The following is a 55,934-nucleotide window of genomic DNA, read 5'->3' on the forward strand; positions in this document are numbered from 1 at the left end:
AAGAGTCTTCTATTGACGTTCAAGAAGCTGCAATAGCTGCCAATAAACAGTCGCCCGATTTGATCCCTGCGGCAGTCATGGCCGCTCGTGCGCATATCGCCAAAGGCAAACCAAAGCTTGCTGCGCGTGTTTTGACAAAGGCTTGGACCGCGAAACCGCATCCTGATCTCGCTGCTGCTTTTGCCGAGATCATGCCTGATGAAACACCCGCGCAGCGCCTGAAACGCTTTAATGCGCTGACAAAAGTGAACCCGACCGACCCCGAGACGCAGATGCTTCTCGCAGAATTGCAGATCGCAGCCGAGGATTTCCCTGCGGCCCGTCGCGCACTGGGCACCTTGCCCGAAGACGTGCCAACCGCACGTGTTCTCACGCTCATGGCGGCGATTGAACGTGGGTCTGGGGCTGAGGATCAAGTGGTTCGTGGTTGGCTGACAAAAGCCCTCGTCGCACCACGCGGTCCGCAATGGATCTGCGACAAATGTCAGAGCATTCATGCCGAGTGGGAGCCTGTCTGCCAAAGCTGCGGATCGTTCGATACCCTATCGTGGAAAGCACCCGCCAAGGCAGAAGTTGCAATGCCCGTTGGCAATGAGATGCTACCTCTTATCGTGGGGGCTGCGCCGTCACCTGAGGTGGAAGATGAAATCGAAGCTGAGGACATTTCCTCAGTCGAGGTTCAAAAATAACACTTTTCGGGGCGGCACAGCAGTGCTAATAGCCGCCCCAGCGCCGCTGTAGCTCAGCTGGTAGAGCACGTCATTCGTAATGATGGGGTCGGGGGTTCGAGTCCCTTCAGCGGCACCAGTTTTCCCCAGATTTTCTGATAATTATCAATGTAATCTGGGGTTTACTGCTTTTACGGGACCAGTTTCGGGACCGCTTTCAGGACCACTCTGTCAGTTTTGGGGCCGCTTTCGTCAGGTTCGGACGGTCGATTCCGCTTGCCTTGGGGCATGGTGGGCGGAACAGTAACACCCATGGAAGAGACAGTGGCCCCCAGATTACCCCGGTATGTGTTCAAGCGCGCAAATGGGACGTTCCGGTACAAGCGGAATGTGCCACTGGAGCTGAGAACGGTCATTCCAAAGGCAACGGTCTATAGGCAACTGGGCCGAACCTATCAGGAGGCGATGCTGGCGCTTCCGAAAGTCCATGCTGAGATCGAGGCCTTGTTCGATCGAGAGCGGGGGACCAGTGACGAGGACAGGGCCCGGGCCATTGTGAGGGAACGCTTCGGCGAGCGTCATGAGGCGATGTTCACTGAGGGCGTGGTGGATCCGGAGTGGGACGTCTTCGATGACTTCCAAGAGCTGGCAGAGGACACGAGAGGCGCAGTCCCTAAGGGTGTTACGCAGCAACTGACCGCAGGTGCCTCGAAAGCACCCCCTATGAGCCTCAAGCGGGTACTGGACACCTACTATGCCTACAAAGCTGAGGAGGCAGATGATGGGTTGCGCACCCGGATTGATCGCCTCCGCAAAGACCTGATCCTGTGTCTGGGGAAGAACCGCTTCGAGTGGACGGAGCTGAAGGACATCACCCGCGCTGATATGAACAGCTACCGAGACCTCCTGTTGGCGCGGATGTCACCCAACTCGGTAAAGCGGAACGTGGGCACGCTGAAGGCGGCCATCAATCATGCGATCCTCGAGTATGACCTCGATATCCGTAACGTGCTGCAAGCCTTGCCGATCAAAGGGGCAGGGACGAGCAACACCGATCGCCTCCCCGTCACTGAGGAGCAACTAGCAAAGCTCTGGCCCGCCTATGCCAGCAACAAGACCGCCACAGTCCTTCTCACTGTGCTGACCGACACAGGAGCGCGGCTGTCAGAGATCACCGGACTGGTGGTCGAGGATGTGGATTTGGAGGCTGAGGTCCTCCACATCCGACCCAATGGGGTCCGAAGGCTCAAGACCAAAACCTCTACCCGGAGTATCCCTCTGTCTCCCAGAGCCACAGAGTGCTTGCGGGAGGCCATGGTTGGGCTCACCCAAGGGGCCCCCATCTTCGAGACCTACGCTCAACCTCGTGGCAATGATAAGGCCTCTGCCATGCTGATGAAGCGGCTGAGGACTGTCATCTCGGACAAGAGGATCACCATCCACTCTCTACGGCACCGGATGAAGGACCGCCTGAGGAACACAGGCTGCCCAGAAGCAATCTCCACGGCAATCCTCGGCCATAGCAGCAATACCATCGCAGCCAACTACGGCTCAGGCTATGCCATCGAGGTCATGCGCGAGCACATGCAGAAGGTCTGGTGAGGGTATGTGCCCCTCCCGGTCAACGCATGGGGACAACCGACCAGGAGGGGGCAGAGCAGAAGAGCGAGCAGTCACTTCGCTCCGCGGACAAGGGGAACGCTAGGGTCAGGACTCATAGCCAGTAAATGACGATCGCTGCGAGGGCGATTGCTGAGAGGAAGACCTTCGGGCATCTGTCGTAGCGGGTTGCCACCCGGCGCCAGTCCTTGAGCCTGCCAAACATGATCTCGATCCGGTTGCGCCGTTTGTAGCGGCGCTTGTCATACTTCACGGTGGTCTTGCGCTGTTTGCGGCCAGGGATGCAGGCGCGTATCCCTTTGTCTTTCAACGCTTCCCGGAACCAGTCGGCGTCATAGCCACGGTCACCAAGCAGCCAATCAACATCCGGCAAGCTGCTCAACAATGCCCGTGCGCCAATGTAGTCGCTGACTTGCCCAGCCGTCACGAAGAGGTTCAGCGGTCGGCCCTGGCTGTCGCAGATAGCGTGCAATTTGGTGTTCATGCCGCCCTTCGTCCGACCAATCAGGCGTCCACGCCCCCCTTTTTCACGCCCAAGCTGGTCGCTGTTCGGTGGGCCTTGAGGTACGTCGCGTCGATCATCACGGTCTTCGTCTCGCCGTGCTCGGCAGACAGACCGGCCATCATTCGCGCGAAGATACCCTTGTCGCTCCATCGTTTCCAACGGTTGTAGAGCGTTTTGTGCGGACCGTAGGCGGTGGGGGCATCCCGCCACCGCAAGCCATTGCGATTGATGAAGATAATCCCACTCAGCACACGTCGGTCATCGACGCGTGGCTTGCCGTGGGACTTCGGAAAGAAGGGCTCAAGACGCGCCATCTGGGCGTCGGTCAGCCAAAACAGATCAGACATGTTCACCGCTCGTTTTTCGGACCGTGAATCACGCCATCCCAGGGAAATCAATGGGTCCTGACCCTAGTCTAGTTGGCTATTTTTGCCTGACCTTCGTCACTCAAAAACTGAGGATTTTTGAGCATCTATGATGGTAACAACCCATCATGGAGACCTCTTATGTTTACCTCACTCACACTGCTCGCCTGTGCGGGCGGTGCCCTTCGTCTTGGCCTGGGACTGGTTTTGTACCAGAAGACCCGGGTCGTTTTGTCTGTCCCTCAGGTACTGGCAGGTGCACTTGTTGTTTTGGCGGGCCTGCCTGACGTTCTGAAGCCTGTGCCGTTCCCTCTCCCACCGGGACTGGTGCTGGGCTTTCTCTTGCCGGATCTCTTGTTCGCGAGGTCGGCAAAATGACAGAGCACAAGAATGTCCTCCCCCTCACCTCCGGCTGCATCGTTGTGATTGCCGCCTTCGATGACGTCCCCGAGCATACCTTCCGCGTGGAGGAAGTGTTCGAGGACTGTGTCACCGGGATCGCCCTCACTGGGCCGCTCGCAGGGGAGTACGGAGAACCAGACCTCTCGCTCATCCTGCAGGTGCTCCCGAGCACGTAACCTTACCACCAAAAACCCGTCAGTTCGGTCTTCAGGGGTCTGCCTAGTCCCTGAAGGCCCCTGGCACTCATCACAAAATCTCACCTCACAGCACAAACCGGGGCCGCTGCCCCGGATAGGAGACCTCATGTCGACACGTATTACGTATGCCAGCCTCCAGCATAACACCTGGGTCTATCGCCGGACCTACCCGAGGCACCTACAGCCCCTCTTGGGCTCATCCCTGAAGCAATCCCTCAAGACCACCGATGCCTGGGTTGCCAAGGCCCGGGTTGAGGAGCTGAATGCCACCTTTGCCAAGGTGGTGTCCGAGGCGGAGGCATCTCTGAAGGATGAGAAGAAGAACGAGGTTCTACATCCACAGACCACCACAGTGACCAACACCCCCTCGACCACCCCTGACACAGTGCAACTGAACGTCACCCGCCCCCGCTATGCCCGTGTCTTGCTCCGAGGGGATAAGACCATCGCAGACTTGGCGAAGTCTTACCTCGAGGAGCAGTCCCAACGTCTGCGTCCTGGGAGCTACAAGTCGGTGCGCTTTGCGATGGAGCTGCTGACCTCTCAGCTGGGATCCGTACCCCTGAATGCCCTCACACAAGCACAGGGGAGAGAGGTCCTCAGCTTGATCCGTCGTCTTTCTCCCAACATCCGCAAGTACCGGGTGGCTTGGGGACAACCCCTGACCCAGCTGGCACGCCTGTCAGGGGAGCTGGAAAGCCAAACCCTGACCGCCAAGACCCAAGGGCGGATCTGGGAGCAGATGACAGGGTTCCTGACCTGGGCGGTCCAACAGGGGGAGCTCTCTGCCAACCCTTGGGAGAGGCTCACTCTTCTCGCCACCGAGAGGTCAGAGACGAAGCCCCATGCGGTCTTGACGGATGAGCAGGTTGGTCTGCTGCTCCAGACGGTCAGCAGACAGTCCCAGGTCTATGGGGCACTGCTCTTTGGTCTTCTCGCAGGACTACGCTCCGGGGAGATCTGTGGCCTGACCTGGGGTGACATTCGATCGAAAGGCAACCTTGGCCGGTTTGTCTGCGTTCGACCCAACCAGCACAGACCGTTGAAGTCGAAAGCGGCAGAACGGGAGGTTCCCCTGCATCCCACGCTTGAGGCCTATCTCGATCGGAGGAGCCCAGCCTCATCCCTCAGCACCACCGACACCCCTGAGGACCGTCTCTTCCCACGTCTGACCGTCGATCGGGTGGTGAAGGCCTATGCCAAGCTGAGGACCCAGCATCCGACCCTCCAAGGCACGGTGTTCCACTCTACCCGCAAGTGGTTCGTCACCCAGTGCGAACGCACAGGCACCCCGGAGCACTTCACCGCCACCCTCGTCGGTCACGCCTCCGCCCGCTCCGCCAACAGGCTCACCTACGGGCTCTACTCCGGCGGTATCTCCGATGAGCAGAAGCGGAGGATTATCGATGGGGTGAGGTTGCCAGTGCCAACCGGAGCGGAAGAGTGAGGTAGGGACCGCCGTCCCTCCGACGTAACCCCAACACAACACCCCGTTCGGTATCTCCATGTGAGGTATCGGGCGGGGGCAAATGAGATATTTTTTTGCACAAGGGCGGGGAGCGGATAGTCGCTGCGATGCGCGGTTCTATGAACGCGTCTCTAAAGCAGCCATTCGATGGATGGGATGGAGCTGACGCCGAATCTGACCCGAATCAAGTGATTGATTTAAATATATAATAACGCCCCAGCATGCACTCTTGCGCAAGCCCCTTCAGGCGGCCCGTGGCGCCGCGAGGATGACGAAGGCGCCGATGAGGCAGAGGGCCGCACCGACCAGGTCCCAGCCATCCGGCCTCTGCCCCTCGGCGGTCCACATCCAGAGCAGCGATGCGGCGATGTAGACCCCGCCATAGGCGGCGAAGGCGCGTCCGGCCAAGCCCACCTCGACCTGCGCGAGGAGCCAGCCGAAGGCCGCGAGGCTCGCCACGCCCGGCAGAAGCCAGAGCGCGGAGGCGCCGCTCCGCCACCAGGCCCAGACGGCAAAGCAGCCGGCGATCTCGGCCAGCGCGGCCAGCGGGTAGATCACGGCGGCCGGCACGTCAGGCCCCGGTCTGGTGGTCGGCGAGGCAGGCGCCATGGTCGCGCAGGACCTCGAGAACCCGGCAATCCGAGATGGTCTCCCGGCTGCATTCCCGCAGCATCCGCTTCAGTTCCGTGCGCAGCGCCTCCAGCCGGGCGATCCGGGCCTCGACCTCCTTGAGCTGGCGATGCGCGATGACATCCACCTCGGCGCAGGAGCGGGAGGGGTTGTCGGAGAGGTTCAGGAGCTCGCGGATCGCTTCGAGCGTGAACCCGAGCTGGCGCGCGTGCCGGATGAAGGCGAGCCGGTCGAGGTCGGCATTGCCGTAGCGCCGCTGCCCGCCTTCGGTCCGTCCCGGCTCGGGCAGAAGCCCGATCTGCTCGTAGTATCGGATGGTCTGCACCTTGGTGCCGGTGCGCTTGGCGAGCGTGCCGATGGCGAGCATGTGGGGCCTCCTGATTGCTACAGCGATTGTAGGTTTTGCCATCGGCACATACAAGGGTGCTCACGAATGCGTCATGACGGCTGCCCCAGTTCAAAAAAGTGCTTGAACCTCTACCTACTGTAGCTTGTAGGTAGCCGCCAAATCGAAGAATTGCGAGGCTTTCCGGGCGGATGACAAGACTACAGAAAGGATTGTGGGCGGCGGTTGCCGTCGCCGCGCTCGGCGCGGGGGCACAGGCCGTGATGGAATCGCGCGCGCCGGAGGTCGCCACAAGCGCCGCGTCCTTGGTGGTGGCCGAGTTCGAATTGACGGGCCATGACGGCGTTGTCCGCACCGAGGAGGATTTCTGGGGCAAGTGGACCCTCGTTTTTTTCGGCTTCACGAACTGCCCCGACATCTGCCCGACCACGCTGGCGGAGATCGCGCAGGTCATGGACGACCTCGGCCCGCAGGCTGACGCGGTGCAGCCGCTCTTCATCTCGGTGGACAGCGACCGTGACCGGCCGATGGATCTGGCCGAATACGTGCCGCTGTTTCATCCGTCGATCCTGGGCCTAACCGGCACGCCCGACCAGATCGAGGCCGCCGCCGCGTCCTTCAAGATCTTCTACGAGCGCGTGCCGGAGGAGGACGCGCCCGACGGCTACATGATGGGCCATACGAGCCAGGTCTTCCTCTTCGACCCGGATGGCGGCTTCGTGCGGCTCTACGGCTACGGCACGCCCGCCCCGGAGATCACATCGGACCTTAGCGCGCGGATCGACGCGCGGAATTAGAGTTCTCAAGGATGCCCCAAATGACATGGAGACGAAATGTTGAATAGATTTTCACGCGCCGCGTTGGTTCTTGGCCTTTTCGCTGTCGCGCCCCCCGTCCTCGCCGGCGGGGAGGACGTTGTGGTCGAAGACGCCTGGTCGCGTGCCTCGATCGGGACGGGCCGACCCGGCGTCGCCTACATGACGCTGCGCAACACCGGGGCTGAACCGGTCGTGGTGACCGGCCTGCGCACCGATCTCGCGATGATGCCGATGATCCATTCGACCACCACCGATGCGCAGGGCGTCACCCGCATGTCGCATATGGAGGCGGTGGAGATCGCCGCGGGCGAGGCCGTCGCGCTCGCGCCCGGCGGATTGCACGTCATGCTCATGGACCTTCAGCGGCCGATGGTCGAGGGCGAGAGCTACACCCTGTCGGTGATCTTCGCCGACGGGACGGAGGCAACGGTCGACGTGCCGATCCTCGGCATCGCGGCGCGGGGGCCGGCGAACTGATGCGGCGGCGCGCGCTCCTGCAATACGGCGCGCTCGGTTTCGGCGTCGCCGCGGCCACGCTCTTCGCGGGCTGGTGGCAGGTCGACGGCCCCGGCGCGCCGGACACCGCCACGGGCGACGGGCGTCCGCTGCCGCTCACCGCGATGGACTTCGCCCTCACCGACCACGAAGGACAGCCGGTCGGGCCGGAGACGCTGCTCGGCCGTGCCTCGCTCGTCTTCTTCGGTTTCACCTGGTGCCCCCAGGTCTGCCCGACCACGCTCGCCGACATCTCGCACTGGCTCGACGGTCTTGGGGACGAAGCAGATGCGCTCGACGTCGTACTGATCACCGTCGATCCGGAGCGGGATACCATTGACGCGATGGCCGAGTATATCGGCTATTTCCATCCGCAGGTCCGCGGCTGGTCCGGCAGCCCGGCAGAGATCGCGCGCGCGGCGGACGGCTTCCGGGTGCGTTATGAGAAAGTATCCCTCGAAGGTGGCAATTACACGATGGACCACACCGCGGGCGTGTTCCTGTTCGATGCCGAAGGCGCGTTCGTCAGCATCATCGACTACCACGAGCCCCGCGACTTCGCGCTGCCGAAGATCCGCCGCGCGATGGCCGCACCTGACGGAGCCACCGGCTGATAGCCGCTGCCGGCAGCGGCCTGCCGCCATACGAAGTGGCGCAGGCAGCACTTGAAGCTACAGTTGCTGCAGGTCTTATGTTTATGCCCGAACCGGAAGAATAACGGAGAATCACCATGGCCGACGGGAGCACAGAACTACGCGAATGGCGCGTGACGGGCATGGATTGCGGGTCCTGCGCCGCCAAGGTGCGCGGCGCGGTCGAGCGCCTGCCGGGCGTGGCGGATGTCGATGTGGCACTTATGGCCGAGCGGCTGCGTCTGACGCTCGACGAGCGTCAGACCTCTCCCGAAAGCATCGAGAAAGCCGTTCGCGGGGTCGGGTTCGGCATTGCGGCAAAGGGAGCGCAACCAGAGAAGCCCAAGGGTGGCTTCGTCCTGCCCGATGGTGCGTTTCCCCTGGCCGCGGAAGCCCCGGACCCCAAGGGCGAGCCTGCGGAAGACGCCGCAGAGCAGCCGCAGGAGGCACCGACGCCGTCCTGGTATCAGACAGCGAAGGGGCAGCTCGTGATCGGCACAGGGGCCCTTCTGGCGGCAGCCTGGGCATCTCGCTTCGCGTTTCCCGCGGATATCGCCCATTGGGCCTTCATCCTTGCGACCCTGATCGGACTCGTCCCCGTGGCGCAGCGCGCGTTCGCCATGGCGCGGGCAAGGATGCCCTTCACGATCGAGATGCTGATGACGATCGCCGCTGGCGGCGCGCTGGTGATCGGCGAGGCAGAAGAGGCCGCGCTGGTCGTCTTTCTCTTCGCGGTGGGCGAGTTGCTGGAAGGGGTCGCGGCCGGCAAGGCGCGCGACAGCATCCGGGCACTCTCGAAGCTCGTGCCGAAGACGGCGCAGCTCGAGGTGGGTGGCAAGATCCGTGAGGTCCCGGCGGAGCGGCTCCAGGTCGGCCAGGTCGTTCAGGTCCGCCCCGGTGACAGGGTGCCCTGTGACGGCGAGGTGATCGATGGCACCTCGGGTGTCGACGAGAGCCCGGTGACGGGCGAGAGTGTCCCGAGCCTCAAGGAGCCGGGCGCGGAGGTCTTCGCCGGGTCGATCAACGCGGAGGCGCTCTTGCGCGTGCGAGTCACGAAGGCAGCCGACGACAACACCATCGCTCGCATCGTCCGCCTCGTGGAGGAAGCCGAGAGCGCCCGCGCCCCGACCGAGCGCTTCATCGACCGGTTCAGCCGGGTCTACATGCCCGCCGTCGTCGGAGCCGCAGTCCTCGTCGCCGTCGTTCCGCCGCTGGCCTTCGGGCTGGCCTGGGGCGACTGGGTCTACCGCGCCTTGGCGCTTCTGCTGATCGGCTGCCCCTGCGCGCTGGTCATCTCGGTGCCGGCCTCGATCACTTCGGCGCTCTCCACGGGGGCCCGCAACGGCCTGCTGATGAAGGGCGGCGCCGTGATCGAGGCCGCGGCCCGCACGACCCATGTGGCATTCGACAAGACCGGAACCCTCACCCACGGCAAGCCCCGTGTCACCGACATCACGGCTCTTTCGGGAAGCGTGGACGAACTTCTGTCCCTCGCCGCCGGGGTCGAGAGCGGTGCGAGCCACCCGCTCGGACAGGCAATATGCGCAGAGGCAGAGCGGCGCGGCGTGGATGCGGCAGCAACGACCGGCGGCCACGCGCTGCCCGGCAAGGGGGCGGAAGCCGCCATCGACGGCGTGACCGTCAGCGTGGGCTCCCCGCGGCTTGCGGATGAGCGTGGCGCGCTCACGAACGACCTGCGGACCTGCGTGGCGGCACTGGAAGCCGGGGGCAAGACGGTGGTCATCGTGTTGCGCGATGACGTGCCCCAGGGCCTCATTGCGCTCAGGGACGAGCCGCGCGCCGATGCGGCCGTCGCCGTGGCGCAACTCCGCACGCTTGGCATCTCATCCGTGATGCTGACCGGGGACAACAAACGCACGGCGCAGGCCATCGCCGAAGGGCTTGGGATCGCGCATCACTCCGAACTCATGCCGGAAGACAAGGTGACGGCGATCCGTGATCTGACGTCCGACGCACGCGTGATGATGATCGGCGATGGGATCAACGATGCACCCGCGCTTGCCGCCGCCCATGTCGGCGTCGCCATGGGCTCGGGCACCGATGTCGCGCTGGAGACGGCCGACGCGGCGATCCTGCGCAATCGCGTGACCGATGTGGCGAGCAAGATCCGCCTCGCCCGCGCGACCATGACAAACATTCGCCAGAACATCGCCATCGCACTCGGGTTGAAGGCGGTCTTCCTCGTGACCACCCTGCTCGGGATCACCGGCCTCTGGATCGCAATCCTCGCAGACACGGGCGCCACAGTACTGGTAACGATGAACGCCCTCCGGCTGCTGTTCTTCCGGCCCTCCGTGGCGATCGACACGCCGCAACATGCGAGCCATGACAACGGAAACACGCGCTCCGACCGCGTATCCGCAACGACTTGAAAGGATATATTCATGACCCTCACCAGACGTGCCCTGCTGGCGATTACCGCGAGCTTCGCTGCCACCGTTCCCCTTCCAGGAATGGCCCAGACTGCGCCCGCAATCCACGTGCTGAAGGACCCGAACTGTGGGTGCTGCACTGCCTGGATCGATATCCTGAAAGAAGACGGATTCACCGTCACTACCGAGCGCAGTTTCGGCACCCTCCTGATCCGGCACAAACTCGAGAACGGCATCCCCCAGAATATAACCTCCTGCCACACCGGTGAGATCGAGGGCTATTTCATCGAGGGCCACGTCCCGCCCGCCGACATTCGACGGCTGCTGTCCGAGCGCCCCGATGCTGTCGGTCTTGCGGTGCCCGGCATGCCCTACGGTTCGCCAGGCATGGGCCTGGAAGAGAGCCGCGAGGCCTACGATGTGTTCCTGATCCGGCACGACGGCAGCACCGAGGTGTTCACGCGCTACGAGGCTGCATGACCTTCCCTGGTTTGGTCGTGTCACCGCCCCTCACCACTCGGACACATGTACTTGTCGCCGCGGCATGAACTCCCAGGCGCGGTTCGCGGTGGTCAAGGCCGATAGGCAGCATCCTGCTGCCAGCCGGTGAAGCCGGTCTGCATGACGACGACGTTCGACCGTCCCGCGACCCGCAGCGCGAAGGCCGCCTGTGCCGAGAGGCTGCCGGTGTTGCAGAACAGGATGGTCATGCGGCCCTCGGGGATCTCGTCGATCCGGTCGAGCACCTCGCGCCACTCAATGTTGACGGCACCGGGGATGGTGCCTTCCTCAAACTGACCCGCATCGCGGGTGTCGACGAAAAGCGCGGTCTCGAACACGGTCTGGTCGATCTGCTGGGGCAGGATGATGCCGGATTCGTATTCCGAGAACATCATGTATTCCTGCATGACCTCAACGGCTGCGTCTTGTGCCAAGGCGGGCGCTGCATGCAGCCCGAGCGCGACGGTCGTCGCCAAAAGTAGTTGTTTCAGGGTCATCCGGGGGTATCCTCCATTCCGGTTTCTTGGTGTTCGGGTGTTCAGGTGTTTCGTGCAAGCCAGCCCTTCGTGCCGCCCTCGAGCCAGAGGGCGTCCGGGTGGCCCAACTTCTTCAGTATGTCCGCACCCTCTGCTGACCGACCGCCGCCCTTGCCGCAGATGGTCACGGGTGTCTTTCCAACCGGCATTTCACCGGTGCAGTCTTCGAGTTCGGCCAGCGGGATATGCGGGATATGGACGGCGCCCGTCACATGGGCGGAGGAGAAGTCTTCCGCGTCGCGGACGTCGATCATGTGTAAGCAATCCGGGTTGGCCGCGAGGGCGGCGAGCGTGAGCATTTGAGCCATCAGACCACCAGCACCTTGTCGACGGCGAGCGTCGCCTGGGCGAGTTCGTCCATGGTCGATCGGCTCGCCCCCTCCATCATGTCGCCCTCGGTCAGGCCGCGCGCATCCATGGAGGTACCGCACATAAGGACGCGCCCCTTGGCGGATAAGAGCCTGCGGAGTGTGCGCTCGAGGTTGTAGTAGCCATCGGGCGTCTTCTGCCCCGCCTTGGCACAAAGCACCGCGTCGGCTATCAGGAAGACGGTGATTTCCGCTTCAGGTTCGTTCTTGGCAAGCGCGTGGGCCATGCGCAGCCCGTTGAAGCTACGCTCGTTGCCGTAGGGCGGATCGTTCAGAAGGATCAGGTGTTTCATTTTGGGTCCTCAGGTCCGGGCGCGCGTTTCAAGCTCCGACAGGAAGGCTTCGATGCGTCGTGCATTGGCCCCGCGGTCGATCTGGCCGAGGCGCGAGCGCGAGCGCATGTCGATGCGAGCGCCGCTTTCGGTTTCGGTCACGCGGATTGCCACCTCGTCCTCGAAGGCAAACAGACGGCTCCGGGCGATGGCCTCGATCTGGCTCTCCGCGGGATCGGCCGACAGCACCTCCCAGCCGCGCTGTTCCACGAGGGCGAGCGCCGCCGCGAACGCCTCGTCTGCGGAGACCGGCAGGTCCAGCGGGCGTACGTCCAGATAGGCGGCGCGCTGCGGGCTGCGATCTCGAACGCCGCACCAAGACATGCGACCGGCAGCGACAGGATCAACCCCAGCAGGACCGCGCCAGCGCGACCGTTCCTGCGGCGCAGCCAGACCACCAGCCCGGCCAGCGCGGCGATGACGCCGGCACCGGCCGCCCAGGCGCTCCAGCCGGCAAGGTCATAGGCCTGCGGCCAGGGCCAGCCGCCCGCCCGGAAGCCCCAGACAGAGACTGCAAGAAGCGCGATTGAGGCGACGCCCAACAAGATCGAAAGGAAGCCCAGAGAGCGGGCAAGCGTGTCAGGCATCTGCAAGCTCCCGTGGGCTGGCGGGGTTCAGTCGCGGGTGGGTTTCCTCGGAGAGCCAGAACAGAAGCCCGCCGGAGACGAACATGGATACCGCAACGAACCAGAAGGCCGCTTCCGCAGCGCCGGTCAGGCTGGCCGCCAGCCCGAGACCGAGCGCGCCGATCGCGTAGCCGAGGTCGCGCCAGAAGCGGTAGATTCCGATGGCCGAGCCGCGCCAGGCCGGCGGGGTGATGTCGGCGACCGCCGCCCCGAGGTTCGGATAGAGGAGCGCCATGCCGAAGCCGGCCACCCCGGCCGAGACCGACCACCATAGCGCGCCGGTGCCCATGACCACCATCGCCACGCCAGCACCGCAGATCCACATGCCGAGCACGTTGGGCCAGAAGCGCCCGACATGGTCCGACAGCCGCCCGGTGACAAGTTGCGAGCCGCCCCAGACAAAACCGTAGGTGCCGACGATCCAGCCGACCTCGGTCAAGGTCGCGCCTTGCGTCACGAGGAAGACCGGGAACAGCGCCCAGACCAGCGCATCGACGAACTTCTCGACCAGCCCCGCCTGGGAGATCGCGAAAAGCCGACGGTCGCGCCAGCTCATCACCGCGAAGACCTCTCCCGTCGTGGGATTCTCGGACACGCCCTGCGGATAGCGCGGTAGGGCTTTCGGCGGCGCTGCCTTGTGCGCGGCAGTTTCTGCCTTCGCCCAAGGAAGCGTGTCTTTCACCCAGACAACCGTCAGGACCAGTGCCAGTAGGACCACCGCCATGCCGAAGACCAGCAGGCCGACACGTGCCCCCAGCCACTCGGCGGCATATGCGGTGACGACGCCCGCGATCGCCACGCCGACATAGCCGGAGAATTCGTTGAGCCCCATGGTGAGGCCACGTTCCTCGGCCCTCGTGATATCGAGTTTGGCGGTCTGCGTCATCGACCAGCAAAGGCCCTGATTGACGCCCAAAAGCACAGTCGCCGCGACGATCCAGTTCCAGTCCGGCGCGGACCAGATCATCACCGGGATCGGCAGCGCCACGACCCAGCCCCAGAACAGCACCCGCTTGCGCCCGATCCGCTCGGACCACCGCCCGGCGACGAAGTTCATCACCGCCTTAACCGCACCGAAGGCCACGACGAAGGACGCCAGCAGCAGGAACGAGCCGCGCTCGAGCCCGAACTCGCTTTCGGCCAGCGCCGGGACCACCGTGCGCGTCATGCCGATGGCGAAACCCACCAGCATGACCTGGATCAGCTGATGCGCGACCTGGACCCGGTTCTCGCGGATGCCGCGCGTGTACTCACACGCGGTCATTCGGCGGGCTCCTTCGTCGTGATGCGCGGGTCGAGCGCGCCGCCCGAGGCCGGTCCGCGTAAAGGCTGGACCAGCATCCGGTCGAGCCAGAGATCGCGGCGCGTGCGGAACTGCTCGATGCCGATCTCCATCCCCTCATGCCCCTTGGCGGGCTGGGCGATGTAGGTGCCGAGGAGCTGGTCCCACCACGGCAGGTTGAAGCCGTAGTTCGAGTTGGTCACGCGCGGGTCAATGGAATGGTGGACGCGGTGCATGTCGGGCGTGACCACGATCAGCCGCAGCACCCCGTCTACCGGGCGCGGCAGGTCGATGTTGGCGTGGTTGAAGAGCGCTGTGGCGTTCAGGATCACCTCGAACAGCAGCACCGCGACGGCGGGCGGTCCGAGCGCCGCGACCACCGCCAGCTTGATCTCCATCGAGATGAGGATCTCCACGGGATGGAACCGCAGTCCCGTGGTCGCGTCGAAGTCGAGATCGGCGTGGTGCATCCGGTGCAGCTGCCAGAGCCCAGGCACTGCGTGGAACATCACGTACTGGAGGTAGATCGCCAGATCGAGCAACAGCATCGAAACCACAACCGCGACCCAGATCGGCACATCGAGATTGTTGAATAGGCCCAAGCCGTGATCCTCGGCCATGACGGCAAGCCCGACGGCGATGATCGGGAAGGTCAGCCGCAGGATCGCGGTGTCGAGCACCACAAGCGCGAGGTTGTTCGTCCAGCGGATGACGCGCGGGATCTCCCGACGCCTCCGCGGCGCCGCCACCTCCCACAGCGCCATGGCCACCAAGACGCCGAGAAAGGCAGCAAGGCGAATGGTTAGTTCAGCGGCGAGGATGGTCTCGGACATGGGATGTGGACTTCGGACTTGTGGGACGCGATGAAATCGCTATTATTCAAGTTATCGCTTGAATGATGTAGCGTCAGGAGGCACGACTTGTCAATCAGCCCGAAGTTGGCCCTGCTGGAAGAATACGCCCTCGTCGCGCGCGCCTTATCGGCACCGGCGCGTCTGATGCTGCTGGAACAACTGGCGCAAGGCGAACGCGGGGTCGAGGCTCTTGCCGACAAGACAGGCCTGACCATCGCCAACTGCTCGCAGCACCTGCAACAGTTGCGCCGCGCCGCACTCGTCACCAGCCGCCGCGACGGCAAGGCGGTGATCTACCGGCTGACCGACGCGAAGACGCTTCAACTGATGGACCTTCTGCGCATCGTTGCGGAGCGGAACCTCGCGCAGGTCGAGCGCATCTTGCGGGGGCTCTCGGGCGGCGAGGATGCCCCTGAGCCGGTCAGCAGAGAAGACCTGTCAGCCTGGATCGCCGAAGGTTCTGTGACCGTGCTCGATGTTCGCCCCGCGGACGAATACGCTGCAGGTCACATTTCGGGTGCGCACAACATGACGCTGACGGAGATCGAGCGGATCGTCCCGACGCTCGATCCGGCCACCGAAATCGTGGCCTATTGCAGGGGCCCTTATTGCATCTATGCCCACCAGGCTGTCGCCGCACTTCGCAAACACGGCCTCAATGCGCGCCGCCTTGACGGCGGTCTGCCGGAGTGGCGCGAGGATGGAAGGGTTGTGGAAACGGCCGCGATGAACTGACCATAGCAGCCTGATCACTCCATATATAAAAGTTTGCGCTGGCAAGCGCGATAGGGCTCGGTTGAATGACTGCATTCTCGTCATTTGACTGCTTCCGCGAAGAGTAATCGACCGGCAGCTTTGGGCCGGTTGTGTATCATCGCCTCGTCGATATTGCTTTGAGCAACCCCGGGACCGCTTTCGGGACCACTTCTGCGAAAGCGCCCACCACTAACCCTCTATAATTTCATCGAAATTGGCGGTGTTAGATTGCCCTTCAGCGGCACCAGTTTTCCCCAGATTTTCTGATAAGTATCAATGTAATCTGGGGTTTACTGTTTTTGCGGGACCAGTTTCGGGACCGCTTTTGGGACCACTCTGTCAGTTTTGGGACCGCTTTCGTCAGGTTTGGACGGTCGATTCCGCTTGCCTTGGGGCATGGTGGGCGGAACAGTAATGTCCATGGAAGAGACAGTGGCCCCCAGATTACCCCGGTATGTATTCAAGCGCGCAAATGGGACGTTCCGGTACAAGCGGAATGTGCCACTGGATCTGAGAACGGTCATTCCAAAGGCAACGGTCTACAGGCAGCTGGGCCGAACTTATCAGGAGGCGATGCTGGCGCTTCCGAAAGTCCATGCTGAGATCGAGGCCCTGTTCGATCGAGAGCGGGGGACCAGTGACGAGGACAGAGCCCGGGCCATTGTGAGGGAACGCTTCGGCGAGCGTCATGAGGCGATGTTCATTGAGGGCGTGGTGGATCCGGAGTGGGACGTCTTCGATGACTTCCAAGAGCTGGCAGAGGACACGAGAGGCGCAGTCCCTAAGGGTGTTACGCAGCAACTGACCGCAGGTGCCTCGAAAGCCCCACCGATGAGCCTCAAGCGGGTACTGGACACCTACTATGCCTACAAAGCAGAGGAGGCAGATGATGGGTTGCGCACCCGGATTGATCGCCTCCGCAAAGACCTGATTCTGTGTCTGGGGAAGAACCGCTTCGAGTGGACGGAGCTGAAGGACATCACACGCGCTGATATGAACAGCTACCGAGACCTCCTGTTGGCGCGGATGTCACCCAACTCGGTGAAGCGGAACGTGGGTACGTTGAAGGCGGCCATCAATCATGCCATCCTCGAGTATGACCTCGATATCCGTAACGTGCTGCAAGCCTTGCCGATCAAAGGGGCAGGGACCAGCAATTCAGACCGCCTCCCCGTCACAGAGGAGCAACTAGCAAAGCTCTGGCCCGCCTATGCCAGCAACAAGACGGCGACAATCCTTCTCACTGTGCTGACCGACACAGGAGCGCGGCTGTCAGAGATCGCCGGACTGGTGATCGAGGATGTGGATTTGGAGGCTGAGGTCCTCCACATCCGACCCAATAGCTACCGAAGGCTCAAGACCAAAACCTCTACCCGGAGTATCCCTCTGTCTCCCAGAGCCACAGAGTGCTTGCGGGAGGCCATGGTTGGGCTCACCCAAGGGGCCCCCATCTTCGAGACCTACGCTCAACCTCGTGGGAATGATAAGGCCTCCGCCATGCTGATGAAGCGGCTGAGGACTGTCATCACGGACAAGAAGATCACCATGCACTCCCTACGGCACCGGATGAAAGATCGTCTGAGGAACACAGGCTGCCCGGAAGCAATCTCCACCGCCATCCTCGGCCATAGCAGCAATACCATCGCTGCCAACTATGGCTCAGGCTATGCCATCGAGGTCATGCGCGAGCACATGCAGAAGGTCTGGTGAGGGTATGTGCCCTAGTCACCGGGTCCTACCCCGGGGAGATCACACTCAGCACATCCCCTTCCACATCCCTCTAAGCCCAAGACCTCTAAGGCCGATAAATACTGCCGCATAAAGAGGAAGTATGTGATGCTGTTGGTCCCCGGGGTATGACCCGGGTCCTACCCCTGTTGGGTCATGTCTCACCATACCAAGTAGGGCACCAGATATAGCCGACGCTAAAGAAGAACCCTTCCTGCGGAAGCGCTCATTCTTATGAAGATCACAAACCAAATGATCCCTTAGGGTTGGTGTCCCCCAAACCCTTATATATTGTATCTTATATATTAAGAATTATACATTATTCCTTATCCATTACATATTATCCATTATGGATTATTCCTTATTCTTTACATCTTATCAGTAGCTTATGGTTCCTGATCCTTTTCCACAGACACCATTATGACAGAGAAAATTATTGCCTATGACCCAGTACATTCATCCCCAGTTTACCCCTGAGATCCTAACCACCTACCAAGGCTACCACCTGCAGATCTTCTCCTCAGGACGGGCCAAGGTGACCCTCCAAGGAGAGGGCCGGTCTCAAGTGCACTACTATGCGGAGGCTCCTAAGCGGGACAAAGAAGCCTACCAGCGGCAGAAAGTCCGGACAGGACAGGTCCTTCGTGACCACTATCGGATCGTGGAGCAGCTCCTTGAGACGCTGCCTGATGGAAGGGTTCTGCGCTTTTATGAGCAGAGCAACCGTAACAACACAGCTGACAATGCCCATATGGTGGTGTCCATTGAGAAGGACTGTCTCTGGCTGGTGATGGCTGAGGTGGTCCACACCTGGCACCTCCCCTCACTTCTTGCCCAGCTTCTGCTCATGGGACAGGGCCCCAAGAAGGGGGTGGCGAGTGTCTTCAACGAATACATGGCGAGCCTCGAGCATGACTGGGAAGATGCTATGTTCGAGGTGGACCACTATCAGTATGGGGTTCGAGATCAGAGCCTAATACAGGAGACTAGGCTCTCCCAGAAGACCCTAGCGCCCCAGACCGCGTATCACCCCACCCTGTCACCAGTGACCCCCAGAGAGCCACAGAGTGCTCCCGCTCGTACACAGCTGCACCATGAATACCCTGATGGATCCCTCGTGGACCCCTATGAAGAGGTGCCCACTCCTGAGGACTGGGCGCTCACCCGAGCTGAGGCGGTTCCACTCTTCCGTTCTGCTGATGCACAGCCACTGAAAGAGGACAGCGAGGTCTGGGAGAACCCCTATGACGATCCGATCTTCTTTGTGCCTGACCCAGACACTGGTGCGAGAGAAGACGATCCGTACGGCGGTGAGGATTTTTCAGTCAGGGCCCAGACAACGACCATAGGCAAGTCTACTCTCTACACTGGGACTTCACTCTGGGAGCAGGTGGTGGGGTAGCAGCGACAACGAGTTGTTAGGGACAGTCCCCAGTCCATTTACCCAGGTCCCACCACGATCGCGTCCGGGACCACAGCACCGCTTTACGTAGCCGCTGTCTCTTGCCCCCGTCCCAAGTCCGCAAAAGCGGAACGATATCATCACAATAGGGGTGATTTTGTGGCAAAATCTGCTGGAGATCTTTTGGGACGGGACTGAATCTTTATCGACGGTTTGTGGTTTTACCTGGTGCTGTCCTGCCAGTTCGTGAGGCGCGGAGTTCCCCCAAACCGGTCCATTATGCGTCAACTGTCCAAAAAACTGTCCAGGAAACTGTCCAAAAATATCTGAGTTTTGGACAGACCGTTTCCCATAAGATCAATGGCTTAGAGCCAAAACTGTCCAACTGTCCAAGCCACTTCACTCATACCAATAGGTTTGGGTGACTCTGTTCATGGGTTGGGTGCTCTCATGCTGGTGGTCCCTATCGTCTGGTGCATCCCCACCCTAGGGCAGTCCCCTCATGTCGTGGTCTCTTGCTGTCCTGTGTGGCGCTGCTGATCCTCTCCATAGAGGTCGGTGACCAATGGACCCGTCACATCTGCTCATACTCCCACTCTGCCTTCACTGATCTTGTCGGTGGGGGCATGAGAGAGCGGGTGTGCACAATGCAGAAGCAGAGTTTGCTCTGTCCCGGTGTCCCACTGTCCCAGGGTTGGTCATTGGCCTTGGTTTACTGGATCTTTGGCTGGGACAGCGATGCGTACTCCCTGTCCCAGGGTAGGTGTCCCATCCCCCCTCAGAACTGAGGAGTCTTGAGCATCTATGATGGTAACAACCCATCATGGAGAACGCTTATGTTTACCTCACTCACACTGCTCGCGATTGCGGGCGGTGCCCTTCGTCTTGGCCTGGGACTGGTTTTGTACCAGAAGACCCAGGTCGTCTTGTCTGTCCCTCAGGTTCTGGCGGGTGCACTTGTTGTTCTGGCGGGCATGCCTGACTTTCTGAAGCCTGTGCCGTTCCCCCTTCCACCGGGACTGGTGCTGGGCTTTCTCTTGCCGGATCTCCTCTTTGCGAGGTCGGACCGATGACAGAGCACCAGAATGACCTCCCCCTCACTCCCGGCTGCATCGTCCTGATTGCCGCCTTCGATGACGTCCCCGAGCATTCCTTCCGCGTGGAGGAGGTGTTTGAGGACTGTGTCACCGGGATCGCCCTCACTGGGCCTCTCGCAGGGGAGTACGGAGAGCCAGACCTCTCGCTCATCCTGCAGGTGCTCCCGAGCACGTAACCTTACCAACAAAACCCGTCAGTTCGGTCTTCAGGGGTCTGCCTAGTCCCTGAAGGCCCCTGACACGCATCACAAAATCTCACCTCACAGCACAAACCGGGGCCGCTGCCCCGGATAGGAGACCTCATGTCGACACGTATTACGTATGCCAGCCTCCAGCATAACACCTGGGTCTATCGCCGGACCTACCCGAGGCACCTACAGCCCCTCTTGGGCTCATCCCTGAAGCAATCCCTCAAGACCACCGACGCCCGGGTCGCCAAGACGCGGGTTGAGGAACTGAATGCCACCTTCGCCAAGGTGGTGTCCGAGGCGGAGGCATCTCTGAAGGATGAGAAGAAGAACGAGGTTCTACATCCACAGACCACCACAGTGACCAACACCCCCTCGACCACCCATGACACAGTGCAACTGAACGTCACCCGCCCCCGCTATGCCCGTGTCTTGCTCCGAGGGGATAAGACCGTGGCTGAGATGGCCAAGGCCTATCTGGAGGAGCAGTCCCAGCGTTTGCGTCCTGGGAGCTACAAGTCGGTGCGCTTTGCGATGGAGCTCCTGACCTCGCATCTGGGATCCATACCCCTGAATGCCCTGACCCAAGCACAGGGGAGAGAGGTCCTCAGCTTGATCAGTCGTCTTTCCCCCAACATCCGCAAGTATCGGGTGGCTTGGGGACAACCCCTGACCCAGCTTGCACGCCTGTCAGGGGAGCTGGAAAGCCAAACCCTGACCACCAAGACCCAAGGGCGGATCTGGGAGCAGATGACAGCCCTGATCGACTGGAGTGTCCGCCAAGGGGAGCTCTCTGCAAACCCTTGGGGCAAGCTTACTCTTATCGCGACTGAGAGGTCAGAGACAAAGCCCCATGCGGTCTTGACGGATGAGCAGGTTGGTCTGCTGCTCCAGACGGTCAGCCGTCAGTCCCAGGTCTATGGAGCACTGCTCTTTGGTCTTCTCGCAGGACTGCGCTCTGGGGAGATCTGTGGCCTGACCTGGGGTGACATACACCGGAAGGGGAACCTCGGTCGGTTTGTCTGTGTCCGACCCAACCAGCACAGACCGCTGAAGTCCAAGGCGGCCGAACGGGAGGTTCCTCTGCATCCCACGCTTGAGGCCTATCTCGATGGGAGAGGGAACCGCACACCCTCACCCCTCAGCACCACTGACACCCCTGAGGACCGTCTCTTCCCACGGCTGACCGTCGACAGGGTGGTCAAGGCCTATGCCAAGCTCCGGACCCAGCATCCGACCCTCCAAGGAACGGTGTTCCACTCCACCCGCAAGTGGTTCGTCACCCAATGCGAACGCACAGGCACCCCGGAGCACTTCACCGCGTCCCTCGTCGGCCACGCCTCCGCCCGCTCCGCCAACCGCATCACCTACGGCCTCTACTCCGCAGGTATCAGTGACGACCAAAAGCGAGCAATCGTGGATGGCATAAGGCTGCCAGTGCCAACCAGAGCGGAAGAGTGAGGTAAGGGCCGCGGTCCCTCAATCGCCTTTGACGTAACCCCAAAACAACACCCCGTCCGGTATCTCCATGTGAGGTATCGGACGGGGGACAAATATGATAATTTTTTTTGCACGATGGGCGGTATGCGGCCTGACGCCAGCACGGCTGAGGATAGCGGCATTAAGCTGGAAGCGGACACTCGGCTTCTCACCGAGGACAGAACATCCTCCTAAGCTGACAATATTGCCATCTGCACATCGAACAGTCGCTGCCCCTCGTTGACCAGCGAAAACCCCCGCGCGCCAAGGGACCAGCGGATGGCGACACCCTGCACCAGTGACGTCAGAAGGATTGCTATATCCTCCGGGCTGACATCACTACGCAAATCGCCTGATGCCTGCATATCACGAAGCACGACCACGAGCCGGCCCTGAAACGCGCCTAGAACGCCCCGGAACACGTCGCGCAGGCTATGGTTGTCCACCTGCAGCTCACGCGAGAACAGGATCGACGGCAGGGCAGGCGTTTCAGCAATGGCCGTCAGCTGCGCACTGATCAGCGCTTTCAGGCGCGCGTGCGACCCGGTGGCCCCCGCCTCGGCCGCAGCCCAGTAGCTCTGCAACCGGTCAGCGATATCCTCGGCCACCGCCAGCCAAAGCGCGCCCTTGGTCGGGAAATGCCTGAAGATCGCAGGCTGACTGAGACCGATGGCCCGCGCGACTTCTGTGGTGCTCAGCCGGTCGGGTCCGATCTCATCGGCCAGTCGCAGAACCTCGGCCACGATTTGCGCCTTTCTCTCTTCAGCACTTTGACGGCCCGACATGCGTCACCCCTTGTTAGTTATAACTCACTAACATATACTGTTGCCAACCGCAACCTCTATCCCGAGTCGCGCGCCCAGACCGAAAGGATCCTCGCCATGCCTGCCACAACTGCCCCCACCGGCTATTCCCGCCTGCAGATCGCGCTGCATTGGCTCGTCTTCGCGTTGATCGCGCAGCAATATCTCTTCAAGGACGCGATGTCGGCTGCCTGGGACCACATCACGGATGGGCTGGAGGCAGGATTCGACCAGCTGGTCCTTGCCCACGTTGTGGGCGGCGCGCTGGTGATGATCTTCGCGCTGTGGCGGTTGACCCTGCGCGCGCGGCGCGGGGTGCCCCCAGCGATCGAGGCCAGCAAAGTCCAAGGCATTCTCGCCAAGCTTACCCATGTGGGCCTTTACGCGCTGATGATCCTGATGCCGCTCAGCGGGTCCGTCGCGTGGTTCGGCGGGGTCGAAGCCGCAGCGCAGGGGCACAATGTGTTGAAGTTTGTCCTGCTGGCTTTGGTCGCCCTGCATGTGGTCGGCGCGCTCTACCATCAGTTCGTGTTGCGTGACGGAACGCTGGCGCGGATGCGCCGTGCTCAGGACTGAGCCCATGCGTCTGGCCCCACTTCTTGCCATTCCGCCCATTGCTCTTGGTGCTGCGGTTGCGGTCTGGATGGTCTCGAACGCGCCCGGTCCGGCGCAGATTGAAGGGCGCGCGCCCGGTCTGCCCGTCCGGGTGATGACGGTCGCAGCAGAGGATATCCGCCCGACCGCAACCGCCTGGGGTAATCTAAGGGCGGCCGACACCTGGGTCGCCGTGGCCGAGGTGCAGGGCGAGGTGATCTGGCGCCATCCTGATCTGGAAGCTGGACGCCTGATCTCGGCCGGAACCGAGGTGTTGCGGATAGACCCTGCCGATTACGAACTGGCTCTTGCGCAATCGCAGGCCGATCTTGCGGCACTTGCCGCCGAGCACGCACAACTGACCGCTGAGGCGGCCAATACGGCCCGAATCCTTGATCTGGAACGTGCCCGCCTGGAACTGGCCGAGGTCGACCTGACCCGCACCCGCACGCTGGCCGAACAGGGCACCGTCCCGCAATCCCGCGCTGACGAGGCCGAGCGCGCTACGCTTCTTGCCAGGCGCACGGTTGCCGAGCTGGAAAATAGCATCTCCCTGATCCCGCCCCGCGAGGCGCGGATCGCAGCGCAAGTGGCCCGCAGTGAAGCCGCTATTGATCGCGCTCAGCGATCGCTGGAACGCACCACGTTGGCCACGCCCTTCGACCTGCGCGTGATCGACGTGGGCGCAGAACAATTTCAGACCGTGGCCCCGGGACAGGTCCTGATCCGTGGCGACAGCATCGCAGCCGCCGAGGCCGTAACGCATCTGCCGATCGACAGCTTTCGCCGCCTGATCGGAGATGTGCCCGAAGGCATTAGCATTGCCGACATGATGCGCGATGGGCCGGCCACGCAGATCGACGTTACCCTCAGCCCATTGTCGGATCAGTCCCAGACGTGGCCCGCTCGTGTGACCCGGATCGAAGGTGCACTGGACGCCCGCGCGCGCACCGTGCCCGTGGTGGTCACGGTCGATGCTCCCTACGAGGATGCGGATCCGCCACACCGCCTGCCGCTGGTTCCAAACATGCAGGTGCAGCTTTCCTTCGCAGGCGCGACCCTGATGGGTGCCATCGCAATCCCCGAGGCGGCGTTGCATGGCGGCTTTGTGCGGGTTGCCGGTGCCGATGACCTGCTGGAACTGCGCCCTGTCATCGCCACCTTCGCGCAAGAGGGCCACGTGGTCATTGCCGAAGGGCTCGCCTCAGGCGACCGCGTCGTGATCGACGACATCGCTCCCGCTATCCCCGGCATGGCCCTGACCCCCGTCGAGGCCGCGCCATGATCCGCTGGTTCACCGGTCACCCGACGGCGGGCAACCTCCTGCTGCTGCTGTTTCTTGCCGCCGGTGCCTTTGCAGCACCCGGCCTGTTGCGCGAAACCTTCCCCGATTTCCGCGCGGTCGAGGCCGAGATCACTGTCCCCTATCGCGGGGCCGCCGCCGAAGATGTGGAAACCGCCATCTGCGCGCCGCTTTGGGACGGTGTGCAGGGTGTCGAGGGGCTCGAGACCTTCACCTGCACCGCGCAGACAGGCCGCGCGCGTGCCGTAGCGACCATGGCGCCGGCCAATGACGCGCTGCGCTTCGTCAATTCGCTGCGCACCGAGGTTTCGGCCATCGACAGCTTTCCCGATCGCGCCGATCCTGCCGTGGTGCGCGAATTGCACCGCTCCGATCCGGTCACATCGGTCGCCATTTCGGGCGATCTGCCGCTGGGCGAGTTGGACCTCTACGCCGATGGCCTGTCCGACCGTCTGGCCGCCTTGCCCGGCGTTGCGCGAGTGACGCGTGGGGGGCTCGGTGCCCGGACTCTCTCCATCACAGCGGACCGCGCCGTGCTTGACAGCCACGGCCTGACACCTGCCGTTTTGGCCGCCGCCATCGCCGCACAGAACATCGATCTGCCCGCCGGAGCGCTGGAGGGTCCGGGCGCTGATCTGACCCTGCGCTTCACCGCCGAGCGCGATACGGCAATCACCCTTGCGATCATCCCCGTGCTGGTCCTGCCGAATGGCGCAACCCTGACACTGGGTGATGTGGCCGTGATCGAAGAACGCTTCGAGCCACCGCAGGACCGCGCCTTTGTAAATGGCACCCCGGCCATCTTGATCGACGTGGCGAAGGCACTTGATGCCGACGCGCTGCGCGTGCTCGACGGGGTCGCGGCGCTGGTGGCCGAGGAAACCGTACGCCTGCCCGACACGATCAAGGTCGAGGTGGTGCAGGACGTGACATCCATCATCCGCGACCGGCTGGTGATGCTGGTGCAGAATGGCGTGATCGGCCTTGTGCTGGTCGTGATCGTGATGAGCCTCTTTTTCCGCCCCGGTTTCGCGATCTGGGCTGCGATGGGCCTGCCCGTGGCCTTTGCTGGGGCCTTCGTCTGGATGGCCCTGACGGGCCTCAGCCTGAACATGATGACGCTGGTGGCGCTGCTGATGGCGATCGGGATCGTGATGGACGATTCCATCGTGATCGCGGATTCCATCGCCGTGCATGCAGCCAAGGGCGCAACGGTGGAGACCGTGGCCGCGGGCGTTGCCGCTGTGGCACCTGGCGTCACCTCATCCTTCCTGACCACGCTCGCCGTGTTCCTGCCGCTCGCCTTTCTGGCGGGCGAACTTGGCGCGGTGCTCGAGGTTCTGCCGGTTGTCTTGCTTGCCGCTCTGTTTGCGTCATTGATCGAAGCCTTCCTGATCCTTCCGCATCATCTGAAAGGCGGGATGAAGGAAACCACCCCGTCGCGTTTCCGCATCCGCTTTGACGCAGGGTTCGATGCCTTGCGCGAGGGCATGGGCCGTCTGGCCGATACCGCGATCCGGGGCCGCTGGTTGGTTGCCGGTCTGGCCATCGGCGCGCTGATCCTGACCGTCGGTGCCTTGGGCGGCGGTGTCGTCAAGCGCGAGGCGATGCCCGAGATTGACGGCGATGTGCTGGAGGCGCGGCTGATGTTGCCCGCAGGCACACCGCTGGACCGCACCACCGAGGCGGTCGCACAGGTCGAGGCGGCGCTGGACCGTGTGAACGCGCGCCTGACCCCTGACCAACCGCAGGCGCAACCGCTTGTGATCCGCCGCATCACCCGGCTGGGCCGCAACCTGTCCGCGGGTGAAAGCGGGGCCAATGTCGCCACCGTCGCGGTAGACCTTCTGGGGGCAGAGACCCGCACCAGCACGCTTGATGATATCGTCACGCTCTGGCGCGAAGAAATCGGCGCTCTGGCAGGCGTTTCCTCGCTGATTCTGACCGAGCCCGGGATCGGCCCGCAGGGGATCGCGGTAGAACTGCGCCTGAGCCATCCCGACCTCGCCACGCTGGAGGCGACTGGCCGCACCACGCTGGCAGAACTGGAAACCTACGCCGGCGTGCGCAACGCCATCCTTGACCTGCGCCCAGGTGCACCCGAGTTGCGGTTGAACCTGTCACAAGGGGCCGAGGCACTGGGCCTGACCGCCACGGATGTGGCCAGCCAGCTTCGTGCGGCTTTCCTTGGCACGCAGCTTGCGGAAATCCGGCGCGGCGATCTGGCCTGGGATCTGGAGGTGCGGCTGTCTGATGACGATCGTGCCACCCGCGCCAACCTGAACATTTTCGAAATCGCTCTGCCTAACGGTGGCACCGTGCCGCTTTCCAGTGTCGCAACGATAACCGAAGCGCGCGGCTGGGGCAGCATCACGCGCCGCAACGGATCACGCACGCTGACTGTTTCAGCCGATGTCGACGGGCGGATCGGCAATGCCGACGCGATCACCGCTCGGCTGGCCGAGGACTTCCTGCCCACTCTGGCGGCCAACAACTCCGGCCTGACCTTCGACATTGGTGGGCAGGCCGCGAATTCGGCGGAAACGGTCGCCTCGATCCTGCGGGGGTTCCTGATCGGGCTTGTGGGCATCTACCTTGTGCTCAGCTTCCAGTTCCGCAGCTATGTCGAGCCACTGATTGTGATGATCACCATTCCACTGGCATTCCTCGGGGTGATCTGGGGTCATGTTCTGATGGGCTACAACATCTCCATGCCATCTCTGGTGGGCGCGGCGTCGCTCGCGGGCATTGTAGTGAACAACGCGATCCTGCTGGTCGGCGTCATCAACACCCGCCGCGCCGAGGGATTGTCAGCTGCGCTGGCCGCAGGCGAAGCTGTGCGATCGCGGTTCCGTCCCATCTTCGTCTCGGTCTCGACGACGATCATGGGCATGGCGCCTTTGCTGCTGGAAACCTCAACTCAAGCCCAGACGCTCAAGCCGCTGGTGATCTCGGTTGTCTTCGGGCTCTTGGCTGCGACGGTTCTGATCCTGCTGGTGTTGCCCGCATTCTATACGGCACTCGAAGATCTTCGGGGCGGGAAACGGGGCAATGTCGAACTGTCAGGAGGTCGCTGACCCGACATTATGGCACGGGCACGACGCACGGGCAGATGCATCATGCCTGCTGCCCGGCATGAGCTGGGGCTGCCTCTCTGAATCGTCATTTCATAGATGACCGGCAGCTTTGCTGAAGCAAGTGAAACGACCTGAAAACGGCGACTGGCAGCTAAGGGCCGGTTGTGTATCATCGCCTCGTCGATATTGCTTTGAGCAACCCCTGGACCGCTTTCGGGACCACTTCTGCGAAAGCGCCCACCACTAACCCACGATAATACCATCGAAATTGGCGGTGTTGGACTGCCCTTCAGCGGCACCAGTTTATCTGGAACAGTAGAGTCCAATGGATCGGCCCTTTAAGGGTGCATTTCGTTACGTCAGCTTGTGGCTTCGATCGCGTTGCATTCAACTGATGCCAATGGTGCGGTCATGGCAAATATGTCGACCAGTCCGCAATTTCCCTTGACCAGATCTTCGAGGGTCACGAGGTCTAGTTCGTGAAAGAACGCCTCAAGTGCACGACCGATGGCGACGCGAAGGCGGCAGGCTTTGACCAATGGGCATGTGTTTGTGGCTTCAGAGAAGCATTCAGTAAACGGAACATCCGCCTCAAAAATGCGGAAAACTTCGCCGATGTTGATTTTGGCCGCGTCACGCGCCAACCGTACCCCGCCCGTGCGACCGCGTGTTGCATCCACGAACCCGTTTACGTGCAGCGTATGAACGACCTGCGCCAAATGGTTGGCAGAGGCGTTGCAGGCGTCTGCAATGATGGACGATGGCGTGATCTGGTCCAAATGTGTGCCGCAATACATCAAAACACGTATCGCTAGGTTTGTACGGGTGGTGAGGCGCAACGGAAAATTCCTCTCATCAAATGACTAGAGGTCAAAAATCACGTTTCTGTGCGCTCGTAACTGATCCAGATCAGAATTTCGGTGCGTTTTCGCAGAAAAGTTTAGTCAGATATGCAGAATTTGCCCTGATCCAATGGTGATTGGATCAGGGCATAGGCATTAGATGACAGCTTCAAACAGGGCGCGAACGTTAGTCTCGTTCAGTTCAACAGGATTACCGCCGCAGGACGGATCAGCGAGTGCTGCCGGAACCAGCTCGTCAATTTTGTCCAAAGTTGCGCCCATTTCGCGGAGTTTGCGCGGGATGGCGAAGCTATCGTTGAACTCTTGGACAAAGCTGCAGAAGCCGTTAAAGCCACCCGAAACGCCGATATAGCTTGCTGCGCGGTCAAAACGATCAGCGATCAGCGGTGCGTTAAGCTCTAGAACGGCCGGCATGCACACAGCGTTCGTTGTGCCGTGGTGGGTGTTGAACACCGCGCCGATGGGGTGCGACAGCGCGTGAATAGCGCCGAGACCCTTTTGGAAAGCAACGGCCCCCATTGCCGCTGCAGCCATCATGTTTGCGCGAGCCTCAAGGTCGGTGCCGTCTGCGTAAGCCCGTGGCAGGTTTTCGACGACCAAGCGCATCCCTTCGAGCGCGATACCTTGGCTCATCGGATGATAGAACGGGCTGCTGAAGGCTTCGACACAGTGCGCAAAGGCATCGAGGCCTGTGCCAGCGGTGATGAACTTCGGCATCCCAACGGTCAGTTCAGGGTCGGAAATCACAACGGTCGGCAGAACCTTCGGGTGGAAGATGATCTTTTTGACGTGTGTTTCCGAATTGGTGATGACCGAGGCGCGGCCGACTTCGGACCCTGTGCCTGCAGTCGTCGGAACAGCGATGATCGGTGCGATGGCGTCTGCGTCCGCGCGGGTCCACCAGTCGCCAATGTCCTCAAAGTCCCAGATCGGACGGTTCTGGCCCGCCATGAAAGCGACCATTTTGCCGAGGTCGAGGCCAGAGCCACCGCCAAAGGCAATCACACCGTCATGACCGCCCGCTTTGTAGGCTTCAACGCCCGCGGCGAGGTTTAATTCGGTCGGGTTTGGGTCTACTTCGGCGAAAATAGCGCGACCAAAACTAGCCTCGTCCATGATGTCCAAGGTCTGCTGCGTGATCGCCATGCTGGCAAGCCCACGGTCCGTCACCAGCAGAGGGCGCGTGATGCCTGCTTGGGCCAAGGCTGCAGGGAGTTCTTTGATCCGGCCTGCGCCGAACTTCACAGCGGTCGGATAGGACCAGTTACCGATGAGGTTCATTTCGTCACCTTCTTAAGATGGTAGGATTTTGGACGTGTGAGGTTGTGGTAGCCGATCACGGACAAGCCACCGCCGCGACCCGTATCTTTGCAGCCCGTCCAGCACAAACCCGGATCGAGGTAGTCCGCGCGATTTAGGAACACAGTGCCTGTTTCGAGTTGATCGCCCACGGCTTGTGCGCGCTCTACATCTTGGGTCCAGAGGGAAACCGTCAGGCCGTAGTCGCTGTCATTCATCAGCGCAATGGCTTCGGCGTCTGACGAAACCTTCATGATGCCAACGACTGGGCCGAACGACTCTTCACGCATGACGCGCATGTCATGGGTGACGTTGGTCAGGATTTGCGGTGTCAGGTAGGCAGCGCCGTCGTCACCTTCCATCGTCGGAATATGCGTGACTGCGCCAGCCTCAACGGCCTCTGCGATCTGCGCACGAACCTCAGTTGCAAAGCGGACGTTGGCCATCGGCCCAATCGTCGTGTCGCTGTCCAGAGGATTGCCGAGCTTGTAGCCCTTGACCACCGCAACGGCCTTTTCGACAAAAGCGTCATAGAGGCTTTCGTGGACGTAAATCCGTTCGATGCCGCAGCAGCACTGACCCGAGTTGAACATCGCTGCGTCAACCAGTGTATCAACGGCTGCGTCCAGATCGGCGTCCTCCATGACGTAGCCTGGATCTTTACCGCCGAGCTCTAGGCCCACGCCAGTAAAGGTGCCCGCCGCAGCGCGCTCCATCGCCTTGCCGCCGCCAACAGAGCCCGTGAAGTTTACAAAGTTAAAGGCCCGACCTGCGATCAGATCATTGGTCGTGTCGTGATCGAGGAATACGTTGATGAACACGTCCTCTGGCACGCCAGCAGAGTGGAACGCCTTTGCCATGCGTTCACCGACCAGCAAGGTCTGCGTCGCATGTTTTAGGATAACCGTATTGCCCGCGATTAGCGCAGGCGCGACCGTGTTGATCGCGGTCATGTAGGGGTAGTTCCACGGCGCTACGACGAACACGACGCCATGCGGAACACGTTTGATGTAGCGCTTAAAAGTCGCGTCCTCGCCCACTTGCATATCGGCGAGGCTGCTCTCTGCAATTTGCGCCATGTAGCTTGCGCGTTCTTCAAAGCCACGGAATTCGCCGCCATAACGCACGGGGCGACCCATCATATGCGCCAGTTCTGGTACGACCTCATCGTTCATTGCGCCAACGGCAGCGACGCCAGCCAGCACCAGATCAATGCGTTCTTTCAACGGACGCGCGGCCCATGCGGCCTGTGCTGCGCGCGCGCGTTCAGCGGTGGCAAATGCCTCGTCGCGGCTTAGCGTATCACGGGTGGCGTAAACTGACCCGTCGATGGGCGAAATACACTTCAGTTGCCCTGTCATAGTGTCCTCATAGGGTTAAGAGCGTTCAAAGCCGCGTGCGACTTCGTAGTCGGTCACGATGCGGTCAAAATCTTCGATTTCTACTTCTGCGGCGCGGGCATAATGGTCAACGGCCCAATCACCGAATGCTTCGCGGAGCATGTCAGATTTCACTAGTGCCGACCGAGCATCGCGGAGCGTTTGTGGGATCGACTCGACCTCTGCGTCATAAGCATCCCCAGTGAATGGGGCGCCGAGTGTCAGGCCCTCTTCGATACCTGCGATACCAGCGGCAAGTTGCGCTGCCATAGCGAGGTAGGGGTTCAAATCGGACCCGCCCACGCGACATTCGACCCGCACGCCTTTGGTGTTTTCACCGCAAAGGCGGAAACCCGCGGTGCGGTTATCGACCGACCAAATGATCCGCGTTGGTGCAAAGGTGCCTTTTTGGAACCGTTTGTAGCTATTGATGTAGGGCGCGAGGAAATAGGTGTAATCCGCAGCGTATTTCAGCAGACCCGCCATGTAGGATTTCATCACCGCCGACATGCCGCGTTTGTCTGCTGGGTCATAAAACGCGTTCGCGCCGTCTTTCCAGAGTGATTGGTGAACGTGAGCGGAGGAGCCAACCTTGCTATGGTGATACTTCGCCATAAAGCTCGCCGCGTGACCGTTCTGCCAAGCGATCTCCTTGATCGCGTTTTTGGCGATGGTGTGATAGTCGGCCGTCAGCATGGCCTCGGCGTATTTGATGTTGAGTTCTTCCTGACCAGCCTCAGCCTCGCCTTTCGAGTTTTCGATCGGGATTCCAGCAGCGTAAAGGTGATTACGGATCGGGCGCATTACGCCTTCTTCCTTGGTCGTTTGAAAGATGTGATAGTCTTCGTTATAGCCCGAAATAGGCTCTAAATCGCGGAAACCGCTCTTGCGGATGTGGTCATAGCTCTTTTCGAACAAGAAGAATTCGAGCTCGGTCGCCATCATCGCGGTATAGCCCAACGCCTTAAGCCGTTTGATCTGCTTTTTCAGCATCGCGCGGGGGGAGTGTTCGACTTCTTTGTGGGTGTGGTGGTCGATCAGATCGCACAGAACCATCGCTGTGCCCTCAAGCCACGGCACAGGGCGGATCGTGCCCAGATCGGGTTTCATCACGTAGTCGCCATAGCCTGCTTCCCACGAGGTTGACGCGTAACCGTCGGGCGTCGCCATCTCTAGGTCAGTGGCCAGCAGGTAGTTGCAGCAATGGGTTTCTTCCCATGCGCTGTCGATAAAATGCTGGGCATGGAACCGTTTGCCCATCAAGCGACCCTGCATGTCGATACCGCAGACCAAGATGGTATCGTATGTGCCGTCAGATACCCGAGCCTTGAGCGTGTCGAAGTCTAGCATGGCGATGTTCTCCGTCGTTTAGGTGCCCTGCCGATGGGATACCGGCAGGGCGATTGCTCTTAGCTGTAGCGGTAAGGACGGCCAGCTTTGGCCATGTCCGCGTTGTATTTCTTGATAATTTCAACAACGCGCGCTTTGGTCGGGGATTCTGCGGCGATTTCGTCCCAGAATTCCAACGCCTTGGCTTCGACGGTTGCCCATTCAGCATCTGGGATCGAAGTGAGCTGCATCTTGGTGCCATCGACACGCAGCGATGCTTCACCACCCCAATACCACCACTGGCGATAGTAGTGTGACTGGTCGGTGCAGACGCGGAACAGGGTCTGGAGATCCTCAGGCAGTTCGTTCCAACGATCCATGTTCGCAAAGAACGACCCAGCCCAAGCGCCAGAGATGTTGTTTGTGAGGAAGTAGTTGGTCACGTCAGCCCAGCCAACGGTATAGTCTTCGGTGATGCCCGACCACGCGATACCGTCCAGTTCGCCTGTCTGCATCGCGACTTCCACGTCCTCCCACGGAATAGTCACTGGAACGACGCCGAACTGGGACATAAAGCGGCCAGCCGTCGGGAAGGTAAAGATGCGCTTGCCCTGAAGATCAGCGAGGCTGTTGATCGGGTCTTTGGTTGCAAAGTGGCATGGGTCCCAAGAGCCAGCCGAGATGTGCTTTACGCCAACTTTGGAGTACTCTTCATCCCAGATTTCGTTCAGTCCGTATTGGTTGAACAGCACTGGCACGTCGAGCGAGTAGCGCGATGCGAAGGGGAAGTAGCCGCCGAACACGGTCACTTCGGTCGGGGACGCCATGGAGTCATCGTCCGACTGAACCGCATCAATTGTGCCGCGCTGCATCGCGCGGAACAATTCGCCCGTCGGAACCAGCTGGTCTGCAAAGTAGAGTTCGATCTGCATGCGGTCGCCTGCGATCTTGTTGAACATGTCGATTGCGGGTTTCACAACATGCTCAGCCAGAGCCGGACCTGCATAGGTCTGCATCCGCCAAGTGATGGTCGATTGAGCAATAGCCGGAGCCGCGAGTGGCGTTGCCAATGCGCCGACACCAGCGGTGGCTAGAAACTTACGTCTTGTCGTCATTTCTCTTCTCCTTGTTGGGGTTGATCGGCCCTGTTCAGGCTCTTTTATTGGTTAATTTCCGTAAACCGAGTTCGGCAGCCACATCGCGATGTCGGGTATGATCATCACGAGCGCGAGTGCGAGCACCATCAACAACACAAACGGCACGATGGAGCGGTAGATGTCCCGAAGTCCGATCTCTGGCGGGGCCATGGCCCGCATGAGAAAGAGGTTATAGCCAAAGGGCGGCGTCATATACGCAATCTGCGTGGTGATGGTGTAGAGAACGCCATACCAAATCAGGTCAAAGCCGAGCTGATCCACGAGCGGCACGTAGAGCGGCGCCACAATCACCAGCATCGCCGTATCGTCGAGGAAGGTGCCCATAACGATAAAGCTCAGTTGCATCAGGATCAGGATCGTCCAAGGGCTCAGGTGCATTTGTTCGGTGAACAGATCCTTAATCGCGTTCACCGCGCCCAAGCCGTCAAAGATCGCTCCAAAGCCAAGCGCGGCTAGAATGATCCACATGAACATGCACGAAATACCCAAGGTCTGTTTGACTGAGGTCTCAAAGACGTCTTTCGTCATGCGGCCTTTCAGCACCGCAGCAACAAACGCGGCCATCGCGCCAATCGCAGAGCTTTCCACCAGCGAGGTCCAGCCGTTCACAAACGGCACCATCATTGACGCAAAGATCACGAGCGGCAGAACACCAGCGCGCAGCAGGCGCATCTTTTCGGCGGTCGAGACATTGCGTTCGTCCTCTGGCAGCGCAGGGCCGAGCTCGGGATTAATGCGGCAACGGATGTAGATGTAGATGATGAACATCGCAGCCATCATCAGACCAGGCACCACCCCAGCGAGCCACAGTTGTCCAACAGGCTGACGCGCGATCATCGCATAAAGCACGAGAACAACAGACGGCGGCACGAGGATACCAAGCGACGATCCCGCCTGAATAACGCCAGTCACCATGATTTTATCGTATTTGCGCTTCAGCAGTTCAGGCAGTGCAATCGTCGCGCCAATCGCCATGCCGGCGACCGACAAACCATTCATCGCGGAGATCAGGACCATCAGGCCAATTGTCCCGATGGCCAGACCACCACGCACTGGACCCATCCAAACGTGGAACATCTTGTAGAGGTCGTCGGCGATCTTTGACTCAGACAACACGTAGCCCATGAAAATGAACATCGGCAGCGTGAGCATCGGATACCATTTCATCAGCTTCATCGCGGCGGAGAAGGGTACATCGACGCCACCAACGCCCCACAGCAACATCCCTGCAGCCGCACCAACAAAACCGATAGCCCCAAAGACGCGCTGCCCCGTAAAGAGCATCACCATCATGGTGCTGAACATCACTATGGCGATCATTTCATAGGACATCAGAGTTCAACTCCACGAATGCGGCCAATATCTCGGAAGAATTCGGCAAGGACTTGTAGGATCATTAGGAAAACACCCGAGGCGAGGATCAGCTTGACCGGCCAGATGTGAGGGCGCCATGCGGTAGAACTACGCTCTAGATAACCGAGTTCTTCACCAGCGGCAGTTGGTCCGCCAGTGACAAAGGCGACAATCAGATCTTTGAAATAGGTGATCGGCTCGGTGCCGAAATATCCCAGCGAATAAGACAAAGAGCCCAGCGCGCCATAGAGAAGCACGCCCAAATAAAAGAGCAGGAAAAACACGGTAAAGCCGTCCATCCACGCTTTCTGTTTGGTTGTCCAATTGCCGTAAAACAGGTCCATCCGCACGTTCGATCCCAATTGGATCGAATACGGCCCGCCCAACACATAATAAGCGACCATGATGAACTGTGCTGTCTCGAGCGTCCAAAGTGACGGCGTAAAGAAAGTCTTGGACACCGACGACCAGAGCAGAACGCCAATCAGCGCGAAAATCCCATACATCGCAATCCGCCCGATAAATCGGTTAATCGCGTCAATCACGTGGATGTAGCCAACGATCACACTAGGCATTCATGACCTCCAAACTGGCGAGTGCCGGACGTAAAAGTGCCAAGAGTTGATGCGCCACATCGCGCTGGGCATCAGGTGTATCAATAAGGTCATTGCGGACCTCGATCATCACATTGGCGATGCCGTTAGAAATACCATGCAAGCGCAAAGAATGGGTTACACCATCGTCCGGTCCATAGGGCTGGTTGCGTTCAACCCCCAACGTAATGGCATGGGATTGCGCGATCATCGCATCGGCGAGCCGTGTATCACTGTCGTGCAGGATACCGATCTCTGTTGCACGAGGTTTCCCGAAATAGATCGGGGTAAAGCTGTGCATCGTCACGATCGCCATCGGTTTGGTGCGGGTCGAGATGGACTCGGCCACCGCTTCGCAAAAGGGCGCGTAGACAGACTCGGTCCGTTCGTCCTTTTGATCTTGGGTCAGACCGTGGTTGCCGGGCACTTTGATCAGTTCAGAAGTTTCAGGCATCGCGCTGGGCGCTTCGGGCGGACGATTGCAGTCATAGACCAAGCGCGACACCGTTGAGGCGACCAAGGGTGCATCCAAAGCAGCAGACAAGATTTGGGCAACGGGTAAAGCGCCTGGGTCCCATGCCGCGTGACTTTTGCGGTCATTTTCCGCCAATCCAAGCCCATTATAGCGTTCGGGAATGGCGTGTGATGCATGTTCGCAGAGAATCACGACCGGAGATTTACCCTCCGGATTAAACACCTCAACCGCCGATGTTCGTTGCGTTTTCGCCGCTTTGTTCATGCGATTTTCCTGTCGTTTGTAAAAATCTTTCCACACACTTTGCTAATGCGTCAATAATTTTCCTAAATGGTGGTGTTGAATCTTTTCTTGCGGTTTGCTCAATCGCAGCGTCTGCTTAGGAAAGCAGCATTTGTGAAAGCGAGGCGTTGTGTCTGAACCCAAAACCACCGTGCGCGAACTGATCCGCGAGAAATACGCGACGTTGACCGCGTCTGAAAAGAAGCTCGCTAATGCACTGTTGGAGAACTATCCGGCGGCGGGGATCGCCTCGATCACGGTTGTGGCGCAGAACGCGGATGTTTCGACGCCGACCGTGGCGCGTATGGTGGGAAAACTCGGGTTCAAGGGCTTTCCGCAGTTCCATCAGTCCTTGCTGTCTGAATTGCAGGCGAAGGTTCAAGGGCCAACCCAGCGTCGCGCGAATTGGGCGACCGAAGCGCCAGAGTCGCACCTCTTGAATCGCTTCTCTCAGGCGATCACGCGCAACCTCAGTCAGACACTATCCAACGTCGATCACGATAAATTCGATAAAGCGGCAGGGTGTTTGGCAGATACAAACGGGCGGCTGTATATCGTTGGTGGGCGCATAACACGGGCCTTGGCGGAATATGCGTTTACCCACTTTCAGGCGATCCGCGAACGCGTCACCCACATGACCAGCTCGTCCGCAACGTGGCCGCACTATGTGTTGGATATGGTCAAAGGCGATACGCTGCTGATGTTTGACATTCGCCGCTACGAGACGAACCTTCTCCGCCTTGCTGAACTGGCCAAAGAGCGAGGCGTCACAGTGATCGTCGTGACCGATCAATGGGCGAGCCCGATTGCCAGTATCGCGGACTACACGTTTAACTGCTGGGTCGAAATCCCTTCGGCTTGGGACTCTAATGTTTCAACGATGATGTTGCTCGAAACTTTGATCGCGGCGGTCCAAGAGGAAAACTGGCCGCGCGCTAAGGACCGCTATGAACGGCTCGACGAAATCTTTGAAGCGGCACGCCTGTTCCGCAAACCTTAGAGCGCGATAATGTGGTTGTCCCAGTTCACGGGATGCTGCGCGATTTGCGTTGCGATGCCATCGCGAACGGTGACGATATTGCCGAACCCATCGCTGGATAGGTAGCCGTTCACACCCGCGACCAAGCCGCAAACATCGCGCTGGATCACCGCACCGAGGAACGTTCCGTTCTCATCAAACCGATGCAAACGGCCGCCTTTGGGTGATGAAATCGCAACCTCGGAACCGTCAGGGGCAAAGGCGATAGACCCCGCGTAGCCCTGCATCGGATATTCATCAGTCAGGGGCGCTTGGGCCAGAATAGGGTCGGATCCACGACGATGAAGCCCCATCAATGGGGGCAAATAAGACGGGTCATCCTGCCACTGCATTGCAAACGCAACGAGGCCATCATTCCGCACAGCTAAATGGCGGATGGAGTTGAAATGCAGGTCGGGGTCGAGCGTGACGATCTCTTCCACGCCATCCAAGGTCAAGTAGGCGAGGTTCGGTTTCATCGCTCCGACATTCAGCGGCGTCCGTCCGCCGGGGTCCGTTTGAATGCCTCCGTTTGCCACGACCAGCGTTCGCATATCTGGCATCAGTCGCACATCATGTGGGCCGACCCCAAATGTGTCCAACTCACCGAGGCGAGAATAACCGTTCTCGGTATCCCAAAGCCCCAATCGCCCAACACTATCGCTAGAACGCTGCTCTGTGGTGATCAGGATACGACCTTCATCGACAAAGAGCCCGTGACCGTTGAAGTAGTTACCCTCCGGTGCCTGAAGGTTTCGGAGGATTGATCCGCTGACGCAATCAATCACGATCGCATAGTTCCCCGGACGACGGGCAAATGCGACGGCGATGGGCTGCGTTGGATGACCTGCGCCAGCGTGTCCTCGCGCGGGCAGCGGGACCCGAAATGTGATCGCGCCCTCTGGTGTAAGGCCGAACAACGCGTAGTCGTCCCCTTCTTTCGCGGCGGCGATATAGGACGGGTTGCCCACGCTGGCCCACGATATGCGGGGCGTCGCGGCGGTGGCTAAAAACATGGTTAAGAAGCGGCGGCGTGTGGTCATATCAATCCCCGTCAGACGCGTTAAAGCCCGCAGAAATTCCCATAACAGCGCCTATTTCGTTCGAAACCGCGTTCTTAACCCCGTCAATTTTTTGGCCGAGGATTTGTAGTTTTAGCCAGGCTTGGGAGTTGTCCGCGATATCGGAAAAACTAGGGTCAGGAATGGCGTTCGCTGCGTCGTGGAATTCTGCCACGGCCTGTGCTGTGGCGGGCAAAGGTGCGCCCATGAGCTCGACCGCTTGGGCATATGCCGTATCGACCGCCAGCACGATATTGCGGAGTGAACGGTCGGAACGCCATGCCTCGGTCCGCGTCGGGCGCGGGCGGGCAAAATCGGCCAGAGGACGACCCACCCGACTGTCGGCGGTGAATTCGAGTGAGTTCACAATTTGCGAATAGAGCGTCGCAAACGCATCGGCATCGGACACGATGGGCAGTGTTTTCCCGTCGCCCTGACCTTGGATGATCAGCGCATAGCGATCCTGCCAGTCCATCGCCTGCGCGTGTGCTTCGCGGGCAATGTCGGCGGCGACGCGTTGGACGTAGGCGCAGGTGTAACTATCGGCATCGTAGCCATCGAAACGGTCGTCAAAGAGCAACATTTCAAGTGCGAACAAACCACGACCCGCAATCGAAGACGCGGCAAAGCCTTCGGCATCGTTGATCAACGGGTCAGTGTCCGCGATCATTGTGGAAAGCGTCTTGGCCGTGAAGCCACGCTCATCAGGCCAAAAGGCGATGTTCAGGGCGCCATTCTCAGTCGGGCCAATGCGTAAATGTTGAATGTTCATCCATGCGTCGAACACGGCGTTATACTGCGGTCGCATCGTTTCAATACTGCAGTCTGTGGCAGCCGTTTCTGCCATTTGAGCCGCAACAGTGTCGAATTTTGCGAAATCTGGCAACACGTTGTTCGACATCACAGACGCGACATCCGCCGCTGCAGGAGTTGCGCAGATCAGGGCAAAGGCGAGGGGGCGTATCATAGGCTCTCCAAGAAACGGATCAGGGCGTTGCGGTCGTTTTTCGGCATGGCAATCACGGCATCGCGATGCGGTTTTGCCTCACCACCATGCCACAAAACAGCCTCAAGCAAGGATCGCGCACGACCATCATGCAGGAAATAGGTGTGTCCGCTGACCTGTTCGGTCAAACCAATTCCCCAAAGTGGCGGCGTCCGCCATTCTGTCCCGGTTGCGCGGGCTTCGGGACGGTGATCGGCGAGACCTTCGCCCATGTCGTGTAGAAGAAGGTCAGAGTAAGGCCAAATCAGCTGAAACGACTGCTCTGGCTGATCCTCCAGCCGAGCAGTGACGAATTTCGGCGTGTGACATGCGGTGCAGCCCGTCTCGTAAAAGACTTCTTTGCCGAGTAGCACTTCCGGATCATCCAGATCGCGCCGTGCAGGGACCGCCAAATTGCGGGAGTAGAAGGTCACGAGGTCGAGCCCGTCCGCATCAACTTCCAAACCGTCATGGACATCATTGCCACCATCAATCGCTGCGCGGCATGCGTCTTGAGTATCGGTGCATTCGCCCCACCCATTGGTGTGCAGCGGGTTTGAGATGCCAATGTCGCCAGCAAATGCATCGGCGGACTGCTGACGGATGGTCGGCGCGCCCGCTTTTAGGCCGAAACGACCCAACATTGGTTGATCAAATTCGGTAGACCAAACAAAATTGGCCCGACCAGAGATCCCGTCACCATCAGCGTCGGTCTCGTCAACATGGGCGAGGATATCCGCCGCTGGAATCGCTTCCAAAAGACCAAGCCCGATCATCTGCGGGGCAATACGTGGCGACAGCATTGCATCAGGGTGAAGGTCGCCATAGCCGAGGTCAGCGGCGCGATAGGTTGGACTGCGTAGCGTCACGATTTCACCACCGGACAGTGTGACCTCGATGTCCTCGTATTCGATGTCGAGTCGGTATTCCGCATTATGGCCAGCGATACCGAAATCTTGGAGCTGTAGACCATAGGTCGGATCAGGCGCGGTTGGGATGAAATCGGCGATGGCCTGTGTCACCTCGTCGTCCGACGCGGGGATCGAGATGCGCAGGAACATTGAGATCGCGTTATCGCTCGGGCTTTCGGGTGGGTGCCCGCGCCCGTCCTTGAGGTGGCAATTCTGGCATCCCCGCGCGTTATAAAGCGGCCCTAAACCGTCGGAAGCGAGCGTCGACGATGGGGCCGAAACCCAGATCTTCCGAAACAGCCCATCCCCGACCTTGAAATCCAATTCGCGCTCAAAACTGATATTGCCCGACGGCTGCGAAAACGCGTCAGCGGTCGAATGAACGCGCACTGTCGCGGCACCAGCGGGGCGTTCTTCGAACCGTTCAGGGGCCGTGAAATCCGTCGTTGGCTGCACAATCGCGGCAATACGTGCCGCTTCTTCCGCAGTGCGCGGCACGACGTTCAAGTGGAGGTCGCTGACCTCTTGGGCAATGGCGGCAAAGGGGAGGGCGGTGGCAAAAACGGCGGAAGCAAATTTCATGGCAAGCCTATGGTGTAGAGGGCCGCGCAGAGCGCGACCCACGATAGCGGATTATTGGAAAACAGCGTTCGGATCGTCGAGGCTGTCAGACCCCTCGAACGCCACATCGTGGAGAGACAACGCGCCTACAATTCTCTCAAAGCTGCGCGTTTGGTCGATCAAGCCATCAACACCAGCCATGATCAGCGCCTCACCTTCGGCGTTTCGGCGGTCAAGCATCTGGTCATACGCCATGCCGTTTTCGGCTGCGGCTACGATTGCGGTCAGGGCAACCATGGTGGTGTCGAGTTTACCGCGCACTTCGTCGTCGAGTGCAGGATCAACGGCAGCTACCAAGGCGGTCAAACCGGGGCCTTCGATAACGGTTCCATCGATCCGCTCGTATTGTCCAAGATACACGTTCTGCACGCCTTTTCCGTCGTAATAGTGACTATTGTGGGTGTTGTCCGAGAAACAGTCGTGCTCTTCTTCCGGATCGTTCAGCATCAGACCAAGGCGCATACGTTGGCCGGCTTGTTCACCATAGGACAACGATCCCATACCCGTGATCATTGCAACGATCCCCGCGTCAGGATCGGCAAGGAGATCAGTCCGCGCCGCACCGTTTTCATCCCATTGGTCGATGATGAATTCGAGGTCGGTGATCAGCAGGTCTGTCGCAGCCGTCAAATAGTCAACACGGCGGTCACAATTGCCGCCCGTGCAACCATCCCCTTCGACAAAGTCGGTATAGGGACGATCACCCGCGCCCGCATCGGTGCCGTTCAAGTCCTGACCCCAAAGGAGAAACTCAATCGCGTGATAGCCGCGGGCGACGTTAGTCTCGATTCCGTCGGCTTCGTTCAGGACATCACCGATCAATTCAGGAGTGATGTCCGTTGCGTCCACATCCATGCCCGCGATGGAAAAGGTTGGGTTTGCAATGACGTTCAGTGCTGCAAATTCGTTTTCATCCGTCGGCCCGCCATAGGACGCGTCCACGTAGTCCATTAACCCTTCGTCGAGCGGCCAAGCGTTCACCTTGCCCTCCCAATCGTCAACGATTGGGTTGCCGAAACGGAACACCTCGGTCTGCTGATAGGGAACGCGCGCGGCGATCCATGCGTTTCGCGCTGCATCTAAGGTTTCGACGGAAGGCGTCGCAACGAGCGCAGTGACTGCATCCTGAAGCGCCAGCGCGGTCACGAGGCTGTCAGAATATCCAGCGAGAGCAATATCTGCGTAATTGGACAAAACGTTCGCGCGTTCGTCCGCCAAAGCGCTCGTTGCGGTCAGGGCGAGAGTGGCTGAACCGGCTAAAAATGATCGATACATGGTGGTCCTTTCAATGCAGCTAAACTGACTGGCGAGTCAGAATGGCTATTACCTGACTAAAAATATAAGGATTGTCAATTCCGACAATTTAAGTCGGTTTATTTTGGATTGTGTCAACTCCTCAAATACGCGTCAGGGCAATTGCGCGGAGCCGTAACATTCGTCACAAGTTCTGAACCCTAAGGAGAAACCCCATGTTGGATGCGACAGTGCGAAAACTCATCGATCCGCCGCTGAATACGGCTGGGACTGTTCTCGCTCGGTCGGGTGTTTCGGCAGATTTAGTGACGATTGTCGGGCTGTTGCTAGGTCTTATCGCAGCAGGGTTCGTCGCCATGGGCGGATATACTTGGGCCTTGGTTTTTATTCTGTTCAGTCGGATCGCCGACGGTTTGGATGGGGCCGTTGCGCGGGCCAGTCAGCGCACCGACTTTGGCGGTTACCTCGACATCACTTGCGATTTCCTGTTCTACGGCGCGATTCCGATGGCTTTTGTCATCGTTGATCCATCGGCCAACGGAGCTGCGGGTGCCGTCTTACTGACATCCTTTTATTTCAACGGGGCGAGCTTCCTCGGTTACGCGATCCTCGCTGAAAAGCGCGGGCTAGAGACCGCTGCGCAGGGTGTGAAATCGCTCTACTATTCCAACGGTCTGCTTGAGGGCACCGAAACGATTGGGTTCTTCGTCTTTCTGTGCATCTTACCGACGAGCTTCCCAATCCTTGCTCTGATTTTTGGAGCTCTATGTTTTCTAACCGGTGCTTTGCGCCTCTACGGCGCGCGTCGTCTCTTTGTTTCATGAAAGGAAATGCGATGAATTACCTTGGCCTAGCTTTGGCATGTGTTCTTCCGACTGTTGCTCTGGCTGACCCTGATCCATCCGATTGGACATCTGTTTTGGACGAGGCTCGTGGCCAAACGGTCTATTGGAACGCGTGGGGTGGATCGACGGCGACGAACGACTTTATCGCGTGGGTCGGTGATCGCGTTGCAGAGGACTACGGCGTTACGCTTGAGCACGTAAAACTCAGTGATACAGCCGACGCCGTGACCCGCGTTCTGACCGAAAAGCAGGCTGGTCAAGATGACGACGGCGCTATCGACATGATCTGGATTAACGGATCAAACTTTGCCGCGATGAAAGATGCGGGCCTTCTCTTTGGTCCATTTGCCGAGAGCCTACCGAATTGGGCCTATGTAGACACTGATGGTAAGACTGTTCAGACAGACTTTACCGTGCCCGTTGAGGGATACGAGAGCCCTTGGGCCATGGCGCAGGTGGTGTTCATGTATGACACGGCGGATATGGCGCCGCTGGGTGATATGAACGCCTTGCTCGACTGGGCGGTTACACATCCGGGTCGCTTTACGTATCCGCAGCCGCCGGATTTCCTCGGCACGACATTCTTGAAACAGGCGCTGGTCGATCTGACCGACGACACTTCGGTGCTGTCGCAACCCGCCACGGATGAAACCTACGCTGAAGTCACGGAGCCGCTCTGGCTTTGGCTCGATGAGTTGACGCCGAACCTCTGGCGGCAGGGGCAGGCCTACCCGCAAACTGGTCCAGCGCAGTTGCAGTTGATTGCCGACGGAGAGGTGGATCTCGCGATTTCCTTTAGTCCGGGTGAAGCATCGACCGCGATCGCCAATGGTCAGTTGCCCGATACCGTGCGGACCTTCGTTCTGGATAAAGGCACGATCGGCAACGCCTCTTTCGTCGCGATCCCTTACAATTCGGGCTCGAAAGCCGGCGCAATGGTCGTCGCAGACTTCCTCATGTCCCCCGAAGCCCAAGCTCGCGCCCAAGATCCGAATGTCCTCGGCTATGGCACCGTGTTGGATATGGCGAAACTATCTGACGATGAACGTACCGTTTTCGACGGTCTTGACCTCGGCGTTGCGACGCTGACACCGGCCGAACTTGGCACGGTGCAGGCTGAACCCCATCCGTCATGGATGACCCGTATCGCGGACGATTGGCAGCTTCGGTTCGGTAATCAATAAGTGGCCCGAGCGCCGGTCATTCTCATCCTGATCGGGCCAGTGATTGCTGGTCTGATCGGGGTGATTTTGCCAGCGCTTGGCTATTTCCCTGCAGCAGGCGCGAACCATTTCAGTTTAGAGCCTATTCAAGCCCTATTCGCATGGAACGGCCTTGCGTCCGCGGTTCGATTGTCCATCACCACAGGCCTATTTGCGACGGCGCTCTCTTGTCTGATCGCATTGGGGTTCACCGCCTCCATGATGGCGTCACCTTGGTGGCGTCGGGTTCAGTCGATATTGGGACCATTGCTCGCTGTGCCACATGCTGCGGCGGCATTTGGGACGGTGTTTTTGATCGCACCATCGGGCTGGATCGCGCGTGTTCTGGCACCCGTTTTTGGGTGGGACCGTCCACCAGACCTGCTCATCGTAAATGACCCGTGGGGCGTGGCGCTCGTACTTGGGTTGGTGATCAAGGAAGTTCCGTTCCTCCTTCTCATGATCATCGCGGCCCTACCGCAAGTCGATGCCCCATCGCGGCTCAAGGTCAGCGCGTCGCTCGGGTATGGGGTAATCGCAGGCTGGACCCTTGCAGTGCTACCTGCCGTCTACAAACAAATACGGTTGCCGATCTACCTTGTCTTGGCGTTCTCAATGTCGGTCGTTGATGTTGCGCTGATACTTGGTCCTACGACACCTAACACCTTAGCGGTCCAAGTCCTGAAATGGACGAACGACCCTGATATATCGCTCCGAGGCCAAGCCGCTGCGGGGGCAATCCTTCAATTCGGATTGATCATCATCGCGATTTCGGCCGTGCGCTTGTTCGAGCATTTGATGGGCGGGCTGAGAAACTGGATCATTATGGGTGGGCTTCGTTTGGCCATTTTGGAGCCGCTTCGCTGGCTGTTCCAATGCCTCGGAGCGATAGTGTTCTGCGCTCTCTTGATTGGACTATGCGGTCTTTTGATGTGGTCAGTTGCGGGCTTTTGGGCCTTTCCTGATCTCACACCCAATAGTATTTCGTTGTCGAACTGGGCCCGCCATTCCGACGGTCTACAGGTTCGATTAGGGCAAACCGCGATCATTGGATTTACAGCAGCGACAATCAGTCTTTCCATCGCGGTTCTCTACCTTGAATCGACCCGAACAGTGCCAAACTGGGCCATTTTTCTCCCCCTCATCATTCCCCAAGTCGCATTCTTACCTGGCGTCCAAATTCTACTGTTGAATATGGGGCTGAAGGGCGGTTTGGCGGTCGTGATTGCAGCGCATATGGTCTTTGTCCTGCCCTATGTGATCCTGACCTTAGGCGGCAGCTATCGCGCGTGGAACCGAGATTTCGAGCGTGTGGGGCATGCTCTTGGCGCGTCACCTGCCCGAGTCTTTTGGCGCATTCGTTTGCCAATGCTTTTGGCACCGCTCGTGTCTTCCCTCGCCGTCGGCTTTGCTGTTTCCGTGGGGCAATATTTACCGACGTTGCTGATCGGCGGTGGACGCATTTCAACATTAACGACCGAGGCTGTGGCGCTGGCATCTGGCGGTGACCGACGCGCGATTGCGGTCTTTTCTGTGTTGCAATTGCTGGCCGCTCTGGTGCCTTTTGTGATCGCCTTGGGTCTTCCGATGATCCTTTGGCGGAATAGACGGGGAATGTCGCATGGCTGACGGATTGGGGTTGAGCAATGTCACGATTCACAGGGGTGAAACGTGCCTGTTGTCCGTTGATACCCATATCAATCGAGGCGAGGCGCTGACGATCATGGGGCCGTCTGGTTCTGGCAAATCGACGCTTCTGTCCTACATCACGGGATCGCTTGATCTAGCCTTTAAGGCGGCGGGCAGCGTCACCCTTGATGGCGAAGAAATCGACACTAAACCAGCCCATTTGCGCCAAATCGGGATATTGTTTCAGGACGATCTCTTGTTCCCGCATATGTCGGTGGGTGCGAACCTGTCGTTCGGCTTGGATCGATCAATCCCGAGAGTGGAGAGAAAAGATCGGATCAACGCAGCACTCGACTCCGTCGGGCTTGCTGGTTTTTTCGACCGTGATCCAGCCACGTTGTCGGGTGGGCAAAGGGCGCGTGTATCCCTCATGCGTACACTTTTGTCTGACCCCAAGGCACTTCTCTTGGACGAACCCTTTTCACGGCTCGATCAGGACTTGCGACAGCAGGTAAGGGAACTGGTTTTCAACCACGCAAAGGCGCAGTCCCTGCCCGTTTTATTGGTGACACATGACATGGACGACGCGCAGGCGGCTGGCGGTGCAATACTAAGGTTAGACCGTTAGCATCTTTCGAAAGAGCTGATCGAGGTAGGCATCAGCCCCAGGGAACGGGTCAACGCCACCCAAAACGGCACGTACTTGCACGTCAAAGTCAGCATAGTGCTGCGTCATCGCCCAAATCGAAAAGATCAGATGATAGGGATCGACAGGCGCGATTTTCCCTGCGTCACTCCACTCGCGGATAAGCGCGGCCTTTTCGTCGACGAGCGGCTTTAGACCGTTGGTCAGATCGTTAAGGATACGCGGGGCGCCCTGCAGAATTTCATTGGCAAAGAGGCGGCTTTCACGCGGGAATTTCCGCGCCATTTCCAATTTACCATGCACATAGGCGAGGATTTCTTCGATCGGATCGGCATCCGCCTTCATAGCCCGCAACGGGTCCAGCCACGTATCCAGCAAACTCTCCAACAGTTCGACGTGGATCGCCTCTTTAGACGGGAAATAATACAAGAGGTTCGGCTTTGATAGTCCCGATGCCTCCGCAATCTGATCAAGCGTTGATCCGCGGAAACCGTATTGGGAAAAAATGCCCAAAGCGGCGTCCAAAATCGCGCCGCGGTTCCGCTCTTGAATACGTGTGCGTGTAGTAACTTTTGCCATACTTAAGATCCTCGTTACTTATATGACCCTTAGTCAACGCGAATTGAAACGGAAAATCAGCGTTTCGGTGGGACATTGGTTTACTTTCCCTTGGACCAATTGGTTGCTTGGGGGTTAACTAGATGTAACTGAATACAACCGGACGATTTATTATGACCCGTGTGTTTGCTTTTGTGCTGTTCGCCTGCAGCTCTCTCTCCGCCTGCGTGATGAGCGATTTTCCCTTGGATGAGAACGGTCAACCGATCTATCCGCCAGAGATCATCGCGGCTCTGCCTGAAGGTGTGCCACCTGCGATCGTCTTTTTGGCCGCCGATGGCTGTTATGCCTATTCGATCGAGGTTTCAGAGCCAGTCACAGGTTTCCCGCTTTATGGCCGTGATGGACAACGTGTCTGTAATGCAGAGGCCCAAGCACGGCTTGCTGCGATACCTGACGTATAACAATAGCGCAGCGTCAACTGCGCCAATAGGACGACGAGAATGGAATTTTCGGTCAAGTTCGAGAATGCTCCCGGTTTGCCAGAAAACAAAGGTCCCGTGACCGTTGGATGGTTCCTGAATTCACAAAAGGCGGGGGTGATTTTCTATCCGCCCGAACGGTTCCGTAGCACTGAAAAGAATAAAGCCCACGCCAAATCCGCGTCGCGTTGTCCCGCAGTGATCAACATGGAGAGCAGGTATTTCGTATTTCGCGCTCCGTTTGACCTGCACTTGCAATTCGTGCGGGATAAGGACGGCAAACCTGGGCTGCGCAACCTGAACGGTGATCTTAGCCCCGTTCGGGCGAATAAGATCAGCCAGCGCCTCCATGTGACGCCCGAAAAGGAATGGCGGCATCCAAATGTGCCGACCATCCAACTGTCGCTGCCTTATGTCTTGGTCGCGGACGAACCTGTTTATGTGACCCAACTCGCGCCGTTTATGCACTACCAAAAGGACCCTTGGCCAGGCACCATCTTTGGCGGGCGGTTCCCGATCAACGTTTGGCCGCGCCCGTTGATGTGGGCGTTTGAATGGCACGACACGTCGAAGCCACTCAAGATCAATCGCGGTGATCCCCTGTTCTACGTCATGTTCGAAGCCGCGACGCCCGACCGCAGTGTCGCTTTGGTAGAGACTGAATTGACCAAAGAACTGGCCGACTATGTTGATTTCGTATCGGGCGCTGTAAACTTTGTGAACCAGACGTTTAGCCTTTTTGAACGTGCCGAAGAGGTGCGCCCCGACACTCTGATCAAACCAGTGAAGCGCCGCAAATCAGATGACTGAACGGATGCTCAGAGATATTCGCTCCGCAGCAATCAGCGCCCATCAATCGGGCAAGCTGGATACGGCCTTGCGTGACTATGCGGATTATCTGGCGGCGCGACCCAACGATGCCCAGATGTGGTCGAACTACGGTGCGCTGTTGCGACGGATCAAACAGTATCACAACGCAGAACGGGCACATCGGCGCGCCTATGACATCGATCCTGCAAATACGGTCGTTCGTGCGAACTTTGCGAATATCCTGTCAGATCTCGGCAAATACGAAGAGTCGATCGCTTTGCGAAAACTGTTACTTGCTGACGATCCTGACCTGCCCGAACAGCATTCCCTCATCGGGCGGTGTTTGCGCGGAATGGGGCGTTACGCAGAAGCGGTCGATTATCTCTCTCCGCTGATCCCTCAGTTTCCTGACTACCACGACATGTCGCTTCAAGCGGCTATGTCAGCACTTGCGATGGGCGATTATGAAAAGGCATTTGACCTATACAAGGCGCGTTGGGACTTAGGCGAACTAACAAAGCGTGACTTGTCGTTTCCCGAATGGAAGGGCGAACCGCTGGACGGCAAAACGATCCTTGTCTTGCCAGAGCAAGGATTTGGCGACTGCGTTTTGATGGCGCGACATCTGCCTGACTTGAAACGTCTCGGTGCGAAAACCGTGACTGTTTTAGCTGAAAAACCGCTGCTACGCCTTTTCCAAGGCCTCCCTGGGGCGGATCATGTTGTCAATTCAATCAACCCAAAGTCCGAAGCCGACTATTGGATCAATATGATGGATTTGGGTGGCATCGCGCTGAAAACGGATGCCGATCTGCGCAACCCGACAGAGCTCTCGATCCCCGAAGATTCGCGTGTTCGCGCCCGTGCGATCACCGCACCGTTCCGCGATAAGTTCAAGGTTGGCATCGTCTGGACAGGCTCCGTCACCTACAAAGCAAACGCATTTCGGTCATTTAGTCACACTGACTTCCTGCCCTTAACAGATCTAAAAAACGTACAGTTGTTTTCGCTCTACAAGGGCCCAATGATCGATGCCTTTTACGCCGACGGAAGCGCGGGTTTGATCGTTGATGCGGCGTCATCGGACAGGGACTTTGCCGATTGCGCAGCAACGATGGAAGAAATGGACCTGATCATTTCGTCAGACACGGCCACTGCGCATATTGCGGGATCGCTGGGTTTGCCGACGTGGGTGGTTCTGCATTCCGATGCGTTTTGGGTCTATCGGCACAGCGGGGACACCACGCCTTGGTATCCGACGATGCGCTTGTTCAGACAACATCAGGCGCTGAAATGGGATGAAGTTATGGGCCGTGTTAGGGTCGAATTGGAACGGAAGGTAGCGGCACATGGATGATATTTTGGTTCCGACTGCACCGGGTGAATTGATCGATAAACTGACCATTCTCCGCCTGAAATCTGAACGTATTACGGATGCTGCAAAGCTTGCGAACGTCGCCCACGAGCGCAAAGTTCTACAGGACATCGCTGATCAGGCCCTACCTGAGTCCAAGAAATTGGGCCTATTGTGGGAAACGCTTTACCAGATTAACGCGAGCCTTTGGGTGATCGAAGATGACATACGCGAATGTGAATCTCGTCAGGATTTCAGCGCAGAGTTCATCCGACTGGCTCGCGCTGTTTACCAAACCAATGACCGTCGAGCGGCGGTTAAGAAACAGATCAACCTACTGCTCGGCTCGGCCATCGTTGAGGAAAAATCCTATTTCGAGGTGCCAAAATGACGATTGATAGCCGCCTACGTACTGTAAAAACCGAAATTGCCCAATTGCAGGCCGAGTTGAACGGTCTTTTGGTTACCGAAAAGACCCGCAAACGGGGTGCGATTTTACGGGAATTGCATCAACTGCGCCGTGCCTCCGATCCGACCTATCACTATATGTCGCAAGCAGGTCAGGACTGGGTCATCGATCGTTTGCTGGACCACAAAACGGGCGGAACCTTTGTCGATGTGGGTGGATATGACGGCGTAACAGGGTCGAATTCGCTGTTTTTTGAACAGATCCGTGGGTGGACAGGGGTTCTGGTCGAACCTGTCGCGTCCCAAATCGCAAAGGCACGCATTGCACGGAAATGTCCCTGCGTCGAAGTGGCTGTCGCCCCCACCGACGGCACCGCATCTTTTATCGCAGTGACGCGGGGTTTTACGCAGATGAGCGGGCTTGCCGATTTATATGATGAGGATTTGCTTCAAACTGTCCGCGACGACCCCCGCCACGACGAAGAATTGGTCACCGTAGAGACGCGCACCCTGTCCCGCATTTTGACCGAGAGCGGCATTCCCCATCCCGACTTCATTTCGTTGGATATTGAGGGTGGTGAAGCCGCTGTTTTAAAAGCGTTTCCCTTTGATCAGCATCGGGTCGCGTTTTGGTCGATCGAGAACAATTCCAAGACCACCGAGATCGCCGATATCATGCGCGCAAATGACTATGATCTGATCGAATTCGCAGGTCCAGATGAACTCTACCGCCGCCGGTCCTGAGTTTACGGCCTGTTAAACCTCTCCCCTTAGCCCTGATCGTGGGTGAATAAAGGTGGATGAGATGGCAGTTCAATCGAACGCGCCGGTGATCATTAAGCGCAAAAAAGTCGTGGCCGGTGACGGTCATCACGGCGGCGCTTGGAAGGTTGCCTACGCAGATTTTGTGACCGCGATGATGGCGTTCTTTATGCTGATGTGGCTTCTGAACTCCACGTCTGAACAGCAACGCACAGGCCTCGCGGATTATTTTGCGCCTTCAATCCCGCTCAGTCAGGTGTCTGCGGGCGGCGAGGGGATGTTTGGCGGTGAAGACATCGCGACACGCGATACGTTTATCAAATCAGGGGACGGCGGCACTCCTGATCTCGGGGGGGATGGCGGGGCCGTTCCTCCCGATGTGGCTGCGCTTGAGGAGCTCGAAACCATTCTGATCGGTCAAGGCGGCGAGGTTCTGCTATCAGACCGCATGATGCGTCACGTCGTGACCCGCATCACCGACGAGGGCCTTGTCATCGAACTCTTCGATGTTCCGGAGGCGCCACTGTTCGATGGTGTGAGCCCGTCCGAAACAACGCAGGAGCTGGCGAAGGTCATCGCCCGTGTTGCTACGATGGTGACAAACGGCATCGCAATCGAAGGGCATGTCGCGGCGCGGCCCCTAGTCATCGCAGACAATCCCGTGTGGCAGTTGTCCACAGATCATGCCGCGATTTTCCGCACCCTGCTCGAAGGGGCGGGTTTGCCACCAGAACGGCTCCGCCGCGTGACAGGTCATGCGGATCGCGAACCTGCGGACCCGATACCGACAGCCCTGCGGAACAATCGACTCGAGGTCATCTTGCTTCGCGGTCCGCTGCGTTAGGCGGCTGTTAAGAGGTGGCGGGTATTCTGGGCGAAATCATTGTCCCGATGCAGAAAGGCTTCGTATGACGATTTCATCTTCGCTCAATGCTTCCGTTGCGGGTTTGGCCGCGAACGCGACACGACTGGCTGCGATCTCTGACAACATCGCGAACTCTTCGACCTATGGTTACAAACGAGCCGTGACCGACTTTCATTCCATGGTGATTGAGACAGGCACAGGCACCTATTCTGCCGGCGGCGTGCGCACAACGAATACGCGTTTGATCGATCAGCGCGGCGCACTTGTCTCCACGTCGAGCGCGACTGACTTGGCCGTTCGTGGGCGTGGTATGTTGCCTGTCACTACCGAAGCCTCGGTGAACGTCGATAACGGTGATCACCCGATGATGCTGACCACGACGGGGTCGTTTAGCACCGATGATCGCGGGTATCTCACCACGTCGAGCGGGCTGATCCTCATGGGATGGCCCGCAAATACCGATGGAACCATTCCGACCTATCCACGCGACACGGCGGACGGGCTGGAACCTGTCAAAATCAACACTAACCAATTCGCGGGCGAGGCGACGACTTATGTCGATCTCGCGGTGAACCTGCCCGCGACTTCTACGGACTCTTCCGCCGTCGGAGAGACCGAAGAACTATCGGTCGAATACTTCGACAACCTAGGTAAATCAGAGAGCCTCACCATCGAATTCGGGCCGATCGTGCCTGCAAGCGGCTCGTCCAATTCATGGACAATGGTCGTGCGCGACAGTGCATCTGCCAATGCGATTGTCGGCGAATATAACCTGACCTTCGACGACACGCGCGGCGCTGGCGGAACGCTGAAATCGGTCACTCCCGTTTTGGGTGGCGCTTACGATGGGACCAACGGGTACATAAGCCTGAACGTGAACGGCGGGCCAATGGATCTGAACCTTGGTATTCTGGGCACTTCTGGAGGTCTGACGCAACTTTCCGATGCTTTTCAGCCCGTATCAGTGTCGAAAAATGGCACACCCGTTGGCAATATGACCTCAATCGAAGTCGATGCAAACGGCTTTGTCTCTGCCGCGTTCGACATTGGGATCACGCGGGTGATTTACCAAATTCCGCTCGTCGATGTCTCGAATATCAACGGCCTCGAATCCCTCGATTACCAGAGCTACCGACCCACGCCCGACAGCGGATCATTCTTCCTTTGGGACGCAGGCGATGGTCCGACGGGTGACATCGTGGCCTATGCACGCGAGGAATCCTCGACTGATGTGGCAGGGGAACTGACTGAACTGATCCAAACCCAGCGGGCCTATTCCTCGAACGCCAAAGTGATCCAGACCGTGGACGAAATGCTCCAAGAGACCACGAACATCAAACGGTGACGCTAGATGAGCCTGACCCATTCCCTCGCCAACGCTATTTCGGGCATGACTGCTGCGTCTCGTCGCGCAGAGATCGTGTCTTCGAACGTCGCGAACGCCCTGACCGAAGGCTACGCCTGTCGTGAGCTAGAGGTCACGGCGTCGAATGTCGGCGGGCGCGGGGCTGGTGTGCAGATCATCGGGATCAATCGATATGTGGATCGCGCTGTTCTGTCTGATCGCCGTTTGGCCGATGCCGAACTCGACGGTGCAAGTAGCCGAGCACAGACCCTAACTCGGCTCGAAGCTATTATTGGGACGGCGGATGATGACGGTTCGCTGTCGTCGCGGATCGCTGAATTTGAGGCTGCTTTGATCGAAGCGGGCTCTGACCCGTCGTCAGACGTGCGGCTCACCAATGTGGTTAACAAACTAGCTTCCGTCACCGAGACCTTGAACCGACAGAGCGACAGTATTCAGTCCCTTCGCCAAGAGGCGGATGCCAGTATCGCCGAACAGGTCGATACGCTGAACCTGTCGCTCAAACAGATCGAGAAATTGAACAGCGATATCGTCCGTACGGGATCTGTCGATGCCTCCGCCCTCATGGATCAGCGTCAGGTCATTATTGACCGGATTTCTGGCTTCGTGCCACTTCGTGAAATGGACCGAGGCAACGGGCGCATCGCGTTAACCACGACGTCAGGTTTGACCTTGATCGACGGCAAAGCGGCGGAATTCTCCTTCGATCGGTCGCCTATCATTACGGCAGACATGACCCAAGAGGCGGGCGGTTTGTCGGGCCTCTCCCAAAACGGTGTCCCCCTATCAGAAACTGCGATGTCCCGACTGTCGGGCGGAACGCTGAGCGTCTCGTTTACCCTGCGCGACGACACCTTTGTCACCGTGCAATCCGACCTCGACGCCATTGCGGGCGATCTGATGACGCGTCTGAAGGGGTCAGCGGACCCGACCCTTGCGACGGGTGCTGCGGGCCTTCTGACCGATGTCGGCGCATTCTCGAACGGCACCAATAATGTGGGCCTCGCTGGCCGAATTGCTGTGAATGCGACCGTTAACCAAGAACCCTGGCGCGTTAGAGACGGTATTGGCGCCACGACGCAAGGACCCGTTGGCGACGCGACCCAGATCAACCGCTAGATCGATGCGATGTTTGAAAATCGCTCAATCAATGGCGGCACGGCCCGATCCGCAGCTGAACATGCGGCCGCACTAGTGTCCAGAGTCGGCTCTGCCCGCCTCGACGCCGAGGATCGCGTCAGCTTTGCCACGGCCCGATGGGACACCTTGAGGAGCGCTGAACTCGCGAATGGTGTTGATACTGATCACGAACTTCAATCGCTGATGGTGATCGAACAGGCCTACGCGGCCAACGCGCGGCTTATCCAGACCATCGACAGTATGGTCCAAACCTTGATGGAGCTCTGACGTGGGAATGACGACCATTGGGGACCTCGCGCAACACTTTGCGACCCGACGCCAAAACACCGACATCAAATCTCGGATGAACACACTGTCTGAAGAGCTTTCATCGGGCAAAGTTCGAGACGTAACGCGGCATTTGTCGGGTGACACCGCACGGATCGTCAGTGCCGATAATGACCTACGGCGGATCGTGTCATTTCAAATGGCAAACACTGAAACGGCCCACCACTTGGCTGCCGTCCAGACCGTCTTGGCAGAGGTCGAAACGATGCGCGGCGACCTGTCATCGTCTGCAATGATGATCACAGAGTCCAGCAGTCCGGACGATGTTGAATCGGTATCCAGTTCCGCAAAACAGACTCTAAATAGCCTTATACAGAGTCTAAATACCCGGTTCGCAGGGCGTAGTCTCTTTGCGGGATCCGCAACCAATGTTCCAGCTCTCTCAGATGCAGACACCATCATCTCTGCTGTGGCTGGGGTCGCTCAAATGTCGTCCGACCCAATTGCCGCAATCGACGCATGGTTTGATGATCCCGCGGGGTTTCTAGCGATCGGCTATATGGGAGACACAGGCGATTTTCAGACGCGCAGACTAGGCGCTGACCGCATAATTTCCAATCCAGCCAGAGCCGACAACGATGCCATCCGAGCTACGGTTAAAGCGGTTGTTACGGCTGCAATTGCTTCGGAAATCGGGCTCAGCCCAGATGACCAAATCGCGATGATGACGGCTGCGTCTGAACAGCTATTTGCGGCGTCGGATGGGATTGCGCGACTTCAAGGCGAGGTCGGATTAGCCGAGCAAAGCGTTGAAGACCAGTCCGCGCGGCTGACTGCCCAAAAGGCTGCGATCACACTTATGCAGAGTTCGCTGACGGACGCCGATCCGTTCGAAACCGCGACCAACCTGCAACAAGTCCAACTGCAGCTCGAAACCCATTACACCCTCACGGCGCGCCTCGCGGGCCTGTCATTCACGGGATACATGCGATGAAATATAGCGCCCTTCTTGCAGCGGCCTTGATGGCGCTGTCCTCGCCCGCGACGTCGACCCCCGTTCGTTTGAAGGACCTCGTCGAATTTGACGGTGTTCGAACGAACGACCTTGTTGGGTATGGTCTGGTTGTGGGGTTGAACGGCACTGGGGATGGCCTTCGCAATTCGCCGTTTACCGAAGAGATTATGGTTAACATCCTCGAACGCCTCGGCGTGAATGTCACCGGCGAACAATTTCGCCCGCGCAACGTAGCTGCGGTGCTCGTGACGGCGAGTTTGCCGCCGTTTTCCCGTGCAGGTAGCCCTATCGATGTGACCGTTTCAGCGATTGGAGACGCCAAAAGCTTGATGGGTGGCACGTTGATTATGACGCCCCTGAACGCGGCGGACGGTGACATTTACGCGGTCGCACAAGGTACTATCATTGCAGGTGGCATCGTCGCAGAGGGGGACGCGGGGTCAGTGACCCAAGGCGTTCCGACCTCTGGCGTGATCCCATCGGGCGCTACGGTTGAGCGTGAAGTTGATTTCGATTTCAGTGGGTTGTCTGACATGCGGC

At 59.2% G+C, this 55,934-nt stretch carries 58 protein-coding genes and 1 tRNA gene (2 of these 59 running past the window's edge); 36 read left to right on the forward strand and 23 right to left on the reverse strand.

Annotation, left to right across the window (positions count from 1 at the left end; genetic code table 11):
* The 3 genes from BSK21_RS14345 to BSK21_RS14355 form a co-directional block, all read left to right on the forward strand.
* Window positions 1-689, forward strand: the end of a protein-coding gene (locus BSK21_RS14345; RefSeq protein WP_067552312.1) for a heme biosynthesis protein HemY. Its footprint begins 754 nt before the window's first position; 689 of the gene's 1,443 nt are visible here — the last part of the coding sequence; its start codon lies beyond the left edge, outside the window; the stop codon is at window positions 687-689.
* A gap of 42 nt (window positions 690-731) precedes the next feature.
* Window positions 732-807 (forward strand) — tRNA-Thr (locus tag BSK21_RS14350).
* A gap of 173 nt (window positions 808-980) precedes the next feature.
* Entirely contained in the window at window positions 981-2,270 is a 1,290-nt protein-coding gene (locus tag BSK21_RS14355) for a tyrosine-type recombinase/integrase (protein WP_074039049.1), read from the forward strand.
* Between the two features lie 112 nt (window positions 2,271-2,382).
* Here the strand turns inward: BSK21_RS14355 and BSK21_RS14360 are convergent.
* Window positions 2,383-3,140 (reverse strand): IS5 family transposase gene (locus BSK21_RS14360; protein WP_156529556.1). Its coding sequence is split into 2 segments (ribosomal slippage): window positions 2,383-2,819 and window positions 2,819-3,140, totalling 759 coding nucleotides; the frame shifts between segments, so codons are not numbered across the junction.
* Between the two features lie 159 nt (window positions 3,141-3,299).
* Here BSK21_RS14360 and BSK21_RS14370 point away from each other — a divergent pair.
* The 3 genes from BSK21_RS14370 (at window position 3,300) to BSK21_RS14380 (ending at window position 5,204) form a co-directional block, all read left to right on the forward strand.
* Window positions 3,300-3,536 (forward strand): hypothetical protein, encoded by a 237-nt coding sequence (locus BSK21_RS14370; protein WP_067548607.1) that lies wholly within the window; start codon window positions 3,300-3,302, stop codon window positions 3,534-3,536.
* The gene (locus tag BSK21_RS14375; protein WP_067548603.1) at window positions 3,533-3,736 is read left to right on the forward strand and encodes a hypothetical protein; all 204 of its coding nucleotides are present in this window, start codon (window positions 3,533-3,535) and stop codon (window positions 3,734-3,736) included. Before BSK21_RS14370 ends, BSK21_RS14375 begins: the two co-directional genes overlap by 4 nt.
* 127 nt (window positions 3,737-3,863) lie before the next feature.
* The gene (locus BSK21_RS14380) at window positions 3,864-5,204 is read left to right on the forward strand and encodes a tyrosine-type recombinase/integrase (protein ID WP_074039050.1); all 1,341 of its coding nucleotides are present in this window, start codon (window positions 3,864-3,866) and stop codon (window positions 5,202-5,204) included.
* Window positions 5,205-5,468: 264 nt separating this feature from the next.
* Here BSK21_RS14380 and BSK21_RS14385 read toward each other — a convergent pair whose 3' ends face one another.
* Entirely contained in the window at window positions 5,469-5,795 is a 327-nt protein-coding gene (locus tag BSK21_RS14385; RefSeq protein WP_067548594.1) for a YnfA family protein, read from the reverse strand.
* A gap of 1 nt (window position 5,796) precedes the next feature.
* The gene (locus tag BSK21_RS14390) at window positions 5,797-6,222 is read right to left on the reverse strand and encodes a helix-turn-helix domain-containing protein (RefSeq protein ID WP_067548591.1); all 426 of its coding nucleotides are present in this window, start codon (window positions 6,220-6,222) and stop codon (window positions 5,797-5,799) included.
* A 242-nt stretch (window positions 6,223-6,464) separates the two neighbouring features.
* Here BSK21_RS14390 and BSK21_RS14395 point away from each other — a divergent pair, with 242 nt between their 5' ends.
* From BSK21_RS14395 to BSK21_RS14415, 5 genes are all read left to right on the forward strand, one after another.
* Entirely contained in the window at window positions 6,465-6,998 is a 534-nt protein-coding gene (locus tag BSK21_RS14395) for an SCO family protein (protein ID WP_156529550.1), read from the forward strand.
* 36 nt (window positions 6,999-7,034) lie between these two features.
* Window positions 7,035-7,496 carry a copper chaperone PCu(A)C gene (locus BSK21_RS14400; protein ID WP_156529549.1) on the forward strand — a complete coding sequence of 154 codons (462 nt, stop codon included), beginning with the start codon at window positions 7,035-7,037 and terminating at the stop codon, window positions 7,494-7,496.
* The gene (locus BSK21_RS14405) at window positions 7,496-8,128 is read left to right on the forward strand and encodes an SCO family protein (protein WP_067548585.1); all 633 of its coding nucleotides are present in this window, start codon (window positions 7,496-7,498) and stop codon (window positions 8,126-8,128) included. Before BSK21_RS14400 ends, BSK21_RS14405 begins: the two co-directional genes overlap by 1 nt.
* 116 nt (window positions 8,129-8,244) lie before the next feature.
* Entirely contained in the window at window positions 8,245-10,539 is a 2,295-nt protein-coding gene (locus BSK21_RS14410; protein ID WP_067548582.1) for a heavy metal translocating P-type ATPase, read from the forward strand.
* Between the two features lie 12 nt (window positions 10,540-10,551).
* Window positions 10,552-11,019 (forward strand): DUF411 domain-containing protein, encoded by a 468-nt coding sequence (locus BSK21_RS14415; RefSeq protein ID WP_067548580.1) that lies wholly within the window; start codon window positions 10,552-10,554, stop codon window positions 11,017-11,019.
* 92 nt (window positions 11,020-11,111) lie between these two features.
* Here BSK21_RS14415 and BSK21_RS14420 read toward each other — a convergent pair whose 3' ends face one another.
* The 6 genes from BSK21_RS14420 to BSK21_RS14445 form a co-directional block, all read right to left on the reverse strand.
* The gene (locus BSK21_RS14420) at window positions 11,112-11,537 is read right to left on the reverse strand and encodes a rhodanese-like domain-containing protein (protein ID WP_067548577.1); all 426 of its coding nucleotides are present in this window, start codon (window positions 11,535-11,537) and stop codon (window positions 11,112-11,114) included.
* A 41-nt stretch (window positions 11,538-11,578) separates the two neighbouring features.
* Window positions 11,579-11,830 carry a rhodanese-like domain-containing protein gene (locus tag BSK21_RS14425; RefSeq protein ID WP_198039378.1) on the reverse strand — a complete coding sequence of 84 codons (252 nt, stop codon included), beginning with the start codon at window positions 11,828-11,830 and terminating at the stop codon, window positions 11,579-11,581.
* Window positions 11,831-11,883: 53 nt separating this feature from the next.
* Window positions 11,884-12,237: a DsrE/DsrF/TusD sulfur relay family protein gene (locus BSK21_RS14430; RefSeq protein WP_067548571.1), complete on the reverse strand. Its 354-nt coding sequence runs from the start codon at window positions 12,235-12,237 to the stop codon at window positions 11,884-11,886.
* A 9-nt stretch (window positions 12,238-12,246) separates the two neighbouring features.
* Window positions 12,247-12,600: a DUF1499 domain-containing protein gene (locus BSK21_RS14435; protein WP_067548568.1), complete on the reverse strand. Its 354-nt coding sequence runs from the start codon at window positions 12,598-12,600 to the stop codon at window positions 12,247-12,249.
* A 255-nt stretch (window positions 12,601-12,855) separates the two neighbouring features.
* Complete coding sequence (locus tag BSK21_RS14440) at window positions 12,856-14,166, reverse strand: MFS transporter (protein WP_067548566.1); 1,311 nt, start codon at window positions 14,164-14,166, stop codon at window positions 12,856-12,858.
* The gene (locus BSK21_RS14445) at window positions 14,163-15,017 is read right to left on the reverse strand and encodes a sterol desaturase family protein (RefSeq protein ID WP_067548563.1); all 855 of its coding nucleotides are present in this window, start codon (window positions 15,015-15,017) and stop codon (window positions 14,163-14,165) included. The genes BSK21_RS14440 and BSK21_RS14445 overlap by 4 nt, the downstream gene beginning before the upstream one ends.
* A gap of 87 nt (window positions 15,018-15,104) precedes the next feature.
* Here BSK21_RS14445 and BSK21_RS14450 point away from each other — a divergent pair, with 87 nt between their 5' ends.
* The 6 genes from BSK21_RS14450 to BSK21_RS14475 all read left to right on the forward strand — a co-directional run bounded on the left by BSK21_RS14450 (window position 15,105) and on the right by BSK21_RS14475 (window position 21,670).
* Window positions 15,105-15,773 carry a metalloregulator ArsR/SmtB family transcription factor gene (locus tag BSK21_RS14450; RefSeq protein WP_067548560.1) on the forward strand — a complete coding sequence of 223 codons (669 nt, stop codon included), beginning with the start codon at window positions 15,105-15,107 and terminating at the stop codon, window positions 15,771-15,773.
* A gap of 441 nt (window positions 15,774-16,214) precedes the next feature.
* Window positions 16,215-17,504: a site-specific integrase gene (locus BSK21_RS14455; protein WP_074039074.1), complete on the forward strand. Its 1,290-nt coding sequence runs from the start codon at window positions 16,215-16,217 to the stop codon at window positions 17,502-17,504.
* Between the two features lie 460 nt (window positions 17,505-17,964).
* Entirely contained in the window at window positions 17,965-18,924 is a 960-nt protein-coding gene (locus BSK21_RS14460) for a hypothetical protein (RefSeq protein WP_067551703.1), read from the forward strand.
* Between the two features lie 836 nt (window positions 18,925-19,760).
* On the forward strand, window positions 19,761-19,997 hold the full coding sequence (locus BSK21_RS14465) for a hypothetical protein (protein WP_067551706.1): 237 nt from the start codon (window positions 19,761-19,763) through the stop codon (window positions 19,995-19,997).
* Window positions 19,994-20,197, forward strand: a complete 204-nt coding sequence (locus BSK21_RS14470; RefSeq protein WP_067551709.1) for a hypothetical protein — start codon at window positions 19,994-19,996, stop codon at window positions 20,195-20,197. The genes BSK21_RS14465 and BSK21_RS14470 overlap by 4 nt, the downstream gene beginning before the upstream one ends.
* Window positions 20,198-20,323: 126 nt before the next feature.
* Entirely contained in the window at window positions 20,324-21,670 is a 1,347-nt protein-coding gene (locus BSK21_RS14475; protein ID WP_067551712.1) for a tyrosine-type recombinase/integrase, read from the forward strand.
* 209 nt (window positions 21,671-21,879) lie between these two features.
* On the opposite strand, the gene BSK21_RS14480 is transcribed toward BSK21_RS14475, so the two are convergent.
* Window positions 21,880-22,473: a TetR/AcrR family transcriptional regulator gene (locus BSK21_RS14480; protein ID WP_067551715.1), complete on the reverse strand. Its 594-nt coding sequence runs from the start codon at window positions 22,471-22,473 to the stop codon at window positions 21,880-21,882.
* A gap of 96 nt (window positions 22,474-22,569) precedes the next feature.
* Here BSK21_RS14480 and BSK21_RS14485 point away from each other — a divergent pair, with 96 nt between their 5' ends.
* The 3 genes from BSK21_RS14485 to BSK21_RS14495 are packed head-to-tail and all read left to right on the forward strand — an operon-like array spanning window position 22,570 to window position 27,465.
* The gene (locus BSK21_RS14485) at window positions 22,570-23,067 is read left to right on the forward strand and encodes a cytochrome b (RefSeq protein WP_067551718.1); all 498 of its coding nucleotides are present in this window, start codon (window positions 22,570-22,572) and stop codon (window positions 23,065-23,067) included.
* A 4-nt stretch (window positions 23,068-23,071) separates the two neighbouring features.
* A complete protein-coding gene (locus BSK21_RS14490) occupies window positions 23,072-24,370 on the forward strand; it encodes an efflux RND transporter periplasmic adaptor subunit (RefSeq protein ID WP_067551721.1) in 1,299 nt (432 codons plus the stop codon).
* Window positions 24,367-27,465: an efflux RND transporter permease subunit gene (locus tag BSK21_RS14495; protein WP_067551724.1), complete on the forward strand. Its 3,099-nt coding sequence runs from the start codon at window positions 24,367-24,369 to the stop codon at window positions 27,463-27,465. The genes BSK21_RS14490 and BSK21_RS14495 overlap by 4 nt, the downstream gene beginning before the upstream one ends.
* A 359-nt stretch (window positions 27,466-27,824) precedes the next feature.
* Here the strand turns inward: BSK21_RS14495 and BSK21_RS14500 are convergent, their stop codons facing one another.
* The 8 genes from BSK21_RS14500 to BSK21_RS14535 form a co-directional block, all read right to left on the reverse strand.
* Window positions 27,825-28,304 (reverse strand): Rrf2 family transcriptional regulator, encoded by a 480-nt coding sequence (locus BSK21_RS14500; protein WP_067551727.1) that lies wholly within the window; start codon window positions 28,302-28,304, stop codon window positions 27,825-27,827.
* 159 nt (window positions 28,305-28,463) lie between these two features.
* Entirely contained in the window at window positions 28,464-29,609 is a 1,146-nt protein-coding gene (locus BSK21_RS14505; RefSeq protein WP_067551730.1) for an iron-containing alcohol dehydrogenase, read from the reverse strand.
* Complete coding sequence (locus BSK21_RS14510) at window positions 29,606-30,988, reverse strand: aldehyde dehydrogenase family protein (protein WP_067551733.1); 1,383 nt, start codon at window positions 30,986-30,988, stop codon at window positions 29,606-29,608. The genes BSK21_RS14505 and BSK21_RS14510 overlap by 4 nt, the downstream gene beginning before the upstream one ends.
* A gap of 15 nt (window positions 30,989-31,003) precedes the next feature.
* Entirely contained in the window at window positions 31,004-32,356 is a 1,353-nt protein-coding gene (locus BSK21_RS14515) for a glutamine synthetase family protein (protein ID WP_067551736.1), read from the reverse strand.
* Window positions 32,357-32,415: 59 nt separating this feature from the next.
* Entirely contained in the window at window positions 32,416-33,450 is a 1,035-nt protein-coding gene (locus BSK21_RS14520) for a TRAP transporter substrate-binding protein (protein WP_067551739.1), read from the reverse strand.
* A gap of 51 nt (window positions 33,451-33,501) precedes the next feature.
* Window positions 33,502-34,824 (reverse strand): TRAP transporter large permease subunit, encoded by a 1,323-nt coding sequence (locus BSK21_RS14525; protein WP_067551742.1) that lies wholly within the window; start codon window positions 34,822-34,824, stop codon window positions 33,502-33,504.
* Window positions 34,824-35,420, reverse strand: coding sequence for a TRAP transporter small permease subunit (locus tag BSK21_RS14530; protein WP_067551745.1), 597 nt, complete (start codon window positions 35,418-35,420; stop codon window positions 34,824-34,826). Before BSK21_RS14530 ends, BSK21_RS14525 begins: the two co-directional genes overlap by 1 nt.
* Complete coding sequence (locus tag BSK21_RS14535; RefSeq protein ID WP_067551748.1) at window positions 35,413-36,177, reverse strand: N-formylglutamate amidohydrolase; 765 nt, start codon at window positions 36,175-36,177, stop codon at window positions 35,413-35,415. Before BSK21_RS14535 ends, BSK21_RS14530 begins: the two co-directional genes overlap by 8 nt.
* Before the next feature lie 148 nt (window positions 36,178-36,325).
* Here BSK21_RS14535 and BSK21_RS14540 point away from each other — a divergent pair, with 148 nt between their 5' ends.
* Entirely contained in the window at window positions 36,326-37,195 is an 870-nt protein-coding gene (locus BSK21_RS14540) for a MurR/RpiR family transcriptional regulator (RefSeq protein ID WP_067551751.1), read from the forward strand.
* On the opposite strand, the gene BSK21_RS14545 is transcribed toward BSK21_RS14540, so the two are convergent.
* From BSK21_RS14545 to BSK21_RS14560, 4 genes are read right to left on the reverse strand one after another with little or no spacing between them, the layout of a single operon-like run.
* Window positions 37,192-38,256: a DUF1513 domain-containing protein gene (locus tag BSK21_RS14545; protein WP_067551754.1), complete on the reverse strand. Its 1,065-nt coding sequence runs from the start codon at window positions 38,254-38,256 to the stop codon at window positions 37,192-37,194. The two genes, BSK21_RS14540 and BSK21_RS14545, sit on opposite strands and share 4 nt — an antisense overlap.
* Before the next feature lies 1 nt (window position 38,257).
* Complete coding sequence (locus BSK21_RS14550) at window positions 38,258-39,241, reverse strand: imelysin family protein (RefSeq protein WP_067551757.1); 984 nt, start codon at window positions 39,239-39,241, stop codon at window positions 38,258-38,260.
* Entirely contained in the window at window positions 39,238-40,752 is a 1,515-nt protein-coding gene (locus tag BSK21_RS14555) for a di-heme oxidoredictase family protein (RefSeq protein WP_067551760.1), read from the reverse strand. Before BSK21_RS14555 ends, BSK21_RS14550 begins: the two co-directional genes overlap by 4 nt.
* 51 nt (window positions 40,753-40,803) lie before the next feature.
* Window positions 40,804-42,066 (reverse strand): imelysin family protein, encoded by a 1,263-nt coding sequence (locus tag BSK21_RS14560; RefSeq protein ID WP_067551763.1) that lies wholly within the window; start codon window positions 42,064-42,066, stop codon window positions 40,804-40,806.
* A 194-nt stretch (window positions 42,067-42,260) separates the two neighbouring features.
* Here BSK21_RS14560 and BSK21_RS14565 point away from each other — a divergent pair, with 194 nt between their 5' ends.
* Genes BSK21_RS14565 through BSK21_RS14580 form a run of 4 tightly spaced genes read left to right on the forward strand, consistent with a single transcriptional unit; the run spans window position 42,261 to window position 46,349 of the window.
* A complete protein-coding gene (locus tag BSK21_RS14565; RefSeq protein WP_067551766.1) occupies window positions 42,261-42,869 on the forward strand; it encodes a CDP-alcohol phosphatidyltransferase family protein in 609 nt (202 codons plus the stop codon).
* An 11-nt stretch (window positions 42,870-42,880) separates the two neighbouring features.
* Entirely contained in the window at window positions 42,881-44,074 is a 1,194-nt protein-coding gene (locus tag BSK21_RS14570) for an ABC transporter substrate-binding protein (RefSeq protein WP_067551769.1), read from the forward strand.
* The gene (locus tag BSK21_RS14575) at window positions 44,075-45,721 is read left to right on the forward strand and encodes an ABC transporter permease (RefSeq protein ID WP_067551774.1); all 1,647 of its coding nucleotides are present in this window, start codon (window positions 44,075-44,077) and stop codon (window positions 45,719-45,721) included.
* A complete protein-coding gene (locus tag BSK21_RS14580; protein ID WP_067551777.1) occupies window positions 45,714-46,349 on the forward strand; it encodes an ATP-binding cassette domain-containing protein in 636 nt (211 codons plus the stop codon). The genes BSK21_RS14575 and BSK21_RS14580 overlap by 8 nt, the downstream gene beginning before the upstream one ends.
* Here the strand turns inward: BSK21_RS14580 and BSK21_RS14585 are convergent.
* Window positions 46,338-46,946, reverse strand: a complete 609-nt coding sequence (locus BSK21_RS14585; RefSeq protein WP_067551780.1) for a TetR family transcriptional regulator C-terminal domain-containing protein — start codon at window positions 46,944-46,946, stop codon at window positions 46,338-46,340. The two genes, BSK21_RS14580 and BSK21_RS14585, sit on opposite strands and share 12 nt — an antisense overlap.
* Before the next feature lie 152 nt (window positions 46,947-47,098).
* Between BSK21_RS14585 and BSK21_RS14590 the strand changes: the two genes are divergently transcribed.
* From BSK21_RS14590 to BSK21_RS14635, 11 genes are all read left to right on the forward strand, one after another.
* Window positions 47,099-47,389 carry a hypothetical protein gene (locus tag BSK21_RS14590; RefSeq protein ID WP_067551783.1) on the forward strand — a complete coding sequence of 97 codons (291 nt, stop codon included), beginning with the start codon at window positions 47,099-47,101 and terminating at the stop codon, window positions 47,387-47,389.
* A 39-nt stretch (window positions 47,390-47,428) separates the two neighbouring features.
* Window positions 47,429-48,217 carry a hypothetical protein gene (locus BSK21_RS14595; protein ID WP_067551786.1) on the forward strand — a complete coding sequence of 263 codons (789 nt, stop codon included), beginning with the start codon at window positions 47,429-47,431 and terminating at the stop codon, window positions 48,215-48,217.
* Window positions 48,210-49,574, forward strand: coding sequence for a tetratricopeptide repeat protein (locus tag BSK21_RS14600; RefSeq protein ID WP_067551789.1), 1,365 nt, complete (start codon window positions 48,210-48,212; stop codon window positions 49,572-49,574). Before BSK21_RS14595 ends, BSK21_RS14600 begins: the two co-directional genes overlap by 8 nt.
* Window positions 49,567-49,962, forward strand: coding sequence for a DUF6165 family protein (locus BSK21_RS14605; RefSeq protein WP_067551792.1), 396 nt, complete (start codon window positions 49,567-49,569; stop codon window positions 49,960-49,962). Before BSK21_RS14600 ends, BSK21_RS14605 begins: the two co-directional genes overlap by 8 nt.
* Window positions 49,959-50,723 carry an FkbM family methyltransferase gene (locus BSK21_RS14610; RefSeq protein ID WP_074039051.1) on the forward strand — a complete coding sequence of 255 codons (765 nt, stop codon included), beginning with the start codon at window positions 49,959-49,961 and terminating at the stop codon, window positions 50,721-50,723. Before BSK21_RS14605 ends, BSK21_RS14610 begins: the two co-directional genes overlap by 4 nt.
* Before the next feature lie 61 nt (window positions 50,724-50,784).
* A complete protein-coding gene (locus BSK21_RS14615) occupies window positions 50,785-51,585 on the forward strand; it encodes a flagellar motor protein MotB (RefSeq protein ID WP_067551799.1) in 801 nt (266 codons plus the stop codon).
* A 64-nt stretch (window positions 51,586-51,649) separates the two neighbouring features.
* Window positions 51,650-52,951 (forward strand): flagellar hook protein FlgE, encoded by a 1,302-nt coding sequence (locus BSK21_RS14620; RefSeq protein ID WP_067551802.1) that lies wholly within the window; start codon window positions 51,650-51,652, stop codon window positions 52,949-52,951.
* A 6-nt stretch (window positions 52,952-52,957) separates the two neighbouring features.
* Window positions 52,958-54,091 carry a flagellar hook-associated protein FlgK gene (gene flgK, locus BSK21_RS14625; protein ID WP_231924830.1) on the forward strand — a complete coding sequence of 378 codons (1,134 nt, stop codon included), beginning with the start codon at window positions 52,958-52,960 and terminating at the stop codon, window positions 54,089-54,091.
* Window positions 54,092-54,100: 9 nt separating this feature from the next.
* Window positions 54,101-54,379: a flagellar basal body rod C-terminal domain-containing protein gene (locus tag BSK21_RS16220; RefSeq protein ID WP_231924831.1), complete on the forward strand. Its 279-nt coding sequence runs from the start codon at window positions 54,101-54,103 to the stop codon at window positions 54,377-54,379.
* Between the two features lie 7 nt (window positions 54,380-54,386).
* On the forward strand, window positions 54,387-55,373 hold the full coding sequence (locus BSK21_RS14630; RefSeq protein ID WP_067551805.1) for a flagellin: 987 nt from the start codon (window positions 54,387-54,389) through the stop codon (window positions 55,371-55,373).
* Window positions 55,370-55,934, forward strand: partial view of a flagellar basal body P-ring protein FlgI gene (locus BSK21_RS14635; RefSeq protein ID WP_067551808.1) — the 5' portion only. 539 nt of this gene lie beyond the right edge of the window; the window shows 565 of its 1,104 coding nt (coding positions 1-565); it begins with the start codon at window positions 55,370-55,372; its stop codon lies off the right edge, out of view. The genes BSK21_RS14630 and BSK21_RS14635 overlap by 4 nt, the downstream gene beginning before the upstream one ends.

The organism is Marivivens sp. JLT3646 (assembly GCF_001908835.1).
Taxonomy (GTDB): Bacteria; Pseudomonadota; Alphaproteobacteria; order Rhodobacterales; family Rhodobacteraceae; genus Marivivens; species Marivivens geojensis.

Excerpts from the sequence above, each read along its gene's own strand:
- BSK21_RS14355 (WP_074039049.1), top strand. The coding sequence starts at position 981 with ATGGAAGAGACAGTGGCCCCCAGATTACCCCGGTATGTGTTCAAGCGC.
- BSK21_RS14370 (WP_067548607.1), top strand. The coding sequence starts at position 3,300 with ATGTTTACCTCACTCACACTGCTCGCCTGTGCGGGCGGTGCCCTTCGT.
- BSK21_RS14375 (WP_067548603.1), top strand. The coding sequence starts at position 3,533 with ATGACAGAGCACAAGAATGTCCTCCCCCTCACCTCCGGCTGCATCGTT.
- BSK21_RS14380 (WP_074039050.1), top strand. The coding sequence starts at position 3,864 with ATGTCGACACGTATTACGTATGCCAGCCTCCAGCATAACACCTGGGTC.
- BSK21_RS14390 (WP_067548591.1), bottom strand. The coding sequence starts at position 6,222 with ATGCTCGCCATCGGCACGCTCGCCAAGCGCACCGGCACCAAGGTGCAG.
- BSK21_RS14395 (WP_156529550.1), top strand. The coding sequence starts at position 6,465 with ATGGAATCGCGCGCGCCGGAGGTCGCCACAAGCGCCGCGTCCTTGGTG.
- BSK21_RS14400 (WP_156529549.1), top strand. The coding sequence starts at position 7,035 with ATGTTGAATAGATTTTCACGCGCCGCGTTGGTTCTTGGCCTTTTCGCT.
- BSK21_RS14405 (WP_067548585.1), top strand. The coding sequence starts at position 7,496 with ATGCGGCGGCGCGCGCTCCTGCAATACGGCGCGCTCGGTTTCGGCGTC.
- BSK21_RS14410 (WP_067548582.1), top strand. The coding sequence starts at position 8,245 with ATGGCCGACGGGAGCACAGAACTACGCGAATGGCGCGTGACGGGCATG.
- BSK21_RS14415 (WP_067548580.1), top strand. The coding sequence starts at position 10,552 with ATGACCCTCACCAGACGTGCCCTGCTGGCGATTACCGCGAGCTTCGCT.
- BSK21_RS14420 (WP_067548577.1), bottom strand. The coding sequence starts at position 11,537 with ATGACCCTGAAACAACTACTTTTGGCGACGACCGTCGCGCTCGGGCTG.
- BSK21_RS14425 (WP_198039378.1), bottom strand. The coding sequence starts at position 11,830 with ATGATCGACGTCCGCGACGCGGAAGACTTCTCCTCCGCCCATGTGACG.
- BSK21_RS14430 (WP_067548571.1), bottom strand. The coding sequence starts at position 12,237 with ATGAAACACCTGATCCTTCTGAACGATCCGCCCTACGGCAACGAGCGT.
- BSK21_RS14435 (WP_067548568.1), bottom strand. The coding sequence starts at position 12,600 with ATGTCTTGGTGCGGCGTTCGAGATCGCAGCCCGCAGCGCGCCGCCTAT.
- BSK21_RS14440 (WP_067548566.1), bottom strand. The coding sequence starts at position 14,166 with ATGACCGCGTGTGAGTACACGCGCGGCATCCGCGAGAACCGGGTCCAG.
- BSK21_RS14445 (WP_067548563.1), bottom strand. The coding sequence starts at position 15,017 with ATGTCCGAGACCATCCTCGCCGCTGAACTAACCATTCGCCTTGCTGCC.
- BSK21_RS14455 (WP_074039074.1), top strand. The coding sequence starts at position 16,215 with ATGGAAGAGACAGTGGCCCCCAGATTACCCCGGTATGTATTCAAGCGC.
- BSK21_RS14460 (WP_067551703.1), top strand. The coding sequence starts at position 17,965 with ATGACCCAGTACATTCATCCCCAGTTTACCCCTGAGATCCTAACCACC.
- BSK21_RS14465 (WP_067551706.1), top strand. The coding sequence starts at position 19,761 with ATGTTTACCTCACTCACACTGCTCGCGATTGCGGGCGGTGCCCTTCGT.
- BSK21_RS14470 (WP_067551709.1), top strand. The coding sequence starts at position 19,994 with ATGACAGAGCACCAGAATGACCTCCCCCTCACTCCCGGCTGCATCGTC.
- BSK21_RS14475 (WP_067551712.1), top strand. The coding sequence starts at position 20,324 with ATGTCGACACGTATTACGTATGCCAGCCTCCAGCATAACACCTGGGTC.
- BSK21_RS14480 (WP_067551715.1), bottom strand. The coding sequence starts at position 22,473 with ATGTCGGGCCGTCAAAGTGCTGAAGAGAGAAAGGCGCAAATCGTGGCC.
- BSK21_RS14485 (WP_067551718.1), top strand. The coding sequence starts at position 22,570 with ATGCCTGCCACAACTGCCCCCACCGGCTATTCCCGCCTGCAGATCGCG.
- BSK21_RS14490 (WP_067551721.1), top strand. The coding sequence starts at position 23,072 with ATGCGTCTGGCCCCACTTCTTGCCATTCCGCCCATTGCTCTTGGTGCT.
- BSK21_RS14495 (WP_067551724.1), top strand. The coding sequence starts at position 24,367 with ATGATCCGCTGGTTCACCGGTCACCCGACGGCGGGCAACCTCCTGCTG.
- BSK21_RS14505 (WP_067551730.1), bottom strand. The coding sequence starts at position 29,609 with ATGAACCTCATCGGTAACTGGTCCTATCCGACCGCTGTGAAGTTCGGC.
- BSK21_RS14510 (WP_067551733.1), bottom strand. The coding sequence starts at position 30,988 with ATGACAGGGCAACTGAAGTGTATTTCGCCCATCGACGGGTCAGTTTAC.
- BSK21_RS14515 (WP_067551736.1), bottom strand. The coding sequence starts at position 32,356 with ATGCTAGACTTCGACACGCTCAAGGCTCGGGTATCTGACGGCACATAC.
- BSK21_RS14520 (WP_067551739.1), bottom strand. The coding sequence starts at position 33,450 with ATGACGACAAGACGTAAGTTTCTAGCCACCGCTGGTGTCGGCGCATTG.
- BSK21_RS14525 (WP_067551742.1), bottom strand. The coding sequence starts at position 34,824 with ATGTCCTATGAAATGATCGCCATAGTGATGTTCAGCACCATGATGGTG.
- BSK21_RS14530 (WP_067551745.1), bottom strand. The coding sequence starts at position 35,420 with ATGCCTAGTGTGATCGTTGGCTACATCCACGTGATTGACGCGATTAAC.
- BSK21_RS14535 (WP_067551748.1), bottom strand. The coding sequence starts at position 36,177 with ATGAACAAAGCGGCGAAAACGCAACGAACATCGGCGGTTGAGGTGTTT.
- BSK21_RS14545 (WP_067551754.1), bottom strand. The coding sequence starts at position 38,256 with ATGACCACACGCCGCCGCTTCTTAACCATGTTTTTAGCCACCGCCGCG.
- BSK21_RS14550 (WP_067551757.1), bottom strand. The coding sequence starts at position 39,241 with ATGATACGCCCCCTCGCCTTTGCCCTGATCTGCGCAACTCCTGCAGCG.
- BSK21_RS14555 (WP_067551760.1), bottom strand. The coding sequence starts at position 40,752 with ATGAAATTTGCTTCCGCCGTTTTTGCCACCGCCCTCCCCTTTGCCGCC.
- BSK21_RS14560 (WP_067551763.1), bottom strand. The coding sequence starts at position 42,066 with ATGTATCGATCATTTTTAGCCGGTTCAGCCACTCTCGCCCTGACCGCA.
- BSK21_RS14565 (WP_067551766.1), top strand. The coding sequence starts at position 42,261 with ATGTTGGATGCGACAGTGCGAAAACTCATCGATCCGCCGCTGAATACG.
- BSK21_RS14570 (WP_067551769.1), top strand. The coding sequence starts at position 42,881 with ATGAATTACCTTGGCCTAGCTTTGGCATGTGTTCTTCCGACTGTTGCT.
- BSK21_RS14580 (WP_067551777.1), top strand. The coding sequence starts at position 45,714 with ATGGCTGACGGATTGGGGTTGAGCAATGTCACGATTCACAGGGGTGAA.
- BSK21_RS14585 (WP_067551780.1), bottom strand. The coding sequence starts at position 46,946 with ATGGCAAAAGTTACTACACGCACACGTATTCAAGAGCGGAACCGCGGC.
- BSK21_RS14590 (WP_067551783.1), top strand. The coding sequence starts at position 47,099 with ATGACCCGTGTGTTTGCTTTTGTGCTGTTCGCCTGCAGCTCTCTCTCC.
- BSK21_RS14595 (WP_067551786.1), top strand. The coding sequence starts at position 47,429 with ATGGAATTTTCGGTCAAGTTCGAGAATGCTCCCGGTTTGCCAGAAAAC.
- BSK21_RS14600 (WP_067551789.1), top strand. The coding sequence starts at position 48,210 with ATGACTGAACGGATGCTCAGAGATATTCGCTCCGCAGCAATCAGCGCC.
- BSK21_RS14605 (WP_067551792.1), top strand. The coding sequence starts at position 49,567 with ATGGATGATATTTTGGTTCCGACTGCACCGGGTGAATTGATCGATAAA.
- BSK21_RS14610 (WP_074039051.1), top strand. The coding sequence starts at position 49,959 with ATGACGATTGATAGCCGCCTACGTACTGTAAAAACCGAAATTGCCCAA.
- BSK21_RS14615 (WP_067551799.1), top strand. The coding sequence starts at position 50,785 with ATGGCAGTTCAATCGAACGCGCCGGTGATCATTAAGCGCAAAAAAGTC.
- BSK21_RS14620 (WP_067551802.1), top strand. The coding sequence starts at position 51,650 with ATGACGATTTCATCTTCGCTCAATGCTTCCGTTGCGGGTTTGGCCGCG.
- flgK (WP_231924830.1), top strand. The coding sequence starts at position 52,958 with ATGAGCCTGACCCATTCCCTCGCCAACGCTATTTCGGGCATGACTGCT.
- BSK21_RS16220 (WP_231924831.1), top strand. The coding sequence starts at position 54,101 with ATGTTTGAAAATCGCTCAATCAATGGCGGCACGGCCCGATCCGCAGCT.
- BSK21_RS14630 (WP_067551805.1), top strand. The coding sequence starts at position 54,387 with ATGACGACCATTGGGGACCTCGCGCAACACTTTGCGACCCGACGCCAA.